Genomic DNA, 41274 nt, shown 5'->3' with positions numbered 1-41274 from the left:
CCTGAAGACGTGAGAAAGGCGATAAAGGAAAGCACGGTTCTTGTTTCGATCATGTATGCGAATAATGAAGTTGGGACAATCGAACCGATCGCTGAAATTGGAAAGATGATAAAAGAAATAAACGTTGAAAGGGAAAAGAAGAAACTTCCGAGGGTGTATTTTCATACTGATGCGGTTCAGGCGGTGAATTATCTGGAATGCAATGTTGATGATCTGGGAGTCGATTATCTTTCGCTCTCGGGACACAAGTTCTATGGCCCAAAGGGGATCGGCGCTCTATATATCAGGCGCGGAACAAAGATAAGATCGATCCAGCAGGGAGGCGAGCAGGAATATAATCTTCGTGCGGGAACTCATAATGTTCCCGGGATCGTCGGGTTGGGGCAGGCGATAAGCCTGGTAGCGAAGCACAGGAAAAAAATGGAAGAGATCAGGGCACTAAGGGACAGGCTGGTCTCGGAGATAGAAAAAAATATACCGAATTCAAAATTGAATGGGTCGAGGGAAAAAAGGCTTCCGCATAATGCTAATTTCAGTTTCAAAGGCGTAGAAGGAGAAAGTCTGCTCATGATGCTTGACCAGGAGGGGATAGCAGTTTCCACGGGTTCGGCCTGCTCTTCGGCATCTCTTGAACCCTCGCATGTCCTGATGGCCATGGGGATTCCTCCCGAGATCGCTCATGCGAGCATCAGGTTTACTCTCGGAAAAGATACGACGAAAAAAGAAATTGAGTTTGTCCTGAAGGTGTTGCCGGAAAAAATAAAACGTCTGAGGGAAATCTCGGGCATGTAATTCATTATATATTTGATCGATTATGTTCGGCATATTCAACAAAAAGAAAATCATCTGTGAAAATTGCAAAAGACCATTGGATAAATATCATGTTTTTGATCCGACGCCATGGGTTAAGAGCCTTCATTTTAAGAAAATGAAACTATGCACCGATTGCATGCTGAGCAAATACAAAGAATATCTGAATGGTTTTACAGGCAAGGCCGTCATAATAGAACCGATGGAAAAATATATCGCTTTTCCATATTATACATTTGATGAGATATTGGAAGGCGGTTATTGGCCGGAAGAAGGAGTAGTTGAATTGAGAAATTTTATCAGCCAGGGAGGAAGCTGCGTGAAATGCAACAAACATACTAATTATCTTTTATGCTCTCCGGAAATTTATCAGAACAATCCGACAAAAGATATCAAGATCAATGATTGTTCCAAGGATTATTATTGCTCCGATTGCATCTGTGATCGCATCAAGGATATTGTTATAAAAAATAATTTATTCTTTAATGCAATTTATCCGGTCAGGGACGGCGATGGAGTGGCAACATCTTTTAACCCATAATCAATTATGCGATATTCTCACATCATAATCCATTACGATGAAATAACACTAAAGGGGAAAAATAGGCCCTTTTTTGAGCGTATTTTGATGAATAACGTGAAGGAAATGCTGAAAGGGGAGGCAATAGGCAAGATCGGCAAAGAAGGAGGGAGGATAATAATAAAAACGGACGACGGAACGAATATCGGACGCATTCGGAAAATATTGGAAAGGTTGCCCGGCATATCCAATTTCTCATTTGTCGAGGAAGCTGAAATGGATATTGATTCGATCTTCAAAAAAGCAGTGCAGGTCATGAAGGAAGATAAATTGGAGGAAAGATATAAGACGTTCAAGGTCATCGCGAGAAGGACGAACAAAGATTTCAAACTTAATTCTCCCCAGATCAATTCGGCGGTGGGCGAATATATTCTGGCCAACACATCGCTCAGGGTAGATGTGCATGCCCCGGATATTGAGTTGAATATAAATATAGGCGATAAAAAAGCATTCATATATTTTGAAAAAGTTGCGGGTATCGGCGGTCTCCCTGTCGGATCGAGCGGAAAGGCGGTCTGTCTTCTTTCCGGAGGAATAGACAGTCCCGTCGCGGCCTATATGATGATGAAGAGGGGAATGAGAATTACATTCGTTCATTTTAAGAACAGGAGCGTTATGGGATCAGGCGAGGGTGTGGATAAAATAAAGGAACTTGTCGGGATCTTGGGCGGTTTTCAGGGAAAGTCGAAATTATACATAGTACCCTTCGATGATTTTCAAAAAGAAATAATTGCCAATATAGCCTCAAAGAACAGGATGATCGTATATAGAAGGATAATGCTTCGTATGGCTGGCCTGATCGCCAAGAAGGAAGGCGCGGGTGCCGTTGTGGTGGGGGATAGCATCGGACAGGTCGCTTCCCAGACGATCGAGAATTTGTCCGTTGCGTACAAGGTCATAGATATGCCGATATTGGCGCCCCTTATCGGTTTTAATAAGAGAGAGATCATCGATATAGCGAGCCGGATCGGAACATATGATATTTCGATCATTCCTTATCAGGATTGCTGCAGTTTAATGGCGGCAAAGCATCCGGAAACCAAAGCTGATCCTGGTGAGATCGAAAAACAAGAGAAAAATATCGATATGATCAAAATAGCGCAGGACTGTCTTTCGAAAATAGAGCCCGAAATAATCTGATCATAAATCTTGACATTTGATTATATTTGGGGTATTATAGTTATGTGAACATGTTAATTAAATGATGTATCTGTTTATAAAAAATATATGACGACTATCTCTCAGGAGGCTTCAAAACTAGTTGAAAATCACAAGGCGGCAATTGCGCTTGAGAAAAGCTATAATGAATCGATGGAAGAGAAGATAAAAGTGCACCAAGTGTCGAGCAGACTTGCTTTTTTGTATGAAAAAATAAGGAATACGGTAGAGTATAATGAGGAGCATTTGCTCAGAAAAAGCGCCATAAAGAGAATTTTGAAGCGCAGGCTGATGACCGAGAAGAATGAACATGATGTCGCGAAGTTTCTGATGAATGAGCTGATAAGGGCAAGATATTTACCGAATAACAAGATACCGGAGGGCCGTATCAATGACATAAAGGGGATAATTGAGAAATATACGCTTTTTATAAATAATATTCCCGAAAAGATCGAAGATGAGGACATAAATGGCGAATATGTTTTTGACTGGATCACGGATGTGGCGGCGGGAGAGATCGAAGAGAAAATGGTTCCTTATAAAAAGGATTATGCCATAATAGAATTTGCCCGTGAAGTAATAGATAAGAAGCTGAAGGTGCCGGCAAGCCTTATGACGGAGGAAGAAAAGAAGATACAAATATATCTTTGTGTTCTCAGAAATCTGACAAAATCGGATATGGGACTTATAAGATACAGGTTGTTTGCGATGAAACATTCCGAATGGTTTTTTGCGCCATCTGATGAATTGATCAAAAAGCTTGCAGGAAACATCGGATGGATCATAACGGATACTGAAAAACAGATAAATCATCCGCTGGGAGAAGGCTTCACGAGATTTATAAAGAAGAATCTTGCATATTTCACGATAATCGAGCATGTCCTTGAGGCCAATGAAAAAGGCCTGGAAAAAGTGTTCTCGTTCCATTACAACATTGAAGATTCGGTAAAAGAGGCATGTCAGAAGAAATACAAAGAAGCTAAGACAAAACTGAAAAGAGCCGCGATCAGAAGCATTCTTTACATATTCATTACTAAAATGGTTCTGGCATTCATTTTGGAGCTGCCCTTCGACAAATACGTTTTGGGACATATAAACTACCTGGCATTGGGAATAAATGTAATATTTCCGCCGTTTCTCATGTTTCTGGTCGTTGTGACGATAAAGGTTCCGAGCAAAAAAAATACGGAACTTATCGTCGCAGGCGTAAAGGAGATGATATATGACAAATATATCCAGCCCCCGTTCGTTTTGAAGGGAATATTTCTGAAAAGCTCGTTCTTTCTCAATGTGTTCAAGTTTTTCTATATAACAGTCTTCATCGCGTCGTTCAGTTTCATAATCTGGATATTGAATCAGCTCACTTTCAATATAGTCAGCATGATCCTGTTCCTATTCTTCCTGAGTGTTGTGAGTTATTTCGGAATAAAAATAAGGAGGAATGCAAGGGAGCTGCTTGTTGTTCAGAGAAAAGAAGGAATGGGAACGTTCATTATAGACTTGTTCACTATACCGATAATCCAGATGGGACAGTGGATATCGGAAAAAATGGCATCGATCAACATATTTGTGTTCATATTGGACTTTATCATTGAGGCGCCGTTCAAAACATTCATCGAGATATTTGAGGAGTGGATATATTTCCTCAGGGAAGAAAAGGAAAAACTGTATTAGCTGGAAAGTTTGACATATGAAGAACATAACTGTTAATATATTTACTATAGCGAGGAGGATCGGATAATTTGAATGAAAATTTGGAAGAGATCGGAAAAAACCTGAAGAGGATATCGAAACAGCTTGAAAGCAAGGAACTTGCCTGGCAAGTCAGGCTGTATCACTACAGAAAGGCCGCTGAATGCGTCGAAATGCTTGGTGGCATGATAAATGCCGGCGCAGTTAAAATTAAAGACATACCGGAAGATGTCATTGCCGGCCTGACATATATAAAACTTGCGGACGAGATCAAGGCAAGCGATATATTGGTTAAAGCCATGGAAATGTATGACATTTCAGGAGATGCCAGAAGTGCAGTTGAAATTGCAATAAAATATCGAATTCACGACCCTGAAGATCTCGTGAGAAGAGTATTTGATCGGGCCATAGACCTTGCGTTCCAGCTTAATGACCAGGAAGCTGAGGTCAGGTTTTCAAGCGAGAGAACGAAATTACTGCGATAGTGCAAAGAGCGGAGGAAAAATGAAAAATTGGAAACGATGGAATCGGGGCAAGTTGAATAATGTTCCAAAACAGAAAATAGTTTATGAAAAAGTTATGCTGGGAACTTATGAGCCGGCCGAAAGAAAATATTAATAATATACGCGAAGAGCATAAGGGGATCTTAGAAAGAGCCCTTTTATTTCTATTTATATAACGTCGCACAAAAGCCATTTTCAGAAACTTAGCCTTTAAGGGCTAATTTTTTTATGCTAATAAAATCTAGTCCTTAGAGACTAGGTTTTTTTTATTAATCAGAAACTGTGAGGGTGACGCAGTTCTTTATCATTAAATTATAAATATGATCAGAACGCATTATCCCATGGGAACATATCATTTTCCCGCCGTCGCGAAAACGATCAGGAGAAACAAAACGTATAAAGGCTCTTTGACCAAATATCGCAGAAACAAGCAGAACAAAGAAATATTGATATTCATGTTACTTTCCGTAATTATCCTTTCATGGACTTCGGCAATAACCAATATCAACAAGTTAGCAGTGAACTCCTTCACTATATATTCCGACGACACTTCGGTTGGTGTGAATAAAATTGACACATCAACGGGGGTAATCGCGGGGCGGAATGTTACGGGAGAAGAACGAAAAACTTATCCCTCGCTATCCGTTAAAGATTACGTTTCAAATGAACTTCAAAAGAACGGTATCAACACTAATTATGCTTTCAGGGTTATAACTTGTGAGAGCCAGTGGAATCCTAAGGCTAAAAATCCCATTGGAACAGCGACCGGAATATGGCAATTCACACAAGACACATGGCTGGACGGATTAAGGTGGAGGGGATTGAATTGGACCTTGGAAGATCGCAAAGATTACAAGAAGTCAACCGACATGGCCATATGGTTTATTTTACGGGAGGGCTGGGGAAGGTGGGATTGTATAAATCATATTTAGTAATTCGGAGTACGATCCATTTCTGGGGGGGAGAGCAAGCTTTCCCCACACATAAAATTTAATCAAAACAATGCCAGCCAGTAAAACATTTTTTGACGAAGAGACAAAGGTCGATGAGCTAGACGAGGAGAGATACGACGACAGCCCTCTTGATCCCCTCACGGACGAAGAGCTTGAAAGCGATGATGAAGATCAGGCGGATATTGCGGAAGCACAAAATGGTCAGTATTAAATCTTTATAAAATACAAAACATGGAAAAGAAATTAACAAGAATCAAAAATGAGATCTATCACTTTGACAAAGACGATAAAAAGATAGTTGGCGCGCATAGCAATCTCTCTGGCGATGTGAGCGGTATCTGTGGCGATGTGATCGATATCTATGGCAATGTGAGCGGTATCCGTGGCAATGTGGGCGGTATCTGTGGCGATGTAGATGACTGTGAAATCACGGAAGAAGATCGCAACAGGGGAATCAATATATCAGAATTAATCAATTAATTAAAACTAGGAAGGAGGAAAATGAAACTAGGAAGTTGCGACGATCTCATCTACGAAGGATTAAGTCACGCCTCCGAGATAGCAGAGATTCACAAGACGGCCAATGAGATACTTATGGCCTTGCCGCTACAAATGAAACTCGATATTTTGAGAGAAAAAAATTACGAGTTGGAAGTGCCGGACATTCTCAAGAAGATCTATAACTAAGAAGCACATTAATAATTAAGTGAATAAAATGAAAAAGGAAAAAGAAATTCCCAAAACTGCAATTTTTCATCCCGAGGTGGCTCGCGCGCTAATCAAAAAAAAGGCAGACGGGATGGACAGCATGCTCGAAAAGTTCCAAGTGACAAACAACGATGAGCTCAATGCAGTATCAGACAAGATCAAACAGGTCAAATCATTGAAGAAATACATTGAGCAGGAAAAAGACAAATATGTCGATCCGGCCAAGCAGATCATCGCCGAAGCAAAAGAGCAATACGATCCATATATCAAGAAGTGCCAGAACGCCGAGATCATTCTCAAGGATAGAGCGAAGAAGTATATGATCGAGCAAGACCAAAAAAGGATTGAGGCCGAAAAGAAGATTGCGGCGCGAGTCGAAAAAGGCACATTAAAAACTGAGACGGCTATCAAAAAAATCGAGGCATTGCCTGAAACCCAGACCACTATCAGGACCGATAAAGGATCTGGACTCAGAATGTCCAAGAGAAAAATAGCCGTGATAAAAAACCCTGAACTCATTCCGGATGCGTACTGGATCATCGACGAAGTACGCGTGAGAAGAGATGCCCTGGCGAAAGATAAAGCCGGAGAAGCTCAAATTCCCGGAGTCGAGATCCAGGAAGAAGCAGACTTATCATCAATTAATTCACGGCAATGAAAAAAACTGAAACGCTTCCCGTAAAACAGGAAGCAAAAAATGAGATAGCAATTTCAGAACAAAGATCTGTAGAAAATCTGATCAGCCAGGCGATAGAAAAAGGAACTCCCGTTGAAACCATGGAGAGATTACTTGCTATGCGCAGAGAGCTCAAAGCGGAATTTGCCAAAGAAGCATACGACAGAGAGATGGCAGAGTTTCAATCAGAATGCCCAACGATCAAAAAAACTAAATCAGTGAAAACGGATGGCGGTGTTGTCGCATACAAATACGCGCCGATAGAATCGATTGTCGAGCAAGTGAAGCCACTCCTGAAAAGATATGGATTCAGTTATTCCACGCAAACGATCAACCAAATCGACAAAGTTAAAGCAATCTGCATCGTTAAGCATATGGCCGGCCACTCTGAAAATTATGAAATGGAAGTTCCGCTGGGCAATAAAACAAAGATTATGTCTCCCACGCAAGTCGTAGCTGCCGCAACCACATTTGCCAAACGATATGCATTCTGCAATGCATTTGGAATATTGACTGGAGACGAAGACACGGATGCAAGACCGCAGAGCGACGAGCAAGTGAAATACTCAGAAGAACCGAGAAAAGATCCAGGATTTGAGATCCTAAGAAAAGCAATCGGAAAAACGACTGGCAAGGAATTGAAATCCTTAGTCGAAAAAATGAAAACCTCAAAGAAATATACCAAGCAACAGAGGAACGAATTCGCCACGTTGTGCATTGCCAGGATCGCCGAATTGAAGAACGAAAAGATCAATAAAGATTTCGAGCCAGCGACCAAGGCACTTGAAGGAGAACTTGTCGAAGTTGAAACATCTAAGAAAAAAGCATGATCACGCCACGGGAATATTTGTCTTGGTCTTCTCTGGACCTCTTTGAACGAGATTCTAAAAAATGGATAGAAGTTTATTTGCGCGGAGGATCTGTGTATCAAAACAGCGGTATGACATACGGCCGAAGGATGGCCGATGGATTGGAGAGCGGGGCTCTCACCGGAGACCCCGTTCTCGATCTCATGATGGAAAGACTTCCAAAATTCAAGATCATGGATAAAGTCATTGAAGATCCCAAGGGAATAATAGTTGAATGTTTTAATTACGAAACTAGAGAACCAGAAAAGTATAAAGTGCCGTTCATGAAGGTTGGGAAAATGAAGATACCACTGCTTGCCAAGCCCGACACAATGAAACCAAACATGACCGCTTTCAAGGAATATAAAACAGGCCAGGCGCGCTGGACTCAGCACAAGGCTGACAATTGGGGACAGATTACATTTTACGCCTTAGCGATATACCTCATAAAAGGCAAAATTCCGAGCGATATCGAGCTGGTGCATGTCCAGACCGAAAAGCAAGCTAACGTTCAACTAGACAAAAATATTGGAGGAATTGGGGCCACAGGAGACATGTTCAGATACCCAACAAGCCGAAATATGATGGATGTGATGCGAATGATGGTGAGAATAAAAACATGCTGGACCCAGATCATCAAAATCACAGAGAAAGAACTTTTATAATTTAACTTTTAAAAAATTAACAAAACAAAATGATCAGCGAAATCATCAAGGATCTTGTGAATGCAGGATTCAACGTAATCTACATCATGCCCAGCACAGAAACATCAATTAAGCAAAAAATTGAGCCTGTTAAGGAGATCGAGCGCATCGCCAAAGACAATCCGGCAAAAAGAAAATATAAAAAGAAAACAAACGAAGAATGGAGGCATGAACCACGAGTTGGTAAGGCGATGAAGGGAAAAATCAAGCAATGCAGGATCGACGGATATTCATCCGAGGAGGCGGCAAAGGAACTGGGCATATCCATCGAAAGCGTGAACGAACATTGGACAGAGCCTGAAACACTCTAATGCACAAAGAATTAATAACCCATTAACACTAAAAAAGTATGATAAAAAAATACAACATATCCAAGCCGATGAAATACATCAAAAACGACGAGGAAAAAACATATTGGGCGAACGTTGGGACAATGACGGAGTTCGTCAAAGAGGACGGATCAGTGTCGCGCATTATAGAAATTCCGGCTATTGGACTAAAAGCCAGTGTTTTTGAGCAGAAAAAAAGGGATGATGAAGCGGATGAATACGGAGCCCAGGCGCCGAGGGCCGCGATACGTCCGGCACAGACAGCAAGACAGAGTGAATCGGATGAAATTAGGATAGAAGACATCCCGTTTTAATCTTGAATCCTTTTAGCTCTCCTTCGGGAGAGCAATAAAGAATTTAATATATGCTGATGTAGCTCAGCGGTAGAGCACCGCCCAGATAGAATATAGAAATTTATGTTTTATCTCGGCGGGGTGACAAGTAGCGATCGTAGGGGTCACTTGCGCAGGTTCAAATCCTGCCATCGGCACACATTACGGAGGAAAATAAAAACATCAATGCACAAAACTAAAAGAATAATATTCGAGCAGATTGAGAAAGAACGGCCATTTTGTGAGCGACAAGCAATGCTTCATGACCATATATGCCACGGAAGATCCACAAGAGAGCATGCCTGGATATATTCCGGCCGGCAGATCAATGAAGCATGGGCCATTATCAAGCTATGTGAATATGCACACTCAGTCGGAACATATCAGAATAACGGAATTCTCAACAAGGAAATCAATCACTGGATCAGCCTGCAACATGCAACGCCGGAAGATCTGAAAAAATACCAAAAAGTAAATTGGGACCAAGTCAAAATATATCTCAATAAAAAATACAAAAATGAGCATCACGCCAAAATTCTACGGAATTGCAACAGCAGGAAACTTCTCATTCCACCCCGGAGAAAGGGAATACTATTCTAGTTACATGCATAAGTTCCAGGATGGCGATGAGCTTGAAATGACGATCGGCCGTAAATACAAGAAAAGAACGTCCGGACAGCCAGATGAGGAGACAAACTTCAACGGATATTTGTGGGGAGTGGTTTATAAAATAATCGCAGATGCTATGGGCGAATGGGATATGGATTATATTCACAACCTGGTGCAATTGGAAATAGGAAATTTCAGGCTATCGCCCAAGGGAACAAAAGTGCCAAAAGGAACCAGTGAGATGAGTGGCGGAGAATTTGCGGACTTTTGCTCAAAGGTCAGGACATGGGCTTCAATGCCAGGATCGATCATACAAGGATCTTTATATATCCCGGAACCATACGAAGTCGTAATACCCAAATAAAATGAAAACCTCACAAACCCAAAAAGTATATGAGTTACTAAAAGACGGAAAGGCACACCGGACTGACGAGATTATGGCCTTGTGTTATGGAAGCGATCATTTAGGTCTAGCGAGGATCGGAGCGAGAATCTTTGATATAAAAAGGGAGTATGGCGTTGAAATCGAAGGCTGGAAAGATGAAACTACACCGAGTTTATTTTGGTATCAAATGAAAGTTCCGATTGTCAGCTTGCCTGTAAAGAATTGTCAAGTAAATCTGCAACCAGCTTTATTCAATATGCCGGAATCGGAACGTGAGCCAAGCGTAATATTTTAAATAAAATAAAATAAAAACAATGGAGAAAAACAGATATTTCAACACGAAGTTTTGGTCAGATAGCTACATTCTGAATCTTGATCCCAGCGAGAAACTGTTATATATTTATTTATTTACAAATTCACATACGAATATATGCGGAATTTATGAAATAGCTTTAAAAATAATCGCATTCGAAACTGGCTTTGACAAGGATATGGTCGAGAGAATTTTAAAAAGATTTGAGGATGACGGAAAAATTTTTTACATCGAAAACAGAATTATTGTCAAAAATTTTATCAAACATCAAAAATTACATCCAAATATGATATTGGGGATAAAAAAAGAGCTTGCGAATATCCCCAAGGAAATAATGGCTAAAATAAAAGAAAATACTGTTCTAAAACAAAGCCATATCGAAGACATCGGAAGGCTTTCGAAGCCTTTCAAAGACATGCCATTATCTGAATCTGAATCTGAATCTGAATTAGAATCTAAATCTAAAAAGAAAGAGAGTCGCTTCGCTCCACCCTCTTTTGAGGAAGTTAAAAAATATTGCGAAGAAAGAAAAAATACAGTGAGTCCTCAGTCTTTCATTGATTTTTATGAGTCAAAGGGCTGGTTTGTGGGTAAAAATAAGATGAAAAGCTGGAAGGCAGCCGTCCGAACGTGGGAGAGTCGAAGCAGTCCGCCAGCTGAAAACTTTGAATTAATTAAACGAAAAACATGACAGAAAAAAAATATAAAATTTACAACAAAGACGAAGAAATAGGCGAAGTTGACGAGGTAACCGGACAAAAAATTGCTCAGGCTCTGCTAGACAAAAACTCGGGAATGCATATAAAAATCAACGGAGAAGTTTTTAAGCGATCCGCAATAACCGTCCGCAGCGGTAACCGGAAAGTAGAGTCAACTGACCGGAAAGTTTTGCATAATGGCGAGTTAATGCCGTATGGGGATTACATGAATTTGTGGAATGCAGAGCAAAAAGAAATCCGCAAATCCACTCCCGAAGAAAAAGCCTTTAAGAATTATAAATGCAAATTCGCCTGGTATTATTTACTACAAGTCGGATATTCAAATTTCTTTGGATTGGACGACTGGAAAAGAATGAGCGCATACGATACTTTCAGGTGGTTTGATAAACTAATCTGGGAGAAAAAGCCCGAGATGATGAGCAAATTTACCAAAACAATGGAATCTTTTTTTACAGAAAATCCGAATGAAATATGGATCGATCGCAAGATGTTTTTGAAATTTCTGCCAAGATCAGCGTTCAAGCCGATCGTGCAAAGTATGTCGAGGCCCGCGAATTGGGATATTCCTCATACACCAGTCAAATCTCTAGCTTAATAATTTATTTAAATACATAAACTATGGATATTCAAAAAATAGCCGACACAATTATTAGAGGTGAGAAAGCAATAACCTTCCCTTTGAAGATAAATTCTGGACGGGTAAGTGACCAGAAAGGACATCCTATTCTCGATATAAGAGGTTGGGGTTTTATACAATATGCAGATCAAAACACTGAAGAAATACAAGATGGGATAGGGCAATGGGTAGTTGATGCTTTGAATAGAGACTGGAAAAATAAAACTTTTAAATAAAACGCATGAACTATCAAAAAATAAAACTACTAGGTGGAGCTGAAGTGCATGTTGATTTTGATGCCAGGATGACGAGTTGCAAAAGATGCAAGAAGAAGATCCGCTTTGGTATTACGAAAAATGGAAAATCAATGCCAATCATCCAGGTCGAGGAAAATTGGCAGTCACACTACGCAGCAGACTGTAAGTTCGCAAATGAATTCCGCAAAACGAAACTTGAAGGAAGGATCGAAGCGGAAAAGAAGAATCAAGATTTTTTAAACAATATATAAATAAAATATATGGAACTAGAAAACATTGGAATCCAATTGGTGCGGGAATCCGCCTACAATCCCCGCGGAAAATTCGAAGACAAAGCGTTTGAAGAGTTAGTGGCCAGCATTAAAGAAAAGGGAGTACTTATGCCGATACTGGTCCGATCAAATCCGAAATGCGAGAAGCATTACAACACGCAAAGCGCTTATAATCTTACTCCGGAAGAAATAGCCGAGAGAAAAGCAGACCGGAAAAAGCAAATTGAAAAAGCGAAAAAGACAACAGATTGTAATATGAAAATCACCAGCCCTCTATCAGTATCACTTCCCCGGAAAACAAAAGCGGATAAAAAGATCTATCTGAATCTGAATGTCTATCGTAATTTACATTTCATCGTGAACAATCAGGCCAAGGAGATGTATAACGAAATAATGAAGACTTGCCTTTCCGGATTGAAATTTAAAGGCCCGATATCGATCACGTTTCAACTGTTCAAAAAAACCAGAAGAAAAACAGACCGGTCGAATATCCTATCGATAGTTGAAAAATTCTTTTGCGATGCCCTGGTTCATTACGGATGCATTGAAGACGATAATGACGATCATATCAAATCAACACATTACCTCACGGGCGGGATTGATTCTGAAAATCCGAGGGTCGAAATAGAAATAACAGAATCTAATAATTAATCAAAAAAAATGGAACTAAAAAACATCGAAACAACTTTGGTGCGAAAGAAATATAGGAAGGAGGGAGAGATATGATCCCAGAAAAAGACTATCCGATGTATGAAGCGATGAAAAAATACGGCGGAGGATTTGTGCAGGGGCTGGCCGATCTCCTGCAAGTCGCAGATCACGAAAATTATGCGAAACTCGAAAAGACCTTCAAGGAATATTTTGATAGATATCGAGATATCGCAATAAAAAGTAAACTTTTTTAATAAAATGAAAAATATAATCAAATCAGGGGACCGCATTAGATGGCAGTATACCCACCATTTGAACAGAATCAGTACAGTCGAGCGCATTAAATTCGGAGTATATCTGGGTATGGTCAGGAGAAAAGGACAGTCGCTCGCAAAAGTGAAATTCGATGGAAATAAAACATATTCAGCGGTCCCGCTTGAAGATCTCGAAAAGACCAGAAAACCAAGAGGACAGTCCACAATCGACGGAGAGGTTCAGTGGATTTGCACGAAGGGACACGAGGATCAATGCGGGATGTCCATGGGAACAAAATGCCATTGTGAATGCGGAGGAAAGAATCATGGCAAGAAAATACCAGATATTTTAATAAAAAAATAGTGGAACATGCCGGTCTTGCGCGGTGGATACAAAGGCGCAGGGGTAACGGGCAAACCACACCGCCGGCAACTGATAACTTTAATATCTCGAAAGGGGAGTGGCATCCAGGAACTTAGTCGAGGTTAATTGCGGGCCACCAGCCGGGTACGAGGCAAGACCCGGACATACAAGCTTAATAAGTAATTTTTAAAAACATGATCCTAGAAATCTTAATTGGACTCCTGGCATTCAGCCACATCTGCACAATTGTCTTGTTAAAATGCGCACGGGAAAGGCTCGATATTCACGCTCGCCGTCTGAGCGCGTTGGACCGCAGCGAGATTTTGTACTGCAAATTCAGAGACAGTCAGAGCAAAGATATTTTTAGAGAAATCGAAGTGATAAAAAGCCACATGGAAGCCACCGCGAATCAAATTTCATCTATCATAAAACTCGGACGCACGACAGACGACAACCTTGAGAAGATTGAAGATAAATTTAAAAATTTCACCAGAGAAACGAACGCCCGACATTCAGCTATGCTCAAGGCCCTGAATCTCGAAGAAAAGAAGAGCGTCATGACAACTGATATTCCATGGATAAGCATCGCAAGTATAACAATTAAGAAACAAAAATGAACTACGAACTCAACGAACCGGAAATAAGTATAATCAATACTTATCGAAAAATGAAAGCCACCGACGCAATGTTAGTGTTTAGGAATGAAAAAGACACTAAAATTGTCTGGAAACAGTCAAAGAAATATTTGACAAAAAATGCAATCGGTGATAATCTCAAGTTAGGATCTTAAACAACGGAATATATATGACGCGTGTCTTCGGACACAGATAGCGTTCAATCGACCACATCTCACAGGTGCGGTGCGTTGAGCGCTTTTTTTGTATTCATTTAATAATTTTATGGAAGATAAAAAAGAAACAAATTCCCCGGATAAGACAATGGGAAGACCATCGCTTTGTACCGCCGAAATGGTGAGGTCTGCTGAGTATTATTCGAGAGAGTGGAAATCTCTTGATACTAACGACGTTTTACCCTCAATCGAAGGGTTGGCCCTATATCTCGGAGTAACAAGGAAGACAATCTATAATTGGCTACAAGAAGCGGAAACTGACAAAAATCATCAAGACTTTTTATACATCTGTGAGCAGATTTTAATCAGGCAATTTAAACAATTATCCAACGGAGGGCTTCAAGGGACTTATAATTCAGCGATCACCAAACTAATGATGAGCAAGCACGGATATGTAGATAAGGCAGAAACAGAAAACAAACATAGTTTTGATTTACCCGAAGACAAAAAGAAACAACTAGATCAAATTTTAAAAAACGATGATAAACAAACTGGCCCTACAACGAATGATGACGGGATCTCGGGAGGAGAGGCTGTACCTGGCAAGTAAGGAATTTTCGCTGTTCTTCTGCTATTACTTTACGGATTATATCAAGTACCAGTTCGCACCTTTTCATTACGATATGTTTCAGGATATTCGGGATCTGATGAACGGAGTGTATCGAGAAATTGTATGGGCCATGTTCAGAGAATCGGCCAAGACTTCTATCGCCAAAGGATTCATTACCTGGCTCTTAGCATTTGAGAAGCGAAAATATATCAACGTAGATTCATTCGATAAAGAGAACGCAGAGAGAGCTTTATTTGATATAGTTGTGGAACTTCAGACCAACGAAGCGATCAGACAGGATTTCGGGGAGATGTTTAACGCTAAAAAGAATCCTGACGAAATTACTCAGAAGCGAGTCAATAACTTCATTACTAACAATAAAGTCAGAATTGAGGCGCACAGCACGCAAGAATCGGTTAGAGGAAGGATACACGGGCACCAGAGGCCCGATGCGTTAATACTAGACGATTTTGAAAACAACAAAACCAAAGATTCGAAGGCTTACACTTCGCAAGTAATCAGGCACATAGACGAGTTTAAAGCGGGACTGGATTCGCAAGCGATAGTTCTTTATTTAGGAAACTATATCACTGAATACGGAAGCATGAACTCGCTCAAAGAGCGAGCTAAGACCGATAAGAGACTTTTATACAGACAAGTTGATGTGATCAAGGACGGATTGCCTACATGGCCGGCTAAGTACGCTTTAACAGACGAAGAAGCCAAACGGACCGGCAAGGTTTCACTGGAAGACAAGAGAAGACAATTAGGATCGCAAGTATTTAATGCTGAAATGATGAACCAGCCAATAGATGAAGAAACTCAAGAATTTCACAAGAAGAATTTTAAATATAAAAAGCTTGAAGATGTTTTAAGACATAAAGTTCGAAAGTTCGCCACGATAGATTCAGCCCTGACTAAGAACGCCAAGTCGGATTTTACCGGAATTACTAAGAATTACGTAACGGAAAACAACGACTGGCATTTCATTGCCAAAAGATACAAGATCAATTCCAAGGAACTCATAAACTTGATCTTTCAGATTCACGACGAAGGATTCGAGCAGATCGGGATAGAGGAAGGGGCATTTACCGAAGCAGTAGAACCTTTTTTCAAAGATGAATGCAAAATCAGGAATAAATATCCGTATCTCGTAATGCTGAAGCACGGTGGAATGATGAAAGAGACAAGGATCAGAGGACTCATACCGAGATACGAAGCCGGAACGATCTATCACATCGAGGGAGAATGCGATGACTTGGAAGAAGAACTTTTGAGATTCCCGAAAGCAATAAACGATGATGTCAGTGATTCGGCTCAATATCAGAACAAGATCGCGGAGCCTCCGATCATGATGAATCACATTCAAGCACCAACGAATAAAAATTATTTATAAACAATGTCAAAATTAAAACAATACGAGATAGATCAGGCAGCGATTAAACTGGTCCAGGACGACATTCAGAACAACGACCGCAAAAATATTCAGATCACGACTGAATTCTCTATAGATATAGACGATGAGATCAGAACCGCTCGAAGACATTACGAGAAGGTATTCACTGAGCCGAATGACGAAGACACGGGTCGAGAGAAAACCTTCGTCGGGCTGATCCAGACCGCGGTTGACGATGTTGTGAAAAACATTGATATCGACACGAAAAACATATCGATCAAGGGTAACCATCCGGCGCATTATGGACTGGCTCAGATTATGAAGCTGACGCTTCTTTATTGGTTTAAAAAAATTCTTCTGGGCGAAAAACTTAACGAATGGATCAAAGAAGGATCGATCGACGGAACATTAATAGTAAAAACGTTCAAAGACTACGACAAGGAATTGCAGAAAAAGATACTCGCCACCAAGACCGTAGATCCTCTTAATTTCTATATCAATCCCTATTCAGAGAATTGCCAGTCGGCTCCGGCTGAAACCGAAAAAGCCAATTTATTGATAAATGAAATAAATAAAAAATGGAGGAATATCAAAACCCTGGAGGGGATGAAAAAGTTCAGCCCTTCCGAAGACATACAGGTCAATTCAGTCGTTCCGACCGTTACGATATATGAACGCTGGGGACTTATGCCTGAATATTTTATTACAAAAAGTTCAGACGATAATGATTGGATAGAGGGAGTTATTATTTATTCGAAAGAATCGGACGGAAAAGTAGAAAGGCCGCTTGTTCATTACCTGAATAAAAATACACACCCTAAAGGATACAGGCCCAATGAAGAGTGGAGATATTCGAGAAGGACAAGGCTATTCTGGGGCAAGGGAGTGCCGGCGATCCTGAAGCATTGGCAAAAATATATCAATACGATCATTAACGTGAGAGAGAATACCGCCCTGATATCACAGAACCTCTTATTCTTGTTCAGAATAGGAAGCGGACTAAGCCAGAAGGATTTTTCCAGATTGATAACAGGAGGGGCGATTCCGGTCTCAGATATAGACCGCGATGTGAAGCAGTTGCAAGTCAATGACTACAAGGCTTCTAATTATAAAGATGAACAGGTCGCTGATGACTGGGGCCGAAAAGAAACCGGAACTTATGAATCATCCACAGGAGCGACTATATCTCCCAATCAGCCTGCGACCACAACGGCAATCCAAGACAAGAACGCCAAGAGCGGATATGGACTGACTCAAGAGAATTTCGGGCTATTCTTATCGCGGTTAATCAGGAGGCATTTTATTCCGACAATCCTAGACACTATGAATGACGAGGAGTTGGTTAGAATATCAGGATCAGTCGAAGAGTTGAAAGAACTGGATAAGGTTTATATTGATCATATCGTAAACACAGAAGCAATCAAATATTACGAAGCCAATGGATTTTATCCCGCGCCAGACGAAATGGAAATGCAAAAAGCGAAAGCGATGAAAAAGTTCGGCCAAACCAAGGGAGACAGATACGTTCAAATCCTTAAAAAATTATTTAAGGACGCAGATTTCGACGTAGAAATAAATGTAACGGACGAGAACACCAATGACGCATTCATGGTTCAACAGCTTACTCAGCTTGCTTCCTCTTATGTCGGCAACCCGGAGCTGGCGAACCTCATCATGCGGGCGATATTCAATATCACTTCCAGTAATTCCTCCATCCTTGATCAGATAGATGAAGTGATCCAAAGACAGAAGAAGGCAATGCCCGCACAAGGAATGCCGAAAGTGGAAGAGATGATGTCCGAAAAAACTAACATGATGATATGAATTTAACTGAGAATCAAAAACAATCATTGAGAATGACATTGGAATCGGAGGGATGGAAGATACTAGAGGCCATCCTCAGCGAAACCATAGATAATGAGTGTAATTTACGGCTTATTCCTTATCAAGATATTTCAGTCAAGAATGGGCTGGCGCTCAAAAAAGCGAGCGGAATCGTGGAGCGTTGGATAAATGAAGCAAAGGGGTTGGTGATTGAAATAAAGCCAAAAGTTGAAAAATATGATTAGACGGGGCTTTTGAGCCGGGACGCATTGGCCGTCTCTGCGTCCTAGCTCAAAGGTCGAAAGAAGTTAATTAATAAATTGCTAATTGTAAAAACATGGAAGAGAACAAACCCTCCAATGCCGACGTTCGAGCCTCAGGCGCTGATGCTGGAGCAGGCAGTAAGGATGTTCAGGCATTGGAATTGCTCAACCAGACAACGGGAAGGAATTTTACCTCAATGGACGAATTCCGCAACCACTATGACAATCTTAAAAATTTTGTCGGTGAAAACCCGAACGAGTTGAAACAGAAAGCGAAAGAACTGGACGAATTCCAGACCAAATATGGCATGACGCCTTCAGAATTGGCCGATAGGTTGGCCAACTCTCAGAATCAGGACGAAGAAGCGAAGAAGATCGCATCCGAAGCCAGAGAGAAGGCGAAAGAGCGGGAGATCGAAGACACAAGACGGATGTCTATGGATACCGCCACGGAACTGCAAGAGATCAAACTCCTAAGAAAGTATCCCGAAGCTGAAGAGGTCTTGGATGAAGTCAAAGCACTAGCTAAAGCGCAAGGCAAGTCCTTGAGCGACGCTTATGCGAGTTCAAAGCTCAAGTCCTATGCCGAATCCAAACTTGCCGAGAAAAAGGCAAAAGAAGACAACAATAACGCAATGCTGAAAGGGAACTCAAGAGTGGGAGGCGGGAAGAGGGAGGATCTGGAGCGAGTGGTCAATGAGGCGAACAAAGGCAACATGGACGGCTTAATCGACCACAAGCTAGGACACCTTAAAGACCATTTCACATTCAAGAGTTCACAATAAAATGGCTATAGGATATATAACATACGATGACGCCGCTCGAATGGAAGACCTTGTGCCGATCGTAACGAATATCTCTCCCAAAGAGACTCCGCTGCTGTCGGGACTTGGAGAGGGAGCAAAGGCGACCAACACGCTGCATGAGTATCTCACTGATACCTTTGCGGCCGCCGCCGATAACGCCAACGCCGAGATGAGCGCATTCACCGTCGGAGATCATACGGGACCGTCCCGCGCTAACAACATCACTCAGATTTTCTTGGAGAACATCCAGGTATCGAGGACTCAGATGTTGATTAACAGCGGGGAGGGCAGTCCGTTCGAGTATCAGATTAAGAAATATCTCACGAAGCATGCTAAGGATGTTGAACTCGCCTTAATGGCAGGCTCAAAAGCATCCGGCGCTTCGGCCACCGCTCGAAGACTTGCTGGCGTTATCGCCAACATCTCGACGAACAAGACCGCGAGAAATTCAGGAGATAGTCTATCTGAAACCGTGTTCAATGACATCATCGCGATGATCAAGGGATCGACCGATGAAGTGGCTGACGAGATATATGTCGGAACTACTCTCAAGAGGGATATTTCCGGCTTTACCGGCGGAGCCACCAAAAATGTCGATGTAACGGACAAGAGACTTGTCAGCGCGGTGAATGTGTATGAAGGAGATTTTGGAATACACAAGATCTTCTGGCACAGGAATTTATCTAATGCCGCTAATGCAAAAGAATTGGTTGCTATCCGCAATGAATACTGGAAGATTAGCTGGCTTGACAAAACTCATATGGAAAAACTCCCCATCGAGTCTATTGACAGACGAAGAGCGCAGGCAGTGTCAGAGCTTACTCTCGAAGCGAGAGGCGAAGCGTCAAGTGCGTACTATTCCGGATTCACGGGTTAAACAGTTAAATAATTGTTCCTTCGGGGATCACTTCAGACCGATTCCCCGAAAGGTCTGAAAGCAATTTATGCCAAAATTTGAGAAACTAACAATTTCTGTTGACGGCCAAATGGCGAAAATAGACGGTATCGAGATACCCGTTGTTGAGATTGGATCGCACGGCGATAAGTGGGATAAGATCGAAGAACTGATAAAAGATTACGCGAAACTTAATCCAGACGAAATGGTCAGGCAACTGGAGGCTATAAAATACGCACGGAGAGTACAAATGAACGACACAGCATCATCTAAAGCCAAGTCGCTTCGCTGGGGGATCAGCCTTCCCGCGGGGCTTTTATTATTAATTAAAAAGTTTTATCCCGAAGTCTTCACAGAGAGAAGGGAAATGCGTAAATTCATGCGCAAGTTTCGGGGTTTTACTATTTGCCAAAAAATATGAATGAAAAAATAAGTTTGTGCATAATTGTTAAAAATGACGAACAGGAACTTAAGAACACAGAAGAAGCGATTGCTTCGGTAGAAAAGTATGTGGATGAGGTTTGTCTGACGATAACGGACTTAAAAGCCAAAAAGAAATTTAAAAATCCAAAAATAAAAATTTCGAATTATCAATGGAACGACAACTTCGTCGAAGCAAGGAATTTCAACTTCGATCAGGCTAAGGGTGATTGGATTTTATGGATGGACTCAGACGACATATACAAGGGCGGAGAGAACTTAAGAGGTCTTATTGAGCAGGCGAACGAATATAACGTCAAGGGTTACTGGATGGACTATTGGTATCTTATAGATCGATACGGGAATCCCCTTGAAACACACGGAAAAATAATGTTCGTAAAAAATGACGGACACTTCAAATGGGAGGGCGCGAGAGGAGGAGGAAGGGTGCATGAAAACATAACTCCTCTGACCAAAAACGCCCTATATGACAAGACTGATAAGATTATTAGAATTCACAAACATGGAAATTTTGACGGAGAGGCCAAGGCTCAGAGGAATTTGAAATTGCTTTTAATGGATTTGAAAGATCAGGGAAACAACACTGATCCTAGAACTTTGTTTTATGTCGGGAAAACGTGGTCTATGCTCGGAAAAACCAAGGAAGCATTATTGGCACTATGGCAATACACTGAAATTTCGGGATGGGGTGAGGAGGTCTATGAAGCATTGCTTCTGATCGGGTCTCTCTATCGAAGTGAGAAGGATTTTGAAAGAGCGATACTAGCCTATCAGTCGGCTATTCAATTATGCCCCTCTTATCCGGAAGCGTATTACGGCATGGCTGAATGTTATGTGCCTGAAAAAGACTACAGCAGGGCAATCGGCTGGCTCGAAACTGGAATGACTAAGAAAATGCCGGATAACGGACTCGTGAAATATGTCGCGGACGTAACATGGAAGCCATTATCCCTATATGCTCACTGTCTTTTGCAGGTTGGCAGGATAAACGAAGCCTTGACCGCTTCAACCGGTGCGCTGAAAATCAATCCATACGAGGAAAATATCATATTTTTGCACGAGATGATAAAAAGAAGCGTGGAAAAAAGGAACATTGCCAAGGATGTCATGCATATAGCTCATTTTTTAGAAAAAGAAAACGAGTCTGGCAAAATACCCGCACTGCTTGCCGCTGTGCCTCATGATCTGGAAAACGACGGAATAATTTCAGGAATTAGAAACGAAGTGGTCGTGAAAAAGTGGAGCGATAAGTCAATCGTATTCTTTTGTGCTAAGACTATAGAGCCGTGGGTTCCGGAATCGCTGGAAAGGGGCGGAATTGGAGGAAGCGAAACGGCCATAATCCACTTATCGAAGAGATTAGCAAAACTTGGGTGGGAAGTTACGGTTTACAATTGGTGCGCAGACAGGGCGGGAGTATATGACGGAGTCAATTATAAGAACTGGTGGGAGTTCAATAAGAAGGATGACTTTAATGTTTTAATAATCTGGAGAACTCCCGAAATGTTGGATCTCGATTTCAAGGCTAAGTTTATCGGGGTGGATATGCACGACGTCGGAAATCCCTATGACTTCACGAGCGAAAGATTGGAGAAAATAAACAAGATTTTCGTCAAAACTCAAGCCCATAGAAGATTATATCCGAAAGTTCCGGATGAGAAGTTTGCGATTATTAATAATGGAATCGATCCTGAAAGGTTTGAGGGAAGCGAAACAAGGAATCCTTATCGTTTGATGTATTCTTCAACGGCCGATAGGGGATTAGAGTTATTACTTGACCTATTTCCGCGGATAAAAAAAGAAGTTCCGCAGGCTGAACTCCACTTGTTCTATGGCATGCAAACTTTCAAAGGGTTGGAAAAGGATAATCCCGAAAGAATGAGATTTTTGCAGAGATTGGAAAATAAAATAAAAACTACCGAAGGAGTCGTCAATCATGGACGGGTTGATCAGAACACTTTGGCGAGAGAATTTATGAAGTCTGAGGTGTGGGTTTATCCAACGGATTTTTACGAGATCTCATGTATAACTGCAATGGAGGCGCAGGCAGCCGGATGTTTCCCCGTAACGACTAAAAAAGCAGCATTGGATGAGGTTGTGCAGTTCGGAGCAAAAGTGAATGAAAGAATTGATCAAAAAGACGTGCAGGACGAATGGATCAAATACGTGATTATAAATATTAATGGGGGGTTTGACCCTAAAAAAATGATAGGTTGGGCGAAAAAAGAATTCGACTGGAATGGGGTTGCTGAAAAATGGGATAAGGTTTTAAAACAATAATCTATAAATTAAACAGATGATCTCATTATTCTATCCCAATATACGCCTTGAAGAATGTCTTACGGAATTAAGGGACACTTTAGGCTCAAAAATGATCGGAGAAGGTCCGAAAGTTAGAATGTTCGAACAAGAGTTTGAAAAACACCTAGAAATAGACTCGGATGGATTAAGTCCGCAAAGAGGCTATGCCGTGGCTCTCAATTCCTGCACCTCAGCTCTGCACTTAGCTTATGTGCTTTTAAATTTGAAAGAGGGAGATGAAGTTATAACTCCAGTACTCACTTGTTCGGCTACGAATATGCCCTTATTGAGAAGAAGGGTAAAAATAGTATTCGCGGATATTAAGAACGATCTTACGATCGATCCCGAAGACGTAAAAAGAAAAATCACCGACAAGACTAGGGCGATCATAGCGGTGGACTTCGGGGGCAAATATTGTGATTATAAAGCGCTAAAAGAATTTGGCGTACCGATAGTGGCAGACATGGCTCAATCTGTAAGTCATCATCCGGAAGTGATGTATTCCTGTTACTCGTTCCAGGCGATTAAACACATCACGACCGGAGACGGAGGAATGTTGATTTGTCCTAATAATGAAAGCTACGAACGGGCTAAAAGATTAAGGTGGTTTGGGATAGACAGAAATGCGTCAGCCAAAGAAAGACACACGAGACAAATCTCTTGCGATGTCATGGAGTCTGGATTCAAGTATCACATGAATGATATTGCAGCCTCTTTGGGATTAGTGGGATTAAGACATGTCATGGAGGATTTGAACAGAAGAGTTTTTATCGGAAAAACTTACAATGAATTTCTTGATGTAATAAGAATTCCAAACGATGATTATTGGCTCTATACGATCTTAGTTCAAGACAGGGATAGTTTCTGCAGGGCTATGGATGAAGCGGGTATAGAGGTGGCAATCGCCCACAATAGAAATGACGATATAGGTGTATTCCGTAAATTCAAAAACGATTGTCCGAATATGGATCTGATCGACAAGCACTATATCTGTATTCCAATGCACAGTAAATTAAGCGGGAACGAATTTAATTACGTGATCGATAAAATAAACAAATGGCAGAGTATCCAACCAGAAGTCCGCTAAAAGTGGCGGATGCGATCAGAGACATCATTAAAGACAAAACAGTTTGTGAGGTCGGATGTTGCGAGGGAGATTTACTGATGGAATTTAAAAAATACGCCAAGAGAGTTGTCGGCATAGAAAAGAATGAGGAAAGGTTTAGAAAGGCGAAAAAAAAGGGAATTGAGGTCTATTTGGGAATAGGGCAGGATGTATCAATTCCCGAGGCTGATGTTTATTATTTATGGCTTACCGGCAGAGAACCTTATTATATTTTAAAAAATATCAAAAAGGGCGTAATTGTGGCAGGGATGAACGGGTACAGCAAGGAAGATTTAGCCATGTTTATACCTCCAAATGCCGAAATTACCGGCGTAAGACATGATGAGTGGGATAGCGAAGGGTTCACCAGGGGCTGGGACACCAATAATCATATATTTAAACTTGCAATATGGACAAAAGAGTTGAAATAATCGTGTTGACATACAAACATCCGGAAATCGAGGCGGAGTGCCTGAAGCGGATCATTGAAAACACCAAGAACTATAAAATTACGGTATATGACAATTCCATGAACGACGCCAACATGTCAAAGATTTGGAATAGACTACTAAAAGAAACGACTTGCGATTATATCTGCATAATGGATTCTGACGCTTACATTGAGACGAAAGACTGGCTGGCAGAACTGCAAAAGGTTTTGGATTCAGACGAAAAAATGGCCGCTGTCGGGCCGAGCATGGGGGCCGATTTTCCAACTGACGGAACATTAAGTGGATATTGCTTTCTTTTCAAAAAACAAATTCTTGAAACTATCGGATATTTCGATGAAAAGTTTGTACTTTATGGCCAAGAATGCGACTGGATGTATAGAATTTTGGAAGCGGGATATAAAATGCAGAAAGTCGATAGTGTAATTGTCAAACATTTAGGAAGTCACACGATCAGAGATACCTTTACTCCCGACGAGATCGAAAAAGATAGCCAATATGCCAGAAAGCTTTTAATGGAACTCAAAAATGAACGAAATAATAACAAAGCTTAAATTTGACGATTCTGATCTGGAATTTTTCCGGCAATCGGAAACATGGAGCGAAGAGGATAAAAAGTATGTTCGCCAAATTTATCTATTGATGATTAATGGAATGCCCGTGAGCGGTTGCACAATATTCGAGTTCGACGGCTGCAGATTTATTTTTAATACGTTTACTGTTAAAACAGACAGAAATAAGGGGTATGCGGGAGAAGTCATAAAAAAGGTATGCCATGATTCCAAGGGCTATCTGGTATTGGCTCGTTCAGTTAATCCCCATGTTATCAATTTATTCCAAAAATTAGGATTTAAAACGTTGAACAGAAACTCCTCGTCAATTGAGGTTTTAGGTAATTGCGAATTATTATGAAAGTATCAATCGTATTTGAAGGAAAGCGCGCACCATTCGGCCCTGATCACAAGGGACTGATTCAGGGCGCAGAAGAATTGGGACTGGATTATCAGGTTATCGATCCGACCATGGGAATCAAACCGCACGTTTTAGCGGCTGAAGTTCGGGACTTCAAACCTGACTTAGTACTTCATCACATGACCAGCTCCCTTAATCAAGGCTTGCCGGAATTGATTGGCAAGGACATTAAGCAGATTTATTGGATGCTGGATTATCACGAAAATTATAGGGATGAATGGGAAATGTGGATCAGGCAAAAGGGATATTTGGATCATATATTCTTGTCGAACTACAAACAATTGGATATGTGGAAAGAAGCATTTGAATGTCCATCAACCTATCTTCCGCACGGATGCTACGTCAGCGAATCGGAGAAAGACCCGAGTCAAAAATATAATTGTGTTTTCATCGGAGGCAAGATGTATTTTGAGCCATATGAGAAAAGAGCGAGATTACTAGATAACATTGAAAAACTATGTCCATTCACCACCCTTAATGCCAATGACGTGGAGGGTAGGAATGAGATTTGGAAAAATATGCCGAGAATTTATCATTCTTCTGATACGGTTCTGGATGTTTCACACTATTGGGATGTGCCTGGTTATGCTTCCGGCCGCTACTTCTATTCTGCCGGACATGGAGCTTGCTCGATCACAAAAAGATTTCCTCGATGCGAAGAACTTTACCCCGAAGGAACTAAGATTTATTTTGATACGCCGGAAGAAGCCTCTAACAAAATCAAATATTATATTTTGCATGAGAAAGAAAGAGAAGAGATCAAAAAAAGAGCTTACGAACATAATAAGGAATTTCATAATTATAAAAAACGATGGGAAAAAATATTAAGCGTTTAAAAATATTAGTACTTGGCGCGGACGGGTACCTCGGCTGGCCAACAATGCAATACTTCAAAAAAGGGGGGCATGAAGTTTTAGGCGTGGACAATCTAATAAAGCGCGAGATCGAAAATCAAACAGGTAATTTGCCGTTATTCAGAAAAGAGCATAAGGGTCTGGAAAAGTGCGATATTAGAGATTGGTATTTCAGCACGCTATTAAGAGACTTTAAGCCCGATGTGATCATAGATTACGCGGAGATCCCCTCGGCTCCATACAGTATGACGCGGAGCGGGGCGATCAAAACACAAGAGAACAATATATTGGGAACTTTAGAGTTATTATTCGACATTAAGGAATATTGCCCGAACACACACTTGATTAAGTTGGGAACAATGGGGGAATATGGTACTCCGAATATTGATATAGAGGAGGGCTGGATCAACATTGAGCATAACGGCAGAAAAGATCGAATGATATATCCAAAGAAGCCTGGAAGTTTTTATCACGCTTCAAAGGTGGCCGATTCTGTTAACACGGAGTTCGCTTGTAGGGCGTGGGGATTAAGAGCCACAGATTTAAATCAAGGCGTGGTCTATGGCGGAGACGACAGTCTTCATTATGACGAGATGTTTGGAACAGTTATTAATCGTTTTATTGTTCAGGCGGTGGCCGGAGTTCCCTTGACGGTCTATGGCAAGGGCAATCAAACGAGAGGATTTTTGAACATTTCAGATACTTTGCAGTGCGTGGATCTGGCCGTACTTAATCCGCCCAAAGAAGGAGAGTTTAGGGTATTTAATCAATTCACCGAGCAATTCTCCATCGATGAACTGGCGAACCGGATTGCCAAGATCGCGCGAGCTAAAATTGAGCATTATCCGAATCCGCGCATAGAAGCCGAAGAACATTATTACAACGCCAAACATTCAGAACTTGAGAAGCTGGGACTCAAACCGCACCCACTGACTGATGATGTTATTAAGGGAATGCTGGCGCTTGTGGAGAAGCATAAAGATAATATCAATATAGATTTAATTAATCCTAAGACAAAATGGTTATGACATACCTAGAAAAAATAGAGGAGGCTAAGAAAATAATCAAGGAGGCGATCAAGAAATATCCTCGCCTTGCGGTATCTTGTTCTTTCGGCAAAGACAGCATGGTTTTGCTTCATTTGTGTGTTGAAGTGAAAAAAAACATTCCGGTATTTTCCGTAATGGCTGATACGGAATTTCTGGAAACGTATAATTTCTCAAAGAAAATATCGAGAAAATGGAATTTGAATTATAAGGAATATTCATTCGAGCAAACAGGCGGACTGGATAATTGCTGCGGCAATCCAAAAGTGAATGCGTTCAAAAAAGCGGTTGATAAACTGGACGCTTGGATTTCAGGAGTAAGATCTACCGAAGGCATAACAAGATCCAATTTTAAGACGATTGAAGAACGTAACGGCCTGGCCAAGATCAATCCAATTCTTAATTTGACCGAGCTGGATATTTGGAGATATATCGCATTGAATAAGATCCCTATTCATCCCAAATACAAAGAGGGATATCGAAGCCTTGGCTGTAAGATTTGTTCGACCAAAGAACTTAGTGAGACTGAAACAGAGAGGGCGGGGAGGTGGAGGAATTGTCTCGATAAGGACGGAAATCATAAACTCGAGTGCGGCATTCATTGTAATCCGTTAAAATAAATTTATGGAAACAAAAACAAGAAGCTGGGTTAAGTCGATAGCCTGGAGAATAATAGGAATATTCCTTTTGGGATATATCACATATCTCGTAACCGGGAATAGCGAACAGACTACGACAATAACTGTGTTATTTCACGGAATAAGAGTGATAATGTATTACTATCACGAAAGATTGTGGCTAAAAATTAATTGGGGAACGAACAATGAAACATTCAATAATCATGCCTTGCCTGATCTTGGACAGCGAATTGCTGGACTTGACCAAAAGGGCGGTAGATAGCATAAAAAAAACAACTAGAGACTATGAGCTCATAATCATAGACAACGCCTCCCCGATTGGGCGGGATTATTTAGTTTCCGTCGCAGACACATATCAAAGGAACGAAATCAACAATGGAAATGCCGGAGCGTGGAATGACGGACTGGCTCTTGCAACAGGCGACACAATTACGCTTTCCGACAATGATATTTGTTTGACAGACGGTTGGCAAAGTGCTATCATTAAAGCATTGAAAGATGAAAAAAATGGAATAGTTTTTCCTCTTAGTAGGAACAAAGAAGACGACGGCTATAAGTATAGAACCGTCGGTTTTTTTTGGACATTGAGAAGAGAAGTATTGGGCGATGTGGGGAAGTGTCCATGTTGCGGAGAATACATTTGCACAAAATACCTCTGGGGAAACTTTGAGGATGATGATTATTTCATGCGAGTACTGGATAAGGGATATAAAATATTCGTTACTAAGAATGCCAAAGTGGATCACTACTCAAGAGCAACGTGTGACAAGATACCGGAGATCGCCGAAGTATGGACAACGAACAGGGATATTTTCTATAAGAAATTCGGGGGAAGGACTCCGATGAGCTATCTAAGTTTTTAGGGAAATTAAAGATATTTCAAAGAGACGGCAAAATAATTTTGTCGCCTTTTTTTAAATAAAAAATGGAATATAAACCGATCACAATTACACCAGAAGAGCCAAAAGATATGACAGAGGCCCGCGCTAAAGAACGAGAGGAAAAGCACGAGGAAAGCGTGGCTTTCACAAATATCACACCGATAGAATTCGCGCAGTTTTTAGGATTCGAAATAGAAAGATTGAGCGAAATATCCAATGACGAAGAAGGCAAAATGAATTATATTTTCAATACTTGCAGAAACGTTTCTGTTGATAAGAGTTTGGGCGGAATAATGATGACCTTGAGGGATTTTGAGGGCAAGATGTCGGCAATTCCGTATGGAGTCAAGAGGCTGGACTGGCTGTATCAGTATTTCAGAATAAAAAAAATGGCAAACCCTAATATGTCTAAATCTTACGAAATATGATTCCCATTAAATCGCTGTTAAGAAATGCCTATAACGTGCTAACTGGCAACTGGAGGTCAGAGATTTTCGGCTGGGACGGAAACAATCACACCGAAATTAAAGTTGACGCCAATGGAGTGGTTCAGGTATCGGGATCGACCGGGGGTGGTCCGGTCCAAGACGGCGAGAATACTAACATTAAGGCTTCCGTGCTTGATTATGTCGGATCGAATCCTCTTGCTGTTCGTTTGACCGACACTGATGGAAATTATGTCGGAGCGGGAGCTGGAACGCAATATGCCGACGGAGCAGTCAGAGGATCTGCGACGGGAACGTTAATGATGGGAGATGATGCGACGAATATCCAGTCAATCAAGGTGGATGCCGACGGCCATTTGCAGATCGATATATTAAACGCCTCAATAGCAGTTACAGGCACTTTCTGGCAGGCCACACAGCCTATTAGTGCGGCCTCGCTGCCCTTGCCGGCAGGAGCCGCTACTTCTGCGTTACAAGGAGGGGGGTTGCCTGCGGCGCTGGGTGCGGGAGGCGGATTAAAAATCGACGGATCGGGAACTGCCTTGCCAGTCAGCGGAACTTTCTATCAAGCAACTCAGCCCGTATCTATCGCGGCAACCGTAAACGTAGATGTGACAGACGAAGCCACAAGACTATTGGGAGTTGTTTATGGATCGCAAGGTGCGCAATTACAGCAAAAAGTAACGACTAACGATTTAATAGTAACTCTTGACGGAGAAACTGTGGCAATAGCAAGCATAGCAGCCGGTGATAACAACATAGGTAACGTGGACATAGCAAGCATAGCTGCGGGCGACAACAATATTGGGAACGTTGATCTCGCTTCCGCGATTCCTGCTGGAACGAATTTAGTCGGGAAGGTAAGCATAGATCAAGTAACCGCAAACGCTAACGAGGTCGTAGTAAAATCAATTGCCGCAGGAGATAATAACATTGGAAATGTGGACGTGGTAACCTTGCCGGCGCTAGCGTCCGGAACGAATGCTATTGGGAAACTTCTTCCTCCCGACATAGACGTAACGACCCATACTAATTACGCGAGAAAATATTATACCAATGCTGGCGCGGTTACGGACGGGATAATATGGAGTCCTGCGGCAGGCAAGAGATGGCATGTGGTAACGATGTATATTCAGGTTTCAGCGGCGGCTACGGTAACGCTCGAAGACGACAAGGCGGCCGGAGATGATCCTGTATGGAAAGCGGAACTGGCGGCTAATAGTGGCGTTGTACTGCAGTTTCCTGAAAAATATCCGATGGCTTCGGGGGAGGACGCGGCCGATTTACTCATCACCACCAGTGCTGCTAATGTATATGTGACTGTAACGGGATATGAAATATAACTATGCCAAAAATTGATATAACAAAACTTAGCAAAGAAATTACCGACAAATATTCCATAGTGAATGAATCCTTTGCAATGTCTAAAATCAAGAACGCTGAACTGGATAAATATGACGGAAAACCGAAAGATGAACTGAATATAATCGTGGGCGATGACAAACAACCCGATAAATTCTATCCGCAGGTGAAATTATGTCGTTGGTCAAACGAAGTGAATTTCTCCGTCCGCCTCATCGACACCGAAGTAGGCGAGGAAACTGTCAAAACCGACAAAGATAAAATCATCTGGGAAAAGGGAAATATTAAGATTGAAAATTACGATTATGTTGAGGGGGAGGGAGGATATAAGCTAGTTTGGTTTTTGAAAAAGAAACCTCAAACAAATAAGGTAGAGTTCACGATACAGAGCAAGGGGCTGGACTTTTTCTATCAGCCCGAACTCACGCCCGAAGAAATAGCCGAAGGTGCTTTCAGACCGCCCGAAGTTGTCGGCTCATACGCCGTCTATCACCAAACCAAAGGCGGAATGGTAGATAAATTTGGCAAGGCATATGCAACAGGCAAAGCTTTTCATATTTACAGACCTCACTTATTTGACTCTAACGGACTGGAAGCGTGGGGAAACCTGCATATTGAAAATGGAATTTACTCGGTGGAAATCCCGCAAGACTTTTTAGACAATGCGGTTTATCCTATTCGTTCGAACGACACTTTTGGATATACAACGATTGGGGCATCAAAAACGGCAAATGTTGGGATAAATAGCATAAGAACTTGGACGCATTCGCCTGCTAGCAGCGGCACTGTTACAAGCATAAGTATATACTGTACGGGTAGAAATGACGCATATCCCACTAAATATATAAGACCAGTAATATATTTAGACAGCTCTAAGGCTCGTTTGGGAGATGGAAGTCAGATAACAGTAACTGATTTTACTACACCAGTTTGGTATTCGGGGAACGTGTCTAGTTCTGTTACCTCTAGCACAAATTATAGAATTGGGGAGTGGCTAGGAGTGGAAACGGGCGGTTCATACAGCATCCAATTCTACTACGACACTGGACTAACAATGTATATAGATAATTATGCGTATCACGCTACAAATACTCCAGTTGATCCACTGGTAGATGATTCTTCTACTGCCAATATTAAAGCTTCCATCTACGCCACCTATACGCCTTCGGGGGGAACAGCAGTCAAAGACATTATTCAATCAGGATTAATCGCCTTCGCGAGATAAATAATTTTAAAAATATGGTTTTTTCAGACACTACAAATAAAAACGGAATTCTCCAAATGTGCGAATTCTATACCAACTTAGGAGACGCGGCTATAACGGGAAACACTACGCTCAAGGCGCGATTCGCGCAGCTCGTTAATAGTCGATATCACACAGTCGTGACTAAAATTCTGAAATCTCAAGACGACTGGGATTTCGATGACAGCAACCATGCCGATTTTCCGATAATGACCACTCCGCTGGTCGCAAGCCAGAGAGATTATGGAATACCCGTAAGCGAAAAAGTACTAAAAATAAAAAGGGTTGATATAACTTACGACGGCACTAATTGGAATAGGGTATTACCTTTAGACAGTTCGGAGATTGAAGATGGCCTCGGTAATGACGCCAACATAGATGCCAACTTCGATAAATCAATGCCGAGATATGACTTGCAATATAATTCTATTTGGGTATACCCCCTTGCTACATCGTCTGAAGTTGCCGCCGGCGCGCAAATGAGATTGGAGTGGACAAGAGAAATTGACGAATTCGTGGTGGGAGATACCACACAAGAACCCGGAATTGATGAGCCGTTTCACATTTTGCTTCCAATTGGAGCTTCTTTAGACTGGGCGATCGCTAAACGGCTTCCTCTGAAATCAGACTTAAAAGTTTTATGGGACGAAAAGATAAAAGAGCTTGAGGAATATTATCACCACAAAGACATTGACAGAAAATATCATTTTAGGTTCAGACTTAAAAACATGAATTAACATGGCCACCTACACGAATAAATCTAAATCTAGCGCGCCAACCTACACGAATAAAAGCAAGAATTCGTCCGCGTTCATCACTCCATACAAAAACGGATTTGCCGTGATATGGGAACAGGCCGTTCACACTTGGGGCAACACGAACGAGACATGGGACGAGCTGACCGCAATAGCATGGACTAATAAAAATAAATCTTAAAATATGCCCGTAACAACAATAAACGCGACAGACACACTCAAGGATTCAAGGGCGGTCATTAACGCTAATTTCGCACTATTGGCCCCCCTTGTTTCCCCCTCATTTACGACTCCAGATTTAGGAGCGGCCACGGCCCATTCTATCGACCTGAGGGACACTAACGTTGCGCATGGCATAACGGCATATGCCAACACTTCTACTTATGTAAAAATTGAACTAGACTCTGCCACAGACGGAGGCGTGAGGGTGTGGGGCTTCGGAGACGCAGTAGGCCAAAGAGCCTTTGTGATCCTCGGTATTCTTGGAAACGCCGATCCTACAGATGCAGTCGGTTGCGTAACTCTAGCGGGTGGAAAGAAGAACGGAACTGGCGTTCAGGCTCTAGGGGCCGCCGAGACTGTATTGATTGTAGAAAACTGGGGAACCGAACTTATAAAGGTTACGGGAAACGGCAACGCTTGGTTTGTGGCTGACGTTTCAGCTCTCACTTTCACCGATAGGACTCCGTTCTATGAAGGAGACGCTTTAAGCGAGATAATGAAAATAAAAGGAAAGAACGGAGAGATCGATCATTCTACCTTGCCGGAATTTGCGAGAAAAGAAGAAAAGAAAGACGGAGAAACCGTTCAGCTTCGAGACATAGGGGCCATGCTCAGCATGCAGACTGTGGCAATCCAGCAGTTAACCGAAAGAATAAAACTTTTAGAGAATAAATAATTAACTTTAAATCAATGTGAAAAATCACAGTGGAATTAATAGACAATCTAATTAATAATCAATAAACCCAAAAAAATGGACTTCAAATCAGAAAAATCGAAGATCGAAAAGCAAATTGAGATAACCTCTAGGCAGATCCAACAACTACAGAAACAGGCCAACGAAGTAGCCAATGAGAACGTGAAGCTGCAGGGAGAGTTAAGACTGTTGGAAATCTTAATCAAAGACAAAGAATAAAGAACTAAGGTAAAGCGATGGGAAAAATACCTCTAAACAATTTCAGCCTGATGAGAGATGATAGTCCTGTTTTGTATGCCGAGAATTTTGGCATAAGAAGAGCTGGATTGTCTAAGTTATTAATGGCTATGGGGTATGCCAATAATTTTTTAAGTGAAGACACGGCCACGATGAAAAAAGAGGCTGGAAATACGATAGCGACTATTCAGGGGATGGACTCTATCGGCACCGAGCTGTCCACTATGTCCTACTGGCTAATAGACGACAACTCTAATATTTGGGTTTCTAATTATGCCGCAACTGGATATAAGCTTATAAACACAAACGAGCCCTGTTGGTATCCCGACATAAAAGCCCTGGGTTATGGAGATGACGATAGTGTTATATATACTCACAACAACAGCGTTGGAAGAATTTATAGGGGACTGGCCACAGGAGGAAGCACAACAACACTGGTTGATACGTCTGTCGATTTTACGACGCTTGGGTTAGTGGCGGGGGATCTTGTATATAACGTAACTGACAACACCTTGGCGACTATTAACGCGGGAGGCATAGCCGCCAATACCCTGACGATCACTTTTGTAGCCGGAAGCGCGGGAGGTTCTTTCGCTAATACCGAAAAGTGGGCGATCGTCGACCCGGACTGGGCGGCCTTAACGGACGATGAATATACATACAGCAGACAGATCATAGAGTTCGATGAAGACTTTTATATTCTAAATGGAGATGCCCTGGCTCAGATAGTTTACGGGGGAGCCTATGTCACAACGGGATTCACGGCGGAATTTAAGCTCCTTGAAAGCGGGTATATTGCTCGATGCGGAGCATCTAATGGAGACACAACATGTGTCGGTGCGAATAAAAACTCAAGAGGCAAACTCTTCATATGGGATAAAAACTCGAATGGTTGGAATAAAAAGATATCAATAGACAATGAAGTATTGTCAGTTATTCCATATAAAAACGGATATATATACATAACATCGCGAGCAAAATTATTCTTTACCGACGGATATTCTACAAGGACATTATCTGCAATGCCAGGGACTAACAATAGATCCGATATAAGCATAAATCCCAAGGGCATGATAGTCGTTGAAGATGTGGTCTATATTTTGGGAGGGGCCGGATCGTTCAGCAAGGATAAAAAAGGGATTCATGTTTATTTTATAGAAAAAGATGAGTGGGCATACTATCCCTATGATGATACGGGGACATTGGGGCTGGCTAAGCATTCCCACTCAAGCGTCGGTGGTATTTTGTTCTGGGAAAGCTCGATGGACAATCTGTTTTATTCGGCGAGCATAGAGCAGCTCGGAAACACGAAGCAGTGCGTATTGAATAAATTTCTTCCAGTATCGCTCAATAATCAGGGTACTGTGATACTTGGTCCCGTCCCCCTGGGGAAAGATAGGTCCATAAATAAAATAGAAGTAAACATGCTTCCCGATGAAATAAATTACGATGCCTCCGAAACTGAAGCATGTACTGTGATTTGCAAGTTATCAGATTGCCATAAGCCGACATGGAGATACGCCCAAGCCAAAATCGATAGCGCAAATGCCAACGAAATAACCATAGACGCCACCATCAACGGTTTTGCGGACGCCGAAGTCGGGGACGAGATTGTGTGTGTTCAGGGCTATAATGGATTTTTGAGGAGAGAAATTACCGCGATAAGCGGAGCGGATACAGCGACCGAACTATGGACACTGGATAGCGCGCTGCCGAACGTGACGAAAGACAATACATATATTTTAGTGTCTCCATTCAGATATTACGGCATGACTTCCAGTTCGGTTTTAGCACAAAGCCTTCTTGAATTTCATCCGGAGTTTATTGGGGATAATGTAATGATACAAATTGAAATAAAAGGAACTGCTTCACAGCCCCACTTAGGAATTGAGTCAGTAACAATATACTATGAATGACACACAGGCATTGCAAGAACAAATACAGGCATTGCAAGAAAAAATAAGAACACTCGAAAATGGCATGGCTTTTTCAAGCAACGACAAGAGGCTATTTTACGTTGAGAAGATGAAAGAAATATATACATCCGCTCCGGCATATATTCCTAAAACCTTTCCGGAACAATTTGTTTTTTATAAGAACGGAGTGACTAAAAGACTATATGTTTACGTTGACGGAGACTGGACATACACCGCATTAACTTAATTTATTCATACTTATGACGATAAAATACACAGATCTCAGAAATCAAGAAGGAACGATAATAAACAAAAACACCGGTTTCAGATATGGAGAAAATCAGACTCCGGAGCAGTCTCATGCACAACTTGCCACAGATCTTGGGATAGCTCCAGATCAAATAAACTGGCAGGCAATCGCCAATGAACCAGTAGGAACATCATCTACCCCGGCCGCCCCAAAGTTTGAGGTTAAGACCGACCCGATTATTGACAGTTCAATTCTAGCCGAGGCATATGCCAACCCCGCAACAGTACCCGACAACGCGCCTACTGCGATTGATGAGATCAAGGGAAAATATGAAGAATTATCACAGAACTACACCGACCTCGAAGGCCAATTTGCTGAAGCGTCCAAGCCGACACAGCAAGAAACTGACCTTGAAACTGAACTTGCTGATTTAAGAAAATCCGCAGAAATGGACAGGATCGCAACACAACGCGACGTTTCGGGATTAGAAAAGGGATCGCAGACCACATCTCACATTGGGGGTAGAATCCAGAATGTTGAAAGAGAAGAACAGTTCAGAAGGCAGACTATGGCCGCGCAGGAATCCAACCTATTATCAAGACTCGGAATCGAGCAGAACAAGAGAACAGGATTATTGGAAGGTCTTAAAACCAAATTGGGATTTGCGGAGAACAAACAAAAACTCTACAGCGAGATGTACGACAAAATCCAGGCCGAACAGGATAAGATCATTGCAAGAGCCGACAAGCTATCAGATAATGCGAGACTAACCCTAGCCACTATATTGGAAAAATTTAAGGGCATTGATCTCGAATCCATGAAGCCGGAAGATCAGGCCGTGTTGGCGAAACTCGCAGGACAAGCTGGAATCCCATTATCTATTTTACAAGCCGGCATGAAATCTCAAAAGGATCAACAGGAATTTGATAATTTAATGGAGAAGCAGAAAAATACGCCAAAAGAAGTTGAAAAATGGTCCGAACCCTACAATCTAGGAGGAGATATTGTTCAAAAGAACGAAAAAACGGGTGAGATCAGAACGGCTGTAAACGTGCCGAAGGGAACGGGGGAAGGGAGAGGAACAAGTGACGTTGAACAATACGCACAAGATGTCTTTGACAAAAAACTTACACTGACAAGTGTTCCAGTTGGTATTCGGGCAAAAGTAAACCAGAGAGTAAACGAATTGAATAAAGAGAATCCGAAATATGAAAGCGATTTTGAAGCGCGAATAGACTACAATAGTGATCTTAATAAACTTGTACAAGCAAGAAACGACGGAGACTTAACCGCAAATCCTATCGAGCTTATAAATATTCTATTTGAAGATTACGGAGGATTTATCAGCAAAGAGGAGATAAAGAATGCAATATATGATCTGTTGTATATTAAGGCTCCTGAAAAAACAGTCGAAGAACCTAAAAAGGGATCGTTTCAGTTCTTAACCGGAAACAATGAATCATTCGTAAAATAACCCTAAAATATGTCATCAATAGACAAATTCATAAAATCATCAGGAACTTCCAAGGGGTCAAGCATTGATCGGCTTTTGAATGCTTCTAAGACCAAAAAAAACGGAGTGAGCAATTTTATTACACCGAAGAAGAAAACCACTGAGAATGTGTTGAATACCGAAGAAGGACTGCAGGACGTGGCAGAAAAGGCCGGACTTGGAAAACAGGCACAAGAGATATTGAATCCTAAACCGAAATTATCTTTACTTCAAAGACTGGGAGCCGGATTAAGCGCGTTTGAAACTGGGAACGCAGTATATACCGGAATGGAAAAAGGAATGGGAGAAGGTCTCAAAACTTATGGAGGTAGTATTTTTTCCGGTCTAAAATCTGCCGTTACTGGCGAAGACGTCGGTCAAAGTGAGAAGAAAACATATAAAGATGTCGTTGAAAAAATGGGAGTAGAAAATGGAATAGCTAAATTTGGCTTAGGATTTCTAGGTGATGTTTTGCTTGATCCATCAACTTATCTTGGCGGTGCAGTCGTTAAAAAAGGTATTAGCTTAGCTGGAAAAACAGGATCAAAAACCCTATCCATTGTTGGGAAAGTAGCCCCAAAGGTTGAAACTGGTATAAGAATGGCCGGAGAAGGCGTGACAGAGGCACTCGGCAAGGCGTTTAAATTCGGGTACGGGACAAGCAAAGGAGTGGCTGAAAAAGGACTAGAAACGATGAGCGAATTGGGAAAAGCTAAAGAGGGAATAGTCAAAAGCAATATCGCAAGGTTAGGAACAGGTACTCTCTCAAGTTCACAGCAAGATGAACTAGTGGAAAAATTGCTGGCTGGAAAGAGAGCGGAATATGCGGGCAAAACAGCAGGTGAGGCGATTGATATTGCCAAATCTTCCGATCCATTGGTTCAAAAAACTATCACCGAACAAATGGGAAGAACGCAGAAGTTCGCTAAATCCGCAGGTATAGACGATCCTTTCACTGTATATTTTCCTGGAATTAAAAAAGATAAGATCAAGAATTTCTTTGAAAGCACTAAAGCTCTAAGAGTCGGAAGTGAAGGCTATAAAAAAGAATTTAAGAACCTCTTGAAAGATGAGGAAATGGTCAGGAATCCGGCAGAAGCTTTCGCACGCAGAGAGTTTGATATTGCCAAGGACAATATTATACGAGGACAGCTCAAGGGAATGATCGGAGACGTTGGCAAACCATTAAACGCATTTAAAACAGAAGACGAGGCATTGAAAGCGGGATATAAATTAGTTAAGGAAAAAGGAATGTTCGGCAAACCAATGGGATATTTATTGGAAAATGACAAAAAGTTTTTGGATAATCTTATCAGCCCTGAGTTTGCCACGATTGACGCTATTGCGAAACACACGGGCTTTGATGCCATAACATCTCTATTTAAAAGATCCGTTACAGGTTTATTTGCCCCATTTCACGTTAGGAACTATGCTTCAGGACTGATCCAAAATTATGAGGTTTTAGGACCGAAGGCGTTAGATCCGAGGAATATAGCGACAGGACAAAAGATTGCCTATAAGATCGCGAGAAATAAAACTTTTGGAAAAGAAACTCTTAAAATTGGTGCAAAAGAATATAGCATTAATCAGATAGTTAAGCCGTTTGCAAAAAGATTTGGCACTTCTTCAAGTTATATTGCCGATATTGGAGATGCAACCGCAGACACTTCAAAATTAATTCCTACTTTGGGGCAAAAACTTAATCCATTAGCTCAGGAGAACATAGCGTTTAGATCAGCAAGAGCAGTGGGTAATTTTATAGAAACACAGCAAAAGGCGACTGCCTATGTTACAGCACTAAGAAGTGGCAAAAGCGTAAAAGAGTCTTTAGGGCTGGCGACAAAGGCAGGTTTTGATTATCGGGCGTTGACTCCTTTTGAAAGCAAGATTATGCGCAGGATTATGCCTTTCTATTCCTTTACCAGAAAAAATCTTGAGTTACAACTAAGCACATTGGGAGAAAATCCGCAAAGAATAAGCAACGTAATGAAGGCAATGAGAGATGCGCAGGGCGATGTCTCGCCGGAAGAAAAGCAATTTTTGCCAGACTTTGTTAAAGAGGGATTTTTCACTAAAGTTGGAAACGATAAATATGGACAACCTGAATTTATCACGCAATATGGCACGCCCATAGAGCAATTCGCCGGACAGTTTGGAGAAAATCAAGTATTGCGAATGATTAGCCAATTCAATCCAATACTGAAAGCTCCTATCGAGCTTGGAATAGGAAAGGACAGTTTTAGAAAACAAGATTTGAAAGATGTCTATAATGCCAAAGAGTATAAAATGGCCCCGCAATTCATCAAGGATTTGCTAAAAATAAAACCGGTAGAAAAACCGGTATATAGAAATAATATTAAAACGGATGAAAAGAAGATTGATTACGTTGCCGACCCCGAAAGGCTTTTAATCGCTAGAAGCTTATTTACTTCAAGGGGTGTCAGTTATTTGGATAAAATGTTTGGCGGAGATTTAGAAGGATTCGCTAAAGCATTAAACTTAGCGTCGGGAGTCAAGGCTTATCCTATAGATATTGAATCAAGCAAGTATTTCAAAGAAAGAGATGCCAAGAGAGAATTGCAGGATTTATTGCAGAGATATGGCGTCATCAAGACAATGGAAATCCCATACGTTCCTAAAAAATAATTAGCAAGACGATCCGCCTGGACCGCACCACTGTTCTCTTGAATCATAAAGTTCCTGTTCCTTGAAATATAGACTTCTTTCTTCTTCGGTCATTGCATTGATACGATCTGCCGGATGAGGTTCATTGCTAGGAGTAAGCCAGATTAGTAATAGAAAATACAATACAATAAATATAACAGGGGTAAGGTCAGTTTCTCTTATCCATTTTCCGATCCGTTCCTTCATAAATAAAATTTAATTAAATCTTATCATCAAATTTAAGTTCTTTCATAACTTCATCGCGTAATACAAGTCCGGCGCTATTCAATATAATTTCTAAATTTAACCCTTCTTTATAGGAATATTCTTTTAGGGGAATGGCCACAGGGTCATTCACTTCCGCCAACTCTGACATCAAATCCATTGAATACTGCTGAATATCGTAATTTGTCTTAGGATCTTTTGCTCGAACCAATTTCACCAGATAATCCCGTTTTATTTTATCGGACATTATCCCGCTAAATCCCGATTTTTCCATCAAAGACTCACCCCAATCAGTAAGCTTTAAGGGACTTCCGCTCTCATATGCCAACCGATTATTTATCACAAATCCCGTACTCGCCAAATGAGTTTGTACTTCTACTATAGAATTTGTTGCACTCATACAAAATTTACTAGTGCTGTCGGAATGTTTTTTCAAATCATCAAGGATCTGGAGTTTTCTGCCGATATAAACACTCGCCACAATAATAGTGGGAATTCCCAGACCAACGATAGCCTTTAAAACTATATCGAAAGTTATTTCCATATTTTTATCTTATATCTATAATTATACCAAAAAATCCGAAAATAGGAATCAAAAGTAAAACAAAAAGGACCAGAGCTAAATCGTAATCGCTCGCGTCCTCCATATCTAAATAAGTTTTCGATAAATTAACAAACTTTTTCCAGCATTTTTTTAACCCCTTTTTCATATATTAATTAAATAACATAAACCCCGTTGCATGTCAATGGAGTTACCCACAGGA

Annotated in this window: 55 protein-coding genes and 1 tRNA gene; 54 read left to right on the top strand and 2 right to left on the bottom strand. The window is 41.4% G+C overall.

The window, feature by feature from the left end; all coding sequences use genetic code 11:
- From WC788_08300 to WC788_08035, 54 genes are all read left to right on the top strand, one after another.
- Positions 1–792, top strand: a 792-nt coding sequence (locus WC788_08300; GenBank protein ID MFA6097594.1) for an aminotransferase class V-fold PLP-dependent enzyme, incomplete at its 5' end; no start/stop codon positions are given.
- Positions 793–814: 22 nt separating this feature from the next.
- Positions 815–1351 (top strand): hypothetical protein, encoded by a 537-nt coding sequence (locus WC788_08295; protein ID MFA6097593.1) that lies wholly within the window; start codon positions 815–817, stop codon positions 1349–1351.
- Between the two features lie 6 nt (positions 1352–1357).
- Positions 1358–2530 (top strand): tRNA uracil 4-sulfurtransferase ThiI, encoded by a 1173-nt coding sequence (thiI, locus tag WC788_08290; GenBank protein ID MFA6097592.1) that lies wholly within the window; start codon positions 1358–1360, stop codon positions 2528–2530.
- An 87-nt stretch (positions 2531–2617) separates the two neighbouring features.
- On the top strand, positions 2618–4222 hold the full coding sequence (locus WC788_08285) for a hypothetical protein (GenBank protein MFA6097591.1): 1605 nt from the start codon (positions 2618–2620) through the stop codon (positions 4220–4222).
- 68 nt (positions 4223–4290) lie between these two features.
- Positions 4291–4725, top strand: a complete 435-nt coding sequence (locus WC788_08280; GenBank protein MFA6097590.1) for a hypothetical protein — start codon at positions 4291–4293, stop codon at positions 4723–4725.
- Between the two features lie 338 nt (positions 4726–5063).
- Positions 5064–5675 carry a transglycosylase SLT domain-containing protein gene (locus tag WC788_08275; protein MFA6097589.1) on the top strand — a complete coding sequence of 204 codons (612 nt, stop codon included), beginning with the start codon at positions 5064–5066 and terminating at the stop codon, positions 5673–5675.
- A gap of 70 nt (positions 5676–5745) precedes the next feature.
- Positions 5746–5907, top strand: a complete 162-nt coding sequence (locus tag WC788_08270; protein MFA6097588.1) for a hypothetical protein — start codon at positions 5746–5748, stop codon at positions 5905–5907.
- Positions 5908–5927: 20 nt separating this feature from the next.
- Positions 5928–6176 (top strand): hypothetical protein, encoded by a 249-nt coding sequence (locus WC788_08265; protein MFA6097587.1) that lies wholly within the window; start codon positions 5928–5930, stop codon positions 6174–6176.
- 21 nt (positions 6177–6197) lie between these two features.
- Positions 6198–6383, top strand: a complete 186-nt coding sequence (locus WC788_08260; GenBank protein MFA6097586.1) for a hypothetical protein — start codon at positions 6198–6200, stop codon at positions 6381–6383.
- A 28-nt stretch (positions 6384–6411) separates the two neighbouring features.
- Positions 6412–7062: a hypothetical protein gene (locus tag WC788_08255; GenBank protein ID MFA6097585.1), complete on the top strand. Its 651-nt coding sequence runs from the start codon at positions 6412–6414 to the stop codon at positions 7060–7062.
- Positions 7059–7910, top strand: coding sequence for an ERF family protein (locus tag WC788_08250; GenBank protein MFA6097584.1), 852 nt, complete (start codon positions 7059–7061; stop codon positions 7908–7910). The genes WC788_08255 and WC788_08250 overlap by 4 nt, the downstream gene beginning before the upstream one ends.
- A complete protein-coding gene (locus tag WC788_08245; protein MFA6097583.1) occupies positions 7907–8593 on the top strand; it encodes a hypothetical protein in 687 nt (228 codons plus the stop codon). Before WC788_08250 ends, WC788_08245 begins: the two co-directional genes overlap by 4 nt.
- Positions 8594–8622: 29 nt before the next feature.
- Complete coding sequence (locus tag WC788_08240) at positions 8623–8943, top strand: hypothetical protein (GenBank protein ID MFA6097582.1); 321 nt, start codon at positions 8623–8625, stop codon at positions 8941–8943.
- A 38-nt stretch (positions 8944–8981) separates the two neighbouring features.
- Positions 8982–9275 carry a hypothetical protein gene (locus tag WC788_08235; GenBank protein ID MFA6097581.1) on the top strand — a complete coding sequence of 98 codons (294 nt, stop codon included), beginning with the start codon at positions 8982–8984 and terminating at the stop codon, positions 9273–9275.
- 52 nt (positions 9276–9327) lie between these two features.
- A tRNA-OTHER gene (locus tag WC788_08230) sits at positions 9328–9451 on the top strand.
- Between the two features lie 28 nt (positions 9452–9479).
- A complete protein-coding gene (locus WC788_08225; protein MFA6097580.1) occupies positions 9480–9893 on the top strand; it encodes a hypothetical protein in 414 nt (137 codons plus the stop codon).
- Complete coding sequence (locus tag WC788_08220) at positions 9811–10266, top strand: hypothetical protein (protein MFA6097579.1); 456 nt, start codon at positions 9811–9813, stop codon at positions 10264–10266. The genes WC788_08225 and WC788_08220 overlap by 83 nt, the downstream gene beginning before the upstream one ends.
- A 1-nt stretch (position 10267) precedes the next feature.
- Entirely contained in the window at positions 10268–10582 is a 315-nt protein-coding gene (locus WC788_08215) for a hypothetical protein (protein ID MFA6097578.1), read from the top strand.
- Positions 10583–10601: 19 nt separating this feature from the next.
- Positions 10602–11291 carry a hypothetical protein gene (locus tag WC788_08210; GenBank protein MFA6097577.1) on the top strand — a complete coding sequence of 230 codons (690 nt, stop codon included), beginning with the start codon at positions 10602–10604 and terminating at the stop codon, positions 11289–11291.
- Positions 11288–11914 (top strand): hypothetical protein, encoded by a 627-nt coding sequence (locus WC788_08205; GenBank protein MFA6097576.1) that lies wholly within the window; start codon positions 11288–11290, stop codon positions 11912–11914. Before WC788_08210 ends, WC788_08205 begins: the two co-directional genes overlap by 4 nt.
- Positions 11915–11937: 23 nt before the next feature.
- Positions 11938–12171: a hypothetical protein gene (locus tag WC788_08200; protein MFA6097575.1), complete on the top strand. Its 234-nt coding sequence runs from the start codon at positions 11938–11940 to the stop codon at positions 12169–12171.
- 5 nt (positions 12172–12176) lie between these two features.
- Entirely contained in the window at positions 12177–12443 is a 267-nt protein-coding gene (locus WC788_08195; GenBank protein ID MFA6097574.1) for a hypothetical protein, read from the top strand.
- 9 nt (positions 12444–12452) lie between these two features.
- The gene (locus WC788_08190) at positions 12453–13115 is read left to right on the top strand and encodes a ParB N-terminal domain-containing protein (protein MFA6097573.1); all 663 of its coding nucleotides are present in this window, start codon (positions 12453–12455) and stop codon (positions 13113–13115) included.
- A gap of 71 nt (positions 13116–13186) precedes the next feature.
- Complete coding sequence (locus WC788_08185; GenBank protein MFA6097572.1) at positions 13187–13369, top strand: hypothetical protein; 183 nt, start codon at positions 13187–13189, stop codon at positions 13367–13369.
- 58 nt (positions 13370–13427) lie between these two features.
- Complete coding sequence (locus WC788_08180) at positions 13428–13733, top strand: hypothetical protein (GenBank protein MFA6097571.1); 306 nt, start codon at positions 13428–13430, stop codon at positions 13731–13733.
- Positions 13734–13927: 194 nt separating this feature from the next.
- Complete coding sequence (locus WC788_08175; GenBank protein MFA6097570.1) at positions 13928–14350, top strand: hypothetical protein; 423 nt, start codon at positions 13928–13930, stop codon at positions 14348–14350.
- Between the two features lie 282 nt (positions 14351–14632).
- On the top strand, positions 14633–15133 hold the full coding sequence (locus tag WC788_08170; GenBank protein MFA6097569.1) for a terminase small subunit: 501 nt from the start codon (positions 14633–14635) through the stop codon (positions 15131–15133).
- The gene (locus WC788_08165) at positions 15063–16529 is read left to right on the top strand and encodes a hypothetical protein (GenBank protein ID MFA6097568.1); all 1467 of its coding nucleotides are present in this window, start codon (positions 15063–15065) and stop codon (positions 16527–16529) included. The genes WC788_08170 and WC788_08165 overlap by 71 nt, the downstream gene beginning before the upstream one ends.
- Positions 16530–16532: 3 nt before the next feature.
- A complete protein-coding gene (locus WC788_08160) occupies positions 16533–18353 on the top strand; it encodes a hypothetical protein (protein ID MFA6097567.1) in 1821 nt (606 codons plus the stop codon).
- Positions 18350–18598: a hypothetical protein gene (locus tag WC788_08155; protein ID MFA6097566.1), complete on the top strand. Its 249-nt coding sequence runs from the start codon at positions 18350–18352 to the stop codon at positions 18596–18598. Before WC788_08160 ends, WC788_08155 begins: the two co-directional genes overlap by 4 nt.
- Positions 18599–18690: 92 nt before the next feature.
- Positions 18691–19401, top strand: coding sequence for a hypothetical protein (locus WC788_08150; GenBank protein MFA6097565.1), 711 nt, complete (start codon positions 18691–18693; stop codon positions 19399–19401).
- Position 19402: 1 nt separating this feature from the next.
- Positions 19403–20299, top strand: coding sequence for a DUF5309 family protein (locus tag WC788_08145; protein ID MFA6097564.1), 897 nt, complete (start codon positions 19403–19405; stop codon positions 20297–20299).
- A gap of 67 nt (positions 20300–20366) precedes the next feature.
- Positions 20367–20738 carry a hypothetical protein gene (locus tag WC788_08140; protein MFA6097563.1) on the top strand — a complete coding sequence of 124 codons (372 nt, stop codon included), beginning with the start codon at positions 20367–20369 and terminating at the stop codon, positions 20736–20738.
- Positions 20735–23038 carry a tetratricopeptide repeat protein gene (locus WC788_08135; protein MFA6097562.1) on the top strand — a complete coding sequence of 768 codons (2304 nt, stop codon included), beginning with the start codon at positions 20735–20737 and terminating at the stop codon, positions 23036–23038. The genes WC788_08140 and WC788_08135 overlap by 4 nt, the downstream gene beginning before the upstream one ends.
- A gap of 16 nt (positions 23039–23054) precedes the next feature.
- Complete coding sequence (locus WC788_08130) at positions 23055–24146, top strand: DegT/DnrJ/EryC1/StrS family aminotransferase (GenBank protein MFA6097561.1); 1092 nt, start codon at positions 23055–23057, stop codon at positions 24144–24146.
- Between the two features lie 77 nt (positions 24147–24223).
- Positions 24224–24595, top strand: coding sequence for a hypothetical protein (locus WC788_08125; GenBank protein MFA6097560.1), 372 nt, complete (start codon positions 24224–24226; stop codon positions 24593–24595).
- Entirely contained in the window at positions 24574–25167 is a 594-nt protein-coding gene (locus WC788_08120; protein ID MFA6097559.1) for a glycosyltransferase, read from the top strand. Before WC788_08125 ends, WC788_08120 begins: the two co-directional genes overlap by 22 nt.
- Entirely contained in the window at positions 25142–25525 is a 384-nt protein-coding gene (locus WC788_08115; protein ID MFA6097558.1) for a GNAT family N-acetyltransferase, read from the top strand. Before WC788_08120 ends, WC788_08115 begins: the two co-directional genes overlap by 26 nt.
- Complete coding sequence (locus WC788_08110) at positions 25522–26421, top strand: glycosyltransferase (protein MFA6097557.1); 900 nt, start codon at positions 25522–25524, stop codon at positions 26419–26421. Before WC788_08115 ends, WC788_08110 begins: the two co-directional genes overlap by 4 nt.
- Entirely contained in the window at positions 26397–27467 is a 1071-nt protein-coding gene (locus WC788_08105; protein MFA6097556.1) for an NAD-dependent epimerase/dehydratase family protein, read from the top strand. The genes WC788_08110 and WC788_08105 overlap by 25 nt, the downstream gene beginning before the upstream one ends.
- Positions 27464–28105, top strand: coding sequence for a phosphoadenylyl-sulfate reductase (locus WC788_08100; protein MFA6097555.1), 642 nt, complete (start codon positions 27464–27466; stop codon positions 28103–28105). Before WC788_08105 ends, WC788_08100 begins: the two co-directional genes overlap by 4 nt.
- 4 nt (positions 28106–28109) lie before the next feature.
- Positions 28110–28385 carry a DUF2061 domain-containing protein gene (locus tag WC788_08095; GenBank protein ID MFA6097554.1) on the top strand — a complete coding sequence of 92 codons (276 nt, stop codon included), beginning with the start codon at positions 28110–28112 and terminating at the stop codon, positions 28383–28385.
- Positions 28309–28986 (top strand): glycosyltransferase, encoded by a 678-nt coding sequence (locus tag WC788_08090; protein MFA6097553.1) that lies wholly within the window; start codon positions 28309–28311, stop codon positions 28984–28986. The genes WC788_08095 and WC788_08090 overlap by 77 nt, the downstream gene beginning before the upstream one ends.
- Before the next feature lie 62 nt (positions 28987–29048).
- A complete protein-coding gene (locus tag WC788_08085; protein ID MFA6097552.1) occupies positions 29049–29432 on the top strand; it encodes a hypothetical protein in 384 nt (127 codons plus the stop codon).
- Complete coding sequence (locus tag WC788_08080) at positions 29429–30793, top strand: hypothetical protein (GenBank protein MFA6097551.1); 1365 nt, start codon at positions 29429–29431, stop codon at positions 30791–30793. The genes WC788_08085 and WC788_08080 overlap by 4 nt, the downstream gene beginning before the upstream one ends.
- Before the next feature lie 2 nt (positions 30794–30795).
- Positions 30796–32037 carry a hypothetical protein gene (locus tag WC788_08075; GenBank protein ID MFA6097550.1) on the top strand — a complete coding sequence of 414 codons (1242 nt, stop codon included), beginning with the start codon at positions 30796–30798 and terminating at the stop codon, positions 32035–32037.
- 14 nt (positions 32038–32051) lie between these two features.
- Entirely contained in the window at positions 32052–32792 is a 741-nt protein-coding gene (locus WC788_08070) for a hypothetical protein (protein MFA6097549.1), read from the top strand.
- A gap of 1 nt (position 32793) precedes the next feature.
- The gene (locus tag WC788_08065) at positions 32794–32991 is read left to right on the top strand and encodes a hypothetical protein (GenBank protein ID MFA6097548.1); all 198 of its coding nucleotides are present in this window, start codon (positions 32794–32796) and stop codon (positions 32989–32991) included.
- Between the two features lie 3 nt (positions 32992–32994).
- Positions 32995–33708, top strand: a complete 714-nt coding sequence (locus tag WC788_08060; GenBank protein ID MFA6097547.1) for a hypothetical protein — start codon at positions 32995–32997, stop codon at positions 33706–33708.
- 75 nt (positions 33709–33783) lie between these two features.
- Positions 33784–33945 (top strand): hypothetical protein, encoded by a 162-nt coding sequence (locus WC788_08055; GenBank protein ID MFA6097546.1) that lies wholly within the window; start codon positions 33784–33786, stop codon positions 33943–33945.
- Between the two features lie 17 nt (positions 33946–33962).
- The gene (locus tag WC788_08050; GenBank protein MFA6097545.1) at positions 33963–35879 is read left to right on the top strand and encodes a hypothetical protein; all 1917 of its coding nucleotides are present in this window, start codon (positions 33963–33965) and stop codon (positions 35877–35879) included.
- Entirely contained in the window at positions 35872–36126 is a 255-nt protein-coding gene (locus tag WC788_08045) for a hypothetical protein (GenBank protein MFA6097544.1), read from the top strand. The genes WC788_08050 and WC788_08045 overlap by 8 nt, the downstream gene beginning before the upstream one ends.
- A gap of 13 nt (positions 36127–36139) precedes the next feature.
- Positions 36140–37603, top strand: a complete 1464-nt coding sequence (locus WC788_08040; GenBank protein MFA6097543.1) for a hypothetical protein — start codon at positions 36140–36142, stop codon at positions 37601–37603.
- A gap of 9 nt (positions 37604–37612) precedes the next feature.
- Complete coding sequence (locus WC788_08035) at positions 37613–40267, top strand: hypothetical protein (GenBank protein ID MFA6097542.1); 2655 nt, start codon at positions 37613–37615, stop codon at positions 40265–40267.
- On the opposite strand, the gene WC788_08030 is transcribed toward WC788_08035, so the two are convergent.
- Both WC788_08030 and WC788_08025 read right to left on the bottom strand, forming a co-directional pair.
- Positions 40268–40492 (bottom strand): hypothetical protein, encoded by a 225-nt coding sequence (locus WC788_08030; GenBank protein ID MFA6097541.1) that lies wholly within the window; start codon positions 40490–40492, stop codon positions 40268–40270.
- 13 nt (positions 40493–40505) lie between these two features.
- A complete protein-coding gene (locus tag WC788_08025; protein MFA6097540.1) occupies positions 40506–41054 on the bottom strand; it encodes a hypothetical protein in 549 nt (182 codons plus the stop codon).
- Between the last annotated feature and the right edge of the window lie 220 nt (positions 41055–41274).

The organism is Candidatus Paceibacterota bacterium, assembly GCA_041661265.1.
In the GTDB taxonomy this organism is placed as follows: domain Bacteria; phylum Patescibacteriota; class Minisyncoccia; order JAHIHE01; family JAGLIN01; genus JBAZUT01.
The sequence above is the reverse complement of the archived record's forward strand: the minus strand, read 5'-3'. Positions and strand labels throughout refer to the sequence as shown.

Coding starts and splice junctions, on each gene's coding strand:
- WC788_08220 (MFA6097579.1), top strand. CDS start 9,811: ATGAGCATCACGCCAAAATTCTACGGAATTGCAACAGCAGGAAACTTC.
- WC788_08150 (MFA6097565.1), top strand. CDS start 18,691: ATGGAAGAGAACAAACCCTCCAATGCCGACGTTCGAGCCTCAGGCGCT.
- WC788_08140 (MFA6097563.1), top strand. CDS start 20,367: ATGCCAAAATTTGAGAAACTAACAATTTCTGTTGACGGCCAAATGGCG.
- WC788_08095 (MFA6097554.1), top strand. CDS start 28,110: ATGGAAACAAAAACAAGAAGCTGGGTTAAGTCGATAGCCTGGAGAATA.
- WC788_08215 (MFA6097578.1), top strand. CDS start 10,268: ATGAAAACCTCACAAACCCAAAAAGTATATGAGTTACTAAAAGACGGA.
- WC788_08245 (MFA6097583.1), top strand. CDS start 7,907: ATGATCACGCCACGGGAATATTTGTCTTGGTCTTCTCTGGACCTCTTT.
- WC788_08060 (MFA6097547.1), top strand. CDS start 32,995: ATGCCCGTAACAACAATAAACGCGACAGACACACTCAAGGATTCAAGG.
- WC788_08070 (MFA6097549.1), top strand. CDS start 32,052: ATGGTTTTTTCAGACACTACAAATAAAAACGGAATTCTCCAAATGTGC.
- WC788_08170 (MFA6097569.1), top strand. CDS start 14,633: ATGGAAGATAAAAAAGAAACAAATTCCCCGGATAAGACAATGGGAAGA.
- WC788_08080 (MFA6097551.1), top strand. CDS start 29,429: ATGATTCCCATTAAATCGCTGTTAAGAAATGCCTATAACGTGCTAACT.
- WC788_08195 (MFA6097574.1), top strand. CDS start 12,177: ATGAACTATCAAAAAATAAAACTACTAGGTGGAGCTGAAGTGCATGTT.
- WC788_08050 (MFA6097545.1), top strand. CDS start 33,963: ATGGGAAAAATACCTCTAAACAATTTCAGCCTGATGAGAGATGATAGT.
- WC788_08285 (MFA6097591.1), top strand. CDS start 2,618: ATGACGACTATCTCTCAGGAGGCTTCAAAACTAGTTGAAAATCACAAG.
- WC788_08260 (MFA6097586.1), top strand. CDS start 6,198: ATGAAACTAGGAAGTTGCGACGATCTCATCTACGAAGGATTAAGTCAC.
- WC788_08085 (MFA6097552.1), top strand. CDS start 29,049: ATGGAATATAAACCGATCACAATTACACCAGAAGAGCCAAAAGATATG.
- WC788_08135 (MFA6097562.1), top strand. CDS start 20,735: ATGAATGAAAAAATAAGTTTGTGCATAATTGTTAAAAATGACGAACAG.
- WC788_08250 (MFA6097584.1), top strand. CDS start 7,059: ATGAAAAAAACTGAAACGCTTCCCGTAAAACAGGAAGCAAAAAATGAG.
- WC788_08270 (MFA6097588.1), top strand. CDS start 5,746: ATGCCAGCCAGTAAAACATTTTTTGACGAAGAGACAAAGGTCGATGAG.
- WC788_08120 (MFA6097559.1), top strand. CDS start 24,574: ATGGACAAAAGAGTTGAAATAATCGTGTTGACATACAAACATCCGGAA.
- WC788_08185 (MFA6097572.1), top strand. CDS start 13,187: ATGATCCCAGAAAAAGACTATCCGATGTATGAAGCGATGAAAAAATAC.
- WC788_08125 (MFA6097560.1), top strand. CDS start 24,224: ATGGAATTTAAAAAATACGCCAAGAGAGTTGTCGGCATAGAAAAGAAT.
- WC788_08155 (MFA6097566.1), top strand. CDS start 18,350: ATGAATTTAACTGAGAATCAAAAACAATCATTGAGAATGACATTGGAA.
- WC788_08160 (MFA6097567.1), top strand. CDS start 16,533: ATGTCAAAATTAAAACAATACGAGATAGATCAGGCAGCGATTAAACTG.
- WC788_08175 (MFA6097570.1), top strand. CDS start 13,928: ATGATCCTAGAAATCTTAATTGGACTCCTGGCATTCAGCCACATCTGC.
- WC788_08235 (MFA6097581.1), top strand. CDS start 8,982: ATGATAAAAAAATACAACATATCCAAGCCGATGAAATACATCAAAAAC.
- WC788_08165 (MFA6097568.1), top strand. CDS start 15,063: ATGATAAACAAACTGGCCCTACAACGAATGATGACGGGATCTCGGGAG.
- WC788_08045 (MFA6097544.1), top strand. CDS start 35,872: ATGAATGACACACAGGCATTGCAAGAACAAATACAGGCATTGCAAGAA.
- WC788_08190 (MFA6097573.1), top strand. CDS start 12,453: ATGGAACTAGAAAACATTGGAATCCAATTGGTGCGGGAATCCGCCTAC.
- WC788_08055 (MFA6097546.1), top strand. CDS start 33,784: ATGGACTTCAAATCAGAAAAATCGAAGATCGAAAAGCAAATTGAGATA.
- WC788_08200 (MFA6097575.1), top strand. CDS start 11,938: ATGGATATTCAAAAAATAGCCGACACAATTATTAGAGGTGAGAAAGCA.
- WC788_08040 (MFA6097543.1), top strand. CDS start 36,140: ATGACGATAAAATACACAGATCTCAGAAATCAAGAAGGAACGATAATA.
- WC788_08115 (MFA6097558.1), top strand. CDS start 25,142: ATGAACGAAATAATAACAAAGCTTAAATTTGACGATTCTGATCTGGAA.
- WC788_08205 (MFA6097576.1), top strand. CDS start 11,288: ATGACAGAAAAAAAATATAAAATTTACAACAAAGACGAAGAAATAGGC.
- WC788_08295 (MFA6097593.1), top strand. CDS start 815: ATGTTCGGCATATTCAACAAAAAGAAAATCATCTGTGAAAATTGCAAA.
- WC788_08030 (MFA6097541.1), bottom strand. CDS start 40,492: ATGAAGGAACGGATCGGAAAATGGATAAGAGAAACTGACCTTACCCCT.
- WC788_08265 (MFA6097587.1), top strand. CDS start 5,928: ATGGAAAAGAAATTAACAAGAATCAAAAATGAGATCTATCACTTTGAC.
- WC788_08100 (MFA6097555.1), top strand. CDS start 27,464: ATGACATACCTAGAAAAAATAGAGGAGGCTAAGAAAATAATCAAGGAG.
- WC788_08145 (MFA6097564.1), top strand. CDS start 19,403: ATGGCTATAGGATATATAACATACGATGACGCCGCTCGAATGGAAGAC.
- thiI (MFA6097592.1), top strand. CDS start 1,358: ATGCGATATTCTCACATCATAATCCATTACGATGAAATAACACTAAAG.
- WC788_08035 (MFA6097542.1), top strand. CDS start 37,613: ATGTCATCAATAGACAAATTCATAAAATCATCAGGAACTTCCAAGGGG.
- WC788_08225 (MFA6097580.1), top strand. CDS start 9,480: ATGCACAAAACTAAAAGAATAATATTCGAGCAGATTGAGAAAGAACGG.
- WC788_08065 (MFA6097548.1), top strand. CDS start 32,794: ATGGCCACCTACACGAATAAATCTAAATCTAGCGCGCCAACCTACACG.
- WC788_08105 (MFA6097556.1), top strand. CDS start 26,397: ATGGGAAAAAATATTAAGCGTTTAAAAATATTAGTACTTGGCGCGGAC.
- WC788_08090 (MFA6097553.1), top strand. CDS start 28,309: ATGAAACATTCAATAATCATGCCTTGCCTGATCTTGGACAGCGAATTG.
- WC788_08075 (MFA6097550.1), top strand. CDS start 30,796: ATGCCAAAAATTGATATAACAAAACTTAGCAAAGAAATTACCGACAAA.
- WC788_08110 (MFA6097557.1), top strand. CDS start 25,522: ATGAAAGTATCAATCGTATTTGAAGGAAAGCGCGCACCATTCGGCCCT.
- WC788_08210 (MFA6097577.1), top strand. CDS start 10,602: ATGGAGAAAAACAGATATTTCAACACGAAGTTTTGGTCAGATAGCTAC.
- WC788_08025 (MFA6097540.1), bottom strand. CDS start 41,054: ATGGAAATAACTTTCGATATAGTTTTAAAGGCTATCGTTGGTCTGGGA.
- WC788_08240 (MFA6097582.1), top strand. CDS start 8,623: ATGATCAGCGAAATCATCAAGGATCTTGTGAATGCAGGATTCAACGTA.
- WC788_08130 (MFA6097561.1), top strand. CDS start 23,055: ATGATCTCATTATTCTATCCCAATATACGCCTTGAAGAATGTCTTACG.
- WC788_08255 (MFA6097585.1), top strand. CDS start 6,412: ATGAAAAAGGAAAAAGAAATTCCCAAAACTGCAATTTTTCATCCCGAG.
- WC788_08275 (MFA6097589.1), top strand. CDS start 5,064: ATGATCAGAACGCATTATCCCATGGGAACATATCATTTTCCCGCCGTC.